42 protein-coding genes, 3 tRNA genes and 6 pseudogenes (1 of these 51 cut by a window edge) are annotated in these 57465 nt (G+C 70.5%); 21 read left to right on the top strand and 30 right to left on the bottom strand.

Going from position 1 to position 57465, the window contains the following annotated elements; genetic code table 11:
* Positions 1 to 105: 105 nt before the first annotated feature.
* Both ACZ5K7_RS08035 and ACZ5K7_RS08030 read left to right on the top strand, forming a co-directional pair.
* Positions 106 to 3090 (top strand): tetratricopeptide repeat protein, encoded by a 2985-nt coding sequence (locus tag ACZ5K7_RS08035; protein ID WP_468911732.1) that lies wholly within the window; start codon positions 106 to 108, stop codon positions 3088 to 3090.
* Between the two features lie 54 nt (positions 3091 to 3144).
* A pseudogene (locus tag ACZ5K7_RS08030) lies at positions 3145 to 3934 on the top strand (NUDIX domain-containing protein).
* Here ACZ5K7_RS08030 and ACZ5K7_RS08025 read toward each other — a convergent pair.
* The 4 genes and pseudogenes from ACZ5K7_RS08025 to ACZ5K7_RS08010 all read right to left on the bottom strand — a co-directional run.
* Positions 3918 to 4382: pseudogene (locus ACZ5K7_RS08025) on the bottom strand (XRE family transcriptional regulator); the annotation flags it as partial. The pseudogenes ACZ5K7_RS08030 and ACZ5K7_RS08025 overlap by 17 nt on opposite strands.
* Positions 4378 to 4557, bottom strand: a pseudogene (locus tag ACZ5K7_RS08020) (YdcF family protein); the annotation flags it as partial. The pseudogenes ACZ5K7_RS08020 and ACZ5K7_RS08025, both read right to left, overlap by 5 nt.
* Positions 4554 to 4851: pseudogene (locus ACZ5K7_RS08015) on the bottom strand (UTRA domain-containing protein); the annotation flags it as partial. The pseudogenes ACZ5K7_RS08020 and ACZ5K7_RS08015, both read right to left, overlap by 4 nt.
* Before the next feature lie 29 nt (positions 4852 to 4880).
* Positions 4881 to 5867 (bottom strand): TrmB family transcriptional regulator, encoded by a 987-nt coding sequence (locus ACZ5K7_RS08010; protein WP_468911730.1) that lies wholly within the window; start codon positions 5865 to 5867, stop codon positions 4881 to 4883.
* 202 nt (positions 5868 to 6069) lie between these two features.
* Between ACZ5K7_RS08010 and ACZ5K7_RS08005 the strand changes: the two genes are divergently transcribed.
* Positions 6070 to 10308: a S8 family serine peptidase gene (locus tag ACZ5K7_RS08005; protein ID WP_468911727.1), complete on the top strand. Its 4239-nt coding sequence runs from the start codon at positions 6070 to 6072 to the stop codon at positions 10306 to 10308.
* 164 nt (positions 10309 to 10472) lie between these two features.
* Here ACZ5K7_RS08005 and ACZ5K7_RS08000 read toward each other — a convergent pair whose 3' ends face one another.
* Positions 10473 to 11183, bottom strand: coding sequence for a rhomboid family intramembrane serine protease (locus ACZ5K7_RS08000; protein ID WP_351691618.1), 711 nt, complete (start codon positions 11181 to 11183; stop codon positions 10473 to 10475).
* 92 nt (positions 11184 to 11275) lie between these two features.
* Positions 11276 to 12292 (bottom strand): Lrp/AsnC family transcriptional regulator, encoded by a 1017-nt coding sequence (locus ACZ5K7_RS07995; protein ID WP_468911724.1) that lies wholly within the window; start codon positions 12290 to 12292, stop codon positions 11276 to 11278.
* Positions 12293 to 12426: 134 nt separating this feature from the next.
* Between ACZ5K7_RS07995 and ACZ5K7_RS07990 the strand changes: the two genes are divergently transcribed.
* On the top strand, positions 12427 to 13590 hold the full coding sequence (locus ACZ5K7_RS07990) for an alpha-hydroxy-acid oxidizing protein (protein WP_351691624.1): 1164 nt from the start codon (positions 12427 to 12429) through the stop codon (positions 13588 to 13590).
* 23 nt (positions 13591 to 13613) lie between these two features.
* Here ACZ5K7_RS07990 and ACZ5K7_RS07985 read toward each other — a convergent pair whose 3' ends face one another.
* Positions 13614 to 14423 (bottom strand): SDR family NAD(P)-dependent oxidoreductase, encoded by an 810-nt coding sequence (locus ACZ5K7_RS07985; RefSeq protein WP_468911720.1) that lies wholly within the window; start codon positions 14421 to 14423, stop codon positions 13614 to 13616.
* 78 nt (positions 14424 to 14501) lie between these two features.
* Between ACZ5K7_RS07985 and ACZ5K7_RS07980 the strand changes: the two genes are divergently transcribed.
* Complete coding sequence (locus ACZ5K7_RS07980) at positions 14502 to 15062, top strand: TetR/AcrR family transcriptional regulator (RefSeq protein WP_468911717.1); 561 nt, start codon at positions 14502 to 14504, stop codon at positions 15060 to 15062.
* Between the two features lie 84 nt (positions 15063 to 15146).
* Here ACZ5K7_RS07980 and ACZ5K7_RS07975 read toward each other — a convergent pair whose 3' ends face one another.
* Positions 15147 to 16115 (bottom strand): SDR family NAD(P)-dependent oxidoreductase, encoded by a 969-nt coding sequence (locus ACZ5K7_RS07975; protein WP_468911714.1) that lies wholly within the window; start codon positions 16113 to 16115, stop codon positions 15147 to 15149.
* A gap of 206 nt (positions 16116 to 16321) precedes the next feature.
* On the opposite strand from ACZ5K7_RS07975, the gene ACZ5K7_RS07970 reads away from it, so the two are divergent.
* Together ACZ5K7_RS07970 and ACZ5K7_RS07965 are read left to right on the top strand one after the other, a co-directional pair.
* On the top strand, positions 16322 to 16909 hold the full coding sequence (locus ACZ5K7_RS07970; RefSeq protein ID WP_468911711.1) for a TetR/AcrR family transcriptional regulator: 588 nt from the start codon (positions 16322 to 16324) through the stop codon (positions 16907 to 16909).
* 154 nt (positions 16910 to 17063) lie between these two features.
* Positions 17064 to 17645 (top strand): YciI family protein, encoded by a 582-nt coding sequence (locus tag ACZ5K7_RS07965; protein ID WP_468911708.1) that lies wholly within the window; start codon positions 17064 to 17066, stop codon positions 17643 to 17645.
* 16 nt (positions 17646 to 17661) lie between these two features.
* On the opposite strand, the pseudogene ACZ5K7_RS07960 reads toward ACZ5K7_RS07965, so the two are convergent.
* Positions 17662 to 18438: pseudogene (locus ACZ5K7_RS07960) on the bottom strand (aminoglycoside phosphotransferase family protein); the annotation flags it as partial.
* Positions 18439 to 18536: 98 nt separating this feature from the next.
* Between ACZ5K7_RS07960 and ACZ5K7_RS07955 the strand changes: the two are divergent.
* Positions 18537 to 19484 carry an oxidoreductase gene (locus ACZ5K7_RS07955; RefSeq protein WP_468911705.1) on the top strand — a complete coding sequence of 316 codons (948 nt, stop codon included), beginning with the start codon at positions 18537 to 18539 and terminating at the stop codon, positions 19482 to 19484.
* 22 nt (positions 19485 to 19506) lie between these two features.
* On the opposite strand, the gene ACZ5K7_RS07950 is transcribed toward ACZ5K7_RS07955, so the two are convergent.
* The 9 genes and pseudogenes from ACZ5K7_RS07950 to ACZ5K7_RS07910 all read right to left on the bottom strand — a co-directional run bounded on the left by ACZ5K7_RS07950 (position 19507) and on the right by ACZ5K7_RS07910 (position 27232).
* Positions 19507 to 20277 carry an SDR family NAD(P)-dependent oxidoreductase gene (locus tag ACZ5K7_RS07950; RefSeq protein ID WP_468911702.1) on the bottom strand — a complete coding sequence of 257 codons (771 nt, stop codon included), beginning with the start codon at positions 20275 to 20277 and terminating at the stop codon, positions 19507 to 19509.
* 79 nt (positions 20278 to 20356) lie between these two features.
* Entirely contained in the window at positions 20357 to 20941 is a 585-nt protein-coding gene (locus ACZ5K7_RS07945) for a TetR/AcrR family transcriptional regulator (protein ID WP_351691651.1), read from the bottom strand.
* A 28-nt stretch (positions 20942 to 20969) separates the two neighbouring features.
* Complete coding sequence (gene nirD, locus ACZ5K7_RS07940; RefSeq protein ID WP_351691654.1) at positions 20970 to 21344, bottom strand: nitrite reductase small subunit NirD; 375 nt, start codon at positions 21342 to 21344, stop codon at positions 20970 to 20972.
* Positions 21341 to 23950 (bottom strand): nitrite reductase large subunit NirB, encoded by a 2610-nt coding sequence (gene nirB / locus ACZ5K7_RS07935; RefSeq protein ID WP_468911698.1) that lies wholly within the window; start codon positions 23948 to 23950, stop codon positions 21341 to 21343. The genes nirD and nirB overlap by 4 nt, the downstream gene beginning before the upstream one ends.
* Positions 23950 to 24153 (bottom strand): hypothetical protein, encoded by a 204-nt coding sequence (locus ACZ5K7_RS07930; protein WP_351691660.1) that lies wholly within the window; start codon positions 24151 to 24153, stop codon positions 23950 to 23952. The genes nirB and ACZ5K7_RS07930 overlap by 1 nt, the downstream gene beginning before the upstream one ends.
* Positions 24154 to 24529: 376 nt before the next feature.
* Positions 24530 to 25153, bottom strand: coding sequence for a class F sortase (locus ACZ5K7_RS07925; RefSeq protein ID WP_468911695.1), 624 nt, complete (start codon positions 25151 to 25153; stop codon positions 24530 to 24532).
* 223 nt (positions 25154 to 25376) lie between these two features.
* Positions 25377 to 25901, bottom strand: a complete 525-nt coding sequence (locus tag ACZ5K7_RS07920; protein ID WP_351691666.1) for a hypothetical protein — start codon at positions 25899 to 25901, stop codon at positions 25377 to 25379.
* A 260-nt stretch (positions 25902 to 26161) separates the two neighbouring features.
* Positions 26162 to 26288, bottom strand: a pseudogene (locus tag ACZ5K7_RS07915) (IS701 family transposase); the annotation flags it as partial.
* Positions 26289 to 26332: 44 nt separating this feature from the next.
* A complete protein-coding gene (locus ACZ5K7_RS07910) occupies positions 26333 to 27232 on the bottom strand; it encodes an NmrA/HSCARG family protein (protein WP_468911691.1) in 900 nt (299 codons plus the stop codon).
* 103 nt (positions 27233 to 27335) lie between these two features.
* On the opposite strand from ACZ5K7_RS07910, the gene ACZ5K7_RS07905 reads away from it, so the two are divergent.
* Complete coding sequence (locus ACZ5K7_RS07905; RefSeq protein ID WP_468911688.1) at positions 27336 to 28085, top strand: TetR/AcrR family transcriptional regulator; 750 nt, start codon at positions 27336 to 27338, stop codon at positions 28083 to 28085.
* Between the two features lie 194 nt (positions 28086 to 28279).
* On the opposite strand, the gene ACZ5K7_RS07900 is transcribed toward ACZ5K7_RS07905, so the two are convergent.
* Both ACZ5K7_RS07900 and ACZ5K7_RS07895 read right to left on the bottom strand, forming a co-directional pair.
* On the bottom strand, positions 28280 to 28942 hold the full coding sequence (locus ACZ5K7_RS07900) for a YceI family protein (protein WP_468911685.1): 663 nt from the start codon (positions 28940 to 28942) through the stop codon (positions 28280 to 28282).
* Positions 28943 to 29186: 244 nt separating this feature from the next.
* A complete protein-coding gene (locus ACZ5K7_RS07895; protein ID WP_468911682.1) occupies positions 29187 to 30830 on the bottom strand; it encodes a M4 family metallopeptidase in 1644 nt (547 codons plus the stop codon).
* A 139-nt stretch (positions 30831 to 30969) separates the two neighbouring features.
* Here ACZ5K7_RS07895 and ACZ5K7_RS07890 point away from each other — a divergent pair, with 139 nt between their 5' ends.
* A complete protein-coding gene (locus tag ACZ5K7_RS07890) occupies positions 30970 to 31422 on the top strand; it encodes a gamma-glutamylcyclotransferase family protein (protein WP_351691684.1) in 453 nt (150 codons plus the stop codon).
* 250 nt (positions 31423 to 31672) lie between these two features.
* Positions 31673 to 32998, top strand: a complete 1326-nt coding sequence (locus ACZ5K7_RS07885; RefSeq protein ID WP_468911678.1) for an AMP-binding protein — start codon at positions 31673 to 31675, stop codon at positions 32996 to 32998.
* Between the two features lie 161 nt (positions 32999 to 33159).
* Here the strand turns inward: ACZ5K7_RS07885 and ACZ5K7_RS07880 are convergent, their stop codons facing one another.
* Complete coding sequence (locus tag ACZ5K7_RS07880) at positions 33160 to 33867, bottom strand: SanA/YdcF family protein (protein WP_468911675.1); 708 nt, start codon at positions 33865 to 33867, stop codon at positions 33160 to 33162.
* Between the two features lie 184 nt (positions 33868 to 34051).
* On the opposite strand from ACZ5K7_RS07880, the gene ACZ5K7_RS07875 reads away from it, so the two are divergent.
* The 6 genes from ACZ5K7_RS07875 (at position 34052) to ACZ5K7_RS07850 (ending at position 42141) form a co-directional block, all read left to right on the top strand.
* Positions 34052 to 34786: a sirohydrochlorin chelatase gene (locus ACZ5K7_RS07875; protein ID WP_468911672.1), complete on the top strand. Its 735-nt coding sequence runs from the start codon at positions 34052 to 34054 to the stop codon at positions 34784 to 34786.
* Positions 34787 to 34983: 197 nt separating this feature from the next.
* Positions 34984 to 36264: a deoxyguanosinetriphosphate triphosphohydrolase gene (locus tag ACZ5K7_RS07870; protein WP_351691696.1), complete on the top strand. Its 1281-nt coding sequence runs from the start codon at positions 34984 to 34986 to the stop codon at positions 36262 to 36264.
* 158 nt (positions 36265 to 36422) lie between these two features.
* Positions 36423 to 37685, top strand: coding sequence for an NAD(P)/FAD-dependent oxidoreductase (locus ACZ5K7_RS07865; RefSeq protein ID WP_468911667.1), 1263 nt, complete (start codon positions 36423 to 36425; stop codon positions 37683 to 37685).
* A gap of 124 nt (positions 37686 to 37809) precedes the next feature.
* Positions 37810 to 39717: a DNA primase gene (gene dnaG / locus ACZ5K7_RS07860; RefSeq protein ID WP_468911664.1), complete on the top strand. Its 1908-nt coding sequence runs from the start codon at positions 37810 to 37812 to the stop codon at positions 39715 to 39717.
* A gap of 104 nt (positions 39718 to 39821) precedes the next feature.
* On the top strand, positions 39822 to 41138 hold the full coding sequence (locus tag ACZ5K7_RS07855) for an RNA polymerase sigma factor (RefSeq protein WP_468911660.1): 1317 nt from the start codon (positions 39822 to 39824) through the stop codon (positions 41136 to 41138).
* Between the two features lie 352 nt (positions 41139 to 41490).
* The gene (locus ACZ5K7_RS07850) at positions 41491 to 42141 is read left to right on the top strand and encodes a Crp/Fnr family transcriptional regulator (protein WP_351691707.1); all 651 of its coding nucleotides are present in this window, start codon (positions 41491 to 41493) and stop codon (positions 42139 to 42141) included.
* Here ACZ5K7_RS07850 and ACZ5K7_RS07845 read toward each other — a convergent pair.
* The 9 genes from ACZ5K7_RS07845 to ACZ5K7_RS07805 all read right to left on the bottom strand — a co-directional run bounded on the left by ACZ5K7_RS07845 (position 42074) and on the right by ACZ5K7_RS07805 (position 55688).
* Entirely contained in the window at positions 42074 to 42568 is a 495-nt protein-coding gene (locus ACZ5K7_RS07845; protein WP_351691710.1) for a Pycsar system effector family protein, read from the bottom strand. The genes ACZ5K7_RS07850 and ACZ5K7_RS07845 overlap by 68 nt on opposite strands.
* 3 nt (positions 42569 to 42571) lie before the next feature.
* Entirely contained in the window at positions 42572 to 43768 is a 1197-nt protein-coding gene (locus tag ACZ5K7_RS07840) for a hypothetical protein (RefSeq protein ID WP_468911655.1), read from the bottom strand.
* Positions 43768 to 45720 carry a dynamin family protein gene (locus ACZ5K7_RS07835; RefSeq protein WP_351691715.1) on the bottom strand — a complete coding sequence of 651 codons (1953 nt, stop codon included), beginning with the start codon at positions 45718 to 45720 and terminating at the stop codon, positions 43768 to 43770. Before ACZ5K7_RS07835 ends, ACZ5K7_RS07840 begins: the two co-directional genes overlap by 1 nt.
* 107 nt (positions 45721 to 45827) lie before the next feature.
* Positions 45828 to 47834: a dynamin family protein gene (locus tag ACZ5K7_RS07830; RefSeq protein ID WP_468911652.1), complete on the bottom strand. Its 2007-nt coding sequence runs from the start codon at positions 47832 to 47834 to the stop codon at positions 45828 to 45830.
* A gap of 3 nt (positions 47835 to 47837) precedes the next feature.
* Positions 47838 to 49787 (bottom strand): dynamin family protein, encoded by a 1950-nt coding sequence (locus tag ACZ5K7_RS07825; RefSeq protein WP_468911649.1) that lies wholly within the window; start codon positions 49785 to 49787, stop codon positions 47838 to 47840.
* Positions 49788 to 49942: 155 nt separating this feature from the next.
* Positions 49943 to 51871 (bottom strand): ABC transporter ATP-binding protein, encoded by a 1929-nt coding sequence (locus ACZ5K7_RS07820; RefSeq protein WP_351691724.1) that lies wholly within the window; start codon positions 51869 to 51871, stop codon positions 49943 to 49945.
* On the bottom strand, positions 51871 to 53604 hold the full coding sequence (locus tag ACZ5K7_RS07815) for an ABC transporter ATP-binding protein (RefSeq protein WP_351691727.1): 1734 nt from the start codon (positions 53602 to 53604) through the stop codon (positions 51871 to 51873). The genes ACZ5K7_RS07820 and ACZ5K7_RS07815 overlap by 1 nt, the downstream gene beginning before the upstream one ends.
* 152 nt (positions 53605 to 53756) lie before the next feature.
* Positions 53757 to 55211: a xylulokinase gene (locus tag ACZ5K7_RS07810; protein ID WP_351691730.1), complete on the bottom strand. Its 1455-nt coding sequence runs from the start codon at positions 55209 to 55211 to the stop codon at positions 53757 to 53759.
* 171 nt (positions 55212 to 55382) lie between these two features.
* The gene (locus tag ACZ5K7_RS07805; RefSeq protein ID WP_351691733.1) at positions 55383 to 55688 is read right to left on the bottom strand and encodes a YtxH domain-containing protein; all 306 of its coding nucleotides are present in this window, start codon (positions 55686 to 55688) and stop codon (positions 55383 to 55385) included.
* A 143-nt stretch (positions 55689 to 55831) separates the two neighbouring features.
* Between ACZ5K7_RS07805 and ACZ5K7_RS07800 the strand changes: the two genes are divergently transcribed.
* From ACZ5K7_RS07800 to ACZ5K7_RS07785, 4 genes are all read left to right on the top strand, one after another.
* A tRNA-Asn gene (locus ACZ5K7_RS07800) sits at positions 55832 to 55904 on the top strand.
* A 5-nt stretch (positions 55905 to 55909) separates the two neighbouring features.
* Positions 55910 to 55982, top strand: a tRNA-Asn gene (locus ACZ5K7_RS07795).
* Positions 55983 to 56171: 189 nt separating this feature from the next.
* Positions 56172 to 56245 (top strand) — tRNA-Ile (locus ACZ5K7_RS07790).
* A 783-nt stretch (positions 56246 to 57028) separates the two neighbouring features.
* Positions 57029 to 57465, top strand: partial view of a phospholipase D family protein gene (locus tag ACZ5K7_RS07785; protein WP_468911642.1) — the 5' end (the start) only. It continues 1159 nt past the right edge of the window; the window shows 437 of its 1596 coding nt (coding positions 1-437); its start codon is at positions 57029 to 57031; the stop codon falls past the right edge of the window.

Raw genomic sequence — 57465 nt, 5'->3', positions numbered from 1 at the left:
GGCAACGAAGCGCTCCCGGGGGGGACCTTGAGTCGCGCACTGAATCCAGTCGATCAGCACAGCCCTGAGGCGGTACGGAATCTGGCAGAGCGCCTCAGGGAGATCATGAGTGCGGCGGGCTACCGGACAGCGGCCCATCTGGCGCAAGACTCTGGGCTCAACGCCAGCACGCTGTCTGAGGCTCTAAGTGGCAGTAGGGCCCCTAGCGAGCAGACCCTGAAGAGGGTCCTCGAATGCTGTGGGCTCTCCTACAGCAGCGAATGGGCAGCTCGGCAAGAGAGGGCTAAGGCAGCAGAATACGCCGCAAAACGAGAGAGCCGTCGAAGCGCAGGAGGACAGAGCACCTCAGGTACGCACGAGCAACGTTCCCATTCCGCTCACTCATCCGAAACACCTCAAGTAAACTCTGCGCCTACCGCTCAGATGCTTTCCCTTGAGCCACCCTTGGGGAATCTACCTCCGCATGTCAGGGGAAGGTCCGATGTACAGGCGCGCCTGCACGGCCACTTGAAAAGCCGACCGGACAAATTCATAGTTCTCCATGGTTTGGGCGGATGCGGAAAAACCACGCTAGCGCTGAGTATGGCTAGAGAGGCTCGAAGTCAAAATTTCGACGTGTTCTGGATAAAAGCCAGCAAGGAACACCTGCAAAACTCGATGCGCCAAGTCGCCAGAAGGCTGGGCGCAACCCGAGAGGAAACCGAGGAAGCCTGGGAAAGAGTAGGTGACGCACCAGACTTCCTTTGGCGACTGCTGGATTCGTCGCGTAGACCCTGGCTTCTAGTTCTCGACGAGGTCGACGAGCCGGAATTGGCCGGAAGTTCGCACAGTCACCCAGGGGACGCTACAGGATGGCTTCGCGCCAGCCGAAACGGGCTCACTATCGTAACCACGCGCCTGGGGGATCCAGAAATTTGGGGTAACTCAGCAGAGCTCCACTCGATTGATCCTCTCACGCCCAGCGAAGGCGCTGAAGTTCTTCTAGATCTGGCCAATCAAGCAGGCTCCAGGCAGGAAGCCCAAGATCTTTCGGCGAGACTGGGGGGACTGCCATTGGCTCTGCGCCTGGCAGGATCGCAGTTGAGTCGTGCCACGCGAGGGGCAGGCCTACTGCGCAGAGGAAGAGACCAAGCGCGGGTGCGCGATTTCTCTTCATACCTCACAGCACTAGACGAGGCCGGGGTCAACTACCTGGACCGCCTAGCTACAGGTTCTCTGAATCCAAATGGCGCCGAGCAGCTACACAGACGACTAATCAGTCAAACTTGGGAAATCAGTCTCGACCTCTTGGAATCTCAAGGATTTCCCGAAGCGAGAACGTTTATGCGTCTACTTTCACGGTTCGGTCCGCACCCGATTCCGGTAGACGTCCTAGACCACGAGACGTTGAAGCGTCACCAGTCTTTTCCAGTAGATTTCAGTATTGACCGACTGGAGCTCGTTATTGAGGCACTCCAGACGCTTAGCCTTCTGGATATTACTGAAGTCCAATCCGAGCGTCACGAAACGCAGCCAGCCATCACTGTTCACAGTCTGGTTCTAGAGGTCAATCGAGGACACCTAGCCTCAGCGAATGTCGAGACACAGGCAAATCTCACAAGAACAGCTGTGGAGCTTCTCGAATTTGCGACGCGGCGAGCACCAGAAGATAGGGATAATCATTTCTGGTGGGGCCTTCTGCACCCACACATCATGACGCTTACTCGCTTCACCGAGGCGCCCGATGAGAATATTTCCCGAACTCTCGTCGAGGTTGGTCTACGCAACTTCTCATACATGCACCTAGCCATGCGGGATTCCTTGGGGGAGGCAGCAAGTGCACTCCGTTCTCTTGCTTCTCGCTTCCAATCCTCCGATCCTCTTCACCTGGCAGCGCAGCACAGGTACATCTTCGCTACCTTTGGCGAGAAAGCCAAACCTTTAGCGTTCCGCGACCTTTACAAGAAATGCAAAGAAGCCCTTGGTGCCGATCATCCAGAGACGCTTATGAGCTATCACAACTGGGCTCAGTCGCTCGCATCTACAGGTAATTACAAGCAAGCGGAAATAGAGCTCAGGAGAGTTTTGAAGGCTAGGCAAGAGACGCTTGGGAAGGATAATCCGTACACCCTGGGAACCCACTTCACTATGATTCAAATTATAGAAGAACAAAAAAACGGGAAAAGTCGATCCGACGTAGAGTGGGAGCGCCTCTATGAAACGGTGAGTGCGTCAGAAAACCCAGGTATGGTGGATTTGCAAACACTCCACCTGCTGGGTCACTGGCTGGATAAAAAGGAGCGTTACCCCGAGGCGGAGAACTACTACCGCGCCATTATCGAAACGCTGGACGAAATTCCAACAGAGGGGCGAGTCTTCTGCGATTCAATGAGGAGCTGTCTGGCGCAGAATCTGGCAAAACAGGGCAGGTTGGATGATTCGGCCAGGACGTTCCAAGAGCGAATGCGACAACTGGAACTTACGCATTCAGCAACCGATGAAGAGGTAATATGTGTCCGTCATGACTATGCGGATTTGCTCGTCACCATGGACCGTGTAATTGAAGCGGAACGCCTTATGCGTGATGTCCTCGATATTCGATTCTCTAGAAATGAAAGAATTTGGGATGTGCGGCTACCTGTAGAGCTGCACTGCCTTGTCCATGCGGTAGAAAAATCGGGAACCCCCGAAGAAATCGTATCTACAGCGCAGCTTCTGACCCAATTCACAGACGAGGAGGTAGCGGTCTGGGCAAAATCAAGCCAGCTACGGGATGACATGGTTTGCATCTGTAAGAGTCTGAGTAGCGCAGGAGATCATAATACTGCGATTCGCGGACTTGCGAAGATTATCAATGGAATGCCACCAGAGAGTAAGGAGGCTTATTCCTATCAGAGGACACTTGCATTCTTCCGCTACACTTCAGGCGAGATGAAAAAATCCATATACGAAGATACGCTGCGCGGCCTTGCCAAAGCTGTGCATGAAAAGTTCGGAGACGAAGAGGAGGTGGAGCGAATCCAAGATGTCCTTATGGGGCTACGAGGCGGTCCCCGAAAATCAAGTGCATCTGATCAAGTGTCGAATGGTAAAGACATACGACCACTTTGAGCCTGACGCCCCTATACTGGTACGCACCACTTGAGATTGGAGAGTGCTCCGCGGATGGGCCCAAAGACAACCAAGGTCTACGAGACGCTACGAGAAACGGCTTGCCTCAGGCCAGTACGGCGCCGGCGACAAGTTCCCGTCCGAGCGCAGCCTGACGGAGGAACTTGGCATCGGCCGGACGGCGCTTCGGCAGGTGCTTGCCCGTCTCGTCTCCGAGGGGTCCCTAGAGGTTCGCGGCCGCAGTTCGTACCGGGTACCAGGTGGGGTGACCGTACAGACACCCGAGGGGCTAGAGCCGTGGCGCATCCATGGCGAACGCGACCTCTACGACAACCAGTGGGTCAAGCTCCAGTTGTGGGATGTCGAGCCGCCCGGCGTTGAGCGCTTCGAGCACCACGTAGTGAAGCTCCAACACGTGGCGATTACTGCTGTGGTCGACGATCAAGACCGTGTCCTGATGATGTGGCGATACCGGTTTGTTCCTCAGCGATTCGGTTGGGAACTACCGGGCGGCATTGTGGACGCGGGGGAAGAGCCGGCGGATACCGCACTGCGGGAAGTCGTAGAGGAAACGGGCTGGCGACCGAATTCGGTAGAGCACGTCGTCACCTATCAGCCCATGGTCGGCATGGTGGATTCACCACACGAAATCTTCGTCGCTTACGGTGCCGAAAAGGTGGGCTCGCCGACAGACCTCGAAGAATCAGGACACATCGAATGGGTGCCGTTGGCGGATATTCCTGCGCTCATGGCACGCGGTGATCTCATGGGTTCCGGCACCCTTGTTGCTCTGCTACACATCCTTGCCACCCGGAGCAAGCAGCGGGCTACAGCCGCTCACTGAGCAGGTCGACGCGACGGCGCTGCCGCACGGACCCCGTGCGGCTCGCCAGTAGCCGCGCCTGCCTGATGTGGGTCTGAGCGTCGTCGTACTCGGCTCGCGCCAAATGCGCCTGTGCCAAATCCGCATGCGTTCCGGCCCTTGCTCGTACAAAGGTGGGGTCCATCACCTTCAAGGCGTCATAGAGGCTGGTCACAGCGCCAGAGTCGCCGAGTAGGGCAAGAACATTCCCCTGCCACCGCGCGAGATGTGAGCCATTGAGAAAGATGCTCAGCATGTCGGGGTCTCGGTCTTCACTTCCTTCAGGGATGCACTTCGCAGCCTTTTCCAACGCACGATGACAGTCGTCGACCATTTCGGCGTGCGCACACAATTCCGCCTCGGTTGCATGGAGCCACGCCCGGAGCCGGGGTGAGCCGTCCCCGCCAAGGGTGCGCTGCGCGTCGCGCACCCGTGAAGACGATCAGCGGCATCATCCCGCGCTGGTACAGGTCGACGGTTGTGTCAGCCACTCCCAGATCGTGACTACCTAGACCGATGCCGACCGAGCATGGGCGCGGTTCGTGGTGCATCTGCTGGTAGTCCCACAGAAGCTGAGTGTCCTCCCAGTCCTGTACGGAGATCACGGCGAGCCTTCCTTCTCCTGGTCGCGGGCTGAGTCAGGAACCTTGAATTCGTCCGACTGCGAACTCAACCACCGTGCCATCAGCGTGTAGGTGGTTCGATGAAGCTCCACCACGGGTGCACCTGCTGGAAGCTGTAGGAGCTTCACCTCTTCAGCCGTGGGGGCGCGGGCGAACAACCCCTCTTTTCATGTGGTCAATCTCGTACCCGGCGTCATACAGGACCCTGTATCCGCCGCCACGGCCGGCCGGCCCCGGGGTGGGGTCGACGATTCGTGTCCCCTCGACGTGTGCGGGCGCGGGGGTCGGGCCTGCTGGTGTTCGTTTCACAGCCAGCCGCGTCGGGCGGCGGTGAGGCCCGCCTGGAAGCGGGTGGACGCGCCGAGTTGGCACATGAGTTGGTGGACGCGACGCTGGGTGGTCCGCTCGCTCCAGCCTTGGGCGCGCGCGATGGCCGTGTCGCTGAGGCCGGAGGCGAGCAGGGCGAGCAGGGACCGAGTCTTCTCATCAGGTTCCGCGTCCTCGGATTCGGCCGCGGTGGTGGCGTCGCCGGGTGGCAGCGGGGCGTCCGACAGCGGCACCGCGCGCTCCCACTGTGCCTCGAAGAGCGCTTCCAGGGCTACGAGCACGGGGGAGCGGTGGACCAGGTAGGCGACTGACTGGTCACCAGGTCCGAGGCTGAAGGGGAGGATGGCCGCCCGGTCGTCGCTGATGACGAGCTTGAGGGGCAACTCAGGGTGTACCCGTGCCTGCTCGCCCGCCTTCATGCTGGGCACGATGTCGTTGTTCAGCCTGCCGGGCCAGGCCACCGCCTCGCGGTCGTAGATCACCCGGTAGATCACGCCGCGCCGCTGCTGCTGAAGCTGGCTGTCGAGACTGCTGCCGGGGCCGTCGAAATAGGGCGGCCGGTCGCACACACGCACCTCGCGGCGGGCGTCGACAGTCAGCCGGAGTACGGTGGCGTTGATGTGCTCACGGCTGGTGAGCAGTTCGACGGCCATGTCGCGTTGGCTGATCCGGGCCGCCTCCCGGTGGGTCTCGGTCAACCGCTGTACCAGGGCTCGTGCTTCCTTGAGCCTGTGCTCGCGCTGGTCTATCAGCGCGGTGACGGCGACATCCGGGGGAGCCGCGGTGAAGCGTGACGGGCGTCCGGTGTCCTGCACGGCGAGCCCGACCTTGACCAGTTTGGACAGCAGTCTTCCCACGGTGGTCGCGGGCATGCCGCAGACATCGGCCAACTCCGAAGAGGTGCAGCGAGGCTGCCGGACCAGTGCCACGTAGACGTGTTCTGTTTCCTCCGCAAGCCCGAGCACGTCAAATTCCATACCGTCCGCCCATTTTCGTGGCGGCTTCCGCCACCTGGCAGGGATCCGCCGGCCTCTCAACCTTGTGTTTCGTCGGTCGCGGTTGACATCTTTCACGCTGAAGTCGGCGCTGTCCTGTGCACGTTCGAGCGGGCAGAGCCTTCCGGTGTGGATCCGTGCTCGCGGATCCGCTCCCTGAGAAAGGTGTCCCATGACGTATGCCCACACGCGTGGCAGACGGCTTGGTGCCGTCGGTGTCGCGCTCGTGGCCATCACCGCGGCCGTAACGATACCCGCGGCCGCGCTTCCCTCCAGCTCCTCCGGGTCCGGTTCCGCGGCCACTGATCCCGGCCGGTCGCCGGCCGTCAGGACCCAGCTCGGCAGCAGCTCATCAGCGGCACAGCCCGGTACGGGGGCCGCGCTGCCCTCCATACCCGGTTCCTCGGCGCTCGGTCCGTGGCGCTCGTTCCTGAAGCCCACGCCCGCGCAGTCGGCGAAGAACAGCCCCCACCAGGTCCTCGTGGTACTCGGCTCGGCCACCCAGGTGACGGGCACGTCGCTGGGCAAGCAGCGCAGTCTGCGGGCCCGTACCCCGTTGACCTCGGACACCGCGGTCAACACCGCGCTCCGGCGGGCCCACGCGGTCTCCATGCGGCCCCTGGTTCCGCAACTGTCGGCCGCCCAGGCGAAGCAGTTGCGCTCAGCCGCGCAGGCGAAGCTGGGCGCCGGGGCGATCGACCTGTCCAAGGTCCAGGTCGTGCAGCTCGCCGGCGGCGACGCCACGGCGGCCGCCCGGGCGCTGGCCGCCACACCCGGTGTCGTCTACGCGGAGCCCGACCAGACCGTCTCCCCCATGAACACCGGCTCCGTGCCGCTGCCGTCCTCGGCGAGCGCCGCGGCGGGGAAGGCCGGCTCGTCGGAGAAGGGGCAGGGCGGCGGTGCGACCGGCACCGACGGTGTGCCCGGCAACGCGGCTCTCGGCACATCGGCGCAGAGCTTCCTCAACGCCGGCGGCGTCAACGCGACGGGCGCCTTCAGTGTGTTGAAGCAGAAGTTCGGCCAGCTGCCGGGCACCGGTGAGACCATCACCAACGTCTCGGTCGGCGACCTCACCGACGCGCAGACGCCCGACCTCGCCCCGAGCGGGCCGACGACCGTCGTCCAGAACGGCCAGCGGTACCTGGACATCCCCACGATGCCCCTGATCCCCACCTACACCGCGGACGCGACCGGCGCACTCGACCCGACCGGATCGACCCAGGGGCAGGACTCTGCGCTGGGCGAGGTGCTGCTGGACTTCTCCGTGATGGCGCCGCTTCCGCACGAACTGCAGCGTCCGGGCATGCAGGGCAGCGGGTCCTCCGACCTGCTGGGCATCGCCCCGGGTGCCGACTACCGGCTCGTCGTTCCGCAGCAGCCGACGTTCAGCCAGATCGCGGTGGCGCTGCTGGCCGCGGCCCGGCAGCAGCCGCGACCCGACGTGATCACCGCCAGCCTCGGCTACGGCACCGACGCTGCGGGTCTCCCCGGCCGCTACCTGGAGGACGACCCGGTCCAGCAGGCCGTGATCGCGTCGATCGTGCAGCAGTACGGCATCACCGTGGTGGTCTCGTCGAACGACGGGACCCGGCTGTTCACCAACGCGGCCGTCGGGCCCGACGGCGGCAGCACCGCGACCGACGTCACGCGCAAGGCCGCCGACACCACCCGGATCGACGACGACCAGCTGTCGTCCACGCCGAGCAAGGTGCTGGACTCCGGAGCGATCGCCGCGGGCGGCACCACGACCGACGACACGCTGTCCGTTCCCCCGCAGAACGGCGGCGCCGCGTCGGCCAACGGCACCTGGGCGACCACCAGGCTCAACGGTTCCGAGGTCTTCTCCTCGGGATTCGGCACCCGCGTGAACGTCTCGGCGCCCAGCGACGGCATCCCCGCATTCGAACACCAGGGCCAGACCGCGCAGTCGGTGACGGAGGTCCTCAACGGCGGCACTTCGGCGTCCGCGCCCGAGATCGCGGCCGCCGCCGCGGTCGTCCTGCAGGCCTCCCGGCTGACCGGACAGCACCCGTCGCCCGACGACGTCCGTTCGCTGCTGGAGCGCACCGGCCGGGCCGTGCCCACGCCGCCGCAGATCGACCAGCCGCTGCACGTGGGCCCGCAACTCGACGTCACCGCCGCGCTGCAGGCGGTCCTGGCCAAGGCGCACGGCAGCCATGCCCACACCGGCACGCCCCGCATCGTCCGGCTCTCCGTGGCGCATCGCCAGACCACGGGCGGTCTCGGCGGCGCGTACACCGAAGGCACCGACCCGGGCTACATCGACCTGGCCGGACCGGGCACGGGCGCCGGCGCCACCGGGGAGGGCCTGGTGGGACCGGTGACCATCGGCGCCGACGTGACCGGCCTGTCCGACCGGCAAGGCGTCAGCTACGCGCTGCGCATCGGGAAGCACGAGTTCACCTCCGATGTGCCGGCGATCCGGCTGACCCCCGCGCAGATGCTGACCGCGGCCGGACTGCCGGTCGTCTCCACGACGGACCGTCAGGTCTCGCTCACCTTCGAGGCGCGCCACGGCCACCAGGTGCTGGCTTCGGCCACCCACGAGCTGACCTTCGGCCCCACCGACGGCGGGTACGCCGAGGCACTCGCCCCGGTGGTCCGGCCCGTGGTGAAGGCGGGACACTCCGTGCAGGTGAGCTACGACCTCACCGGAGTGCGGAACGTCAGCTCGCCGAAGTTGGTCGTGTCGGGAGTCGGCCACTGGAACCCCGCGGCGGCGCCCATCTTCTCCGCCTCCTACACCGCCCCGCTGACGGAACTTCGCGGCACGGTCACCGTCCCGGCCGGAGCCTTCTCCGCCGGTGGCGGCATCTACGGGATCGGCATCCTCCAGAACCCCACAGCCGGCTCCAGGGGCGGCCCGGCGTACGGCGAGTTCGCCTCGATCCGGGTCGACGGCGGTGACCCCTCGCAACGCCCGGCGGCGCCGACCCTGGCCGCGAAGGCATCCGGAGACTTCGGTCACCTGCTGGAGATCAACCGGGCCGCACCGCAGTTCTCCGTGCACTACGACGTATCGCAGGTCAAGGGCGCCACCGGCACGCTGCTGGAGTTCTCCGCGCCCGGGCCGAACATGTACGGCTCGTACAACCTGGTCAGCAACCAGAACGGCACCACCCGCGACCACGACGGGGTGGACAGCCCGGCCACGCTCGACCGCTCGCTGACGGGCACCCGAGGCACGGTGGCACTCGACGCCCTCGCGCTCAAGCTGCCCTCGTCGATCGCCTACGACCTGCGCGTGTTCGCCGTCGACCGGCACGGCCGGATCGTCGGGCAGGCCTCGCCGACGTCACTGCTGGCATACGACGACGGACCGACACCCGAGGGCACCAACCTGACCGACTTCGCGATCGTCCCCGGCGGCACGTCCGTCGCGGCGGTCGAAAGCCCCACCGGCGAAGGCTCGGTGTACGACTACGACGCCGCCACCGGAACCTATGGGCGCAAGTTGACGAGCGACCCCGCGTACGGCTCCATCTACGAGGTGTTCGGCGTCGACTCCGCCCACCACACGCTGGTCCTGCACAAGCAGACCACAACCGGCGAGCAGTGGCTGGAGACCTACGACACGAGCACCGGCGACGCGGTCGGCAGCCCCGTCCGCATCGACGACCAGTACGTCGTGACGGGTGGGCGGGTGGACGCCAAGCGCCACCGTGCGGCGGTGCTCGCCTACCGTTCGAGCGACCGTGCGGGCTTCGTCCTGCCCGTGGACACGGCGACCGGCACTCAGGGGACGCCGCTCCAGCTGGAGCCCGCCTCGGAGGGGAGAACCTCGTACGGCCTGCTGGACGTGGACGAGTCGACCGGCGTCTTCTCCGCGCAGAAGTCCGGGTCCGCCATCAACTGCCTGGCCTCGGTCGGGGCCGGCACCGTGGCCTCGATCGACCTGGACAGCGCGACGGTCACCCGCAGCCAGGGGGGATCCCCTTGTGCCACCGACCTCGCCTCCGACCAGAAGGGCCACCTCTACGAAACCTGGTACCACTCCTTCAGCGTCAACTTCGCCGGTACCGGGTACTTCGCGCAGCTGCCCGCAGGGGACCAGGTGAGTCTCGGCATGGCGCAGGCGCCCCTCGCGCTCGCCGTCGACGGCGTGCACCACCTGGCACTGTTCGCCTTCCGGGTCCCGGACCTGAAGCCGACGGGCGGCTTCCAGCAGTACGGCTTCGGCGACAACAACGCCACCGGCCGCATCGCCGTCGTCGACCTCAAGACGGGCCGGACGGTGCGCACCGTGACCGGCGTCGAGTACCCGCTGTTCGGGTCCTACAACGGCCGGCTCGAAACCCATCGCGAGCGCGTCATGCAGCTCGACCCGGCGACCCGGACCGGCTGGACGTACGCGGGCGACGGCAGCCAGATCCAGCAGTTCTCTTACTGACCCGGCCCGCTGCTCGACCACCCGGGTCCGCGGACGCCACGGCGCCCGCGGACCCGCGGTGTTTTCGGAGGACCGGCGGCGCCCGCTCCGGCCCACTCGGTCCGGGCCGGCCCTGGTCGACATCGACTGCTGACAGCACAGGCGCCGTACGGGACGACGTGCCGTCAGAGCAGCCCCAGGTCGCCGAGTTCCTTGTACAGGTCGGAGCGTGGCTGCGCGGCGTCGCCGGTCACCGCTCGCGGGGTTCCCTCGCCGGTGCCGGCCCGTGGACGCCGGTCCCGGAAGAGCCAGGCGCCCAGCAGGCCCCCGAGCAGCCCGCCGAGGTGTCCGAGCCAGCTCACCCCCGGTGTGCCGGGCACGGCCACGGTGAGGAGGTAGGCGAAGGAGGCGCCCATGACGATCCCGATCAGCGTGTCGATCAGGTGCCGGTCGAAGAGTCCGCGTACGACGACGTAACCGAAGTACCCGAAGATCAGGCCGCTGGCGCCGACCGTCGCCACGTCGCCCTTCTCGAAGAACCAGACCACGGCACCGCTGCTCAGCGCGATCAGCAGGGTCAGCCCCAGGAACCGCAGCACCCCGCGGTAGGCGGCGAGGAAACCGAAGACGAACAGGGGACCGGAGTTGCTCTCGATGTGCGCCCAGCTCCAGTGCAGCAGGGGTGCCACCAGGATGTCGGGCAGCGTGCCCACGTCGCCGGAGACCACGGCGTAGTCCCGGGAGAGGGCGTAGTGGTCTGCGTAGTTGGCGAGTTGCACCAGCCAGACGACGGCGAGCAGCGCGAACATCACGAAGAACGCCTTCCGCGCCTCCGCGATCATCTCCTCGGGACTGCCCGGCACCCCGCCGCCCCGCGCTTTCTTCGGTACATCCACGGCAGGCTCCCCCTCGAACGGCTTCCGCGTCCCCACCACGCCGCACTGTACGACAGCCCACCGACAGCAGCCCCGGACCCTGCGTCCCGCCGTCAGAGCGCCGGCTCCGCCCACAGATCCGCCGGTACGACGCCGGTGGAGCGGCCGTGGGGGTCAAGGAGGCGGCCGAGGAGTTTGTCCTGGCGGAGGGTGACGACCCGGTCGGCGATGTCCAGGGCCGGGTGGGCGGTGGCCAGTTGGGCCTCCAGACGGGGGATGTCGGCGAGGGAGTGGAGGGTGGCCTGGAGGATGAGGTTCTGGGGGCCGCTGATCGCCGCGCAGTTGCGGGTCTCGGGGAGGCGGATGAGGGACTGGCCGATGTGCGGGAGGTCGGCGGGCGGCACCTTCGCCCAGAAGGTCACGGTGACCGGCCAGCCGCCGAGGGGGCGGGCGAAGTCGCAGCGGAAGCGGAGCAGGCCGCGGCGGGTGAGGTCTTCGACGCGCCGTTTGGCGGTGGAGAGGCTGACGCCGAGGTGTCGCGCCAGGGTCTGGTAGGAGACGCGGCCGTCGTGGGCGAGGTGGGTGACCAGGGCGCGGTCGATGGGATGGGCCTCGGCGGCGGGGCCGGCGGTGGTGCCGGGCGGTGGCGGGAGTGCCAGCCGGGCGCGTTGCGCGGGGGCCAGGGCCGCGATGCGCCAGTGGCCGCCCTCGGTGAACATGTGGGTGACGATCCGGGACCGTACGGCGGTGATGCCGGGCAGGTGGGGGAGCCGGTCGAGGGTGTAGCGGGACAGGGCCGGCAGGTCGCGGGTGGCGACCGTGGTGAGGAGGTCGTGGCCGGTGGCCGTGCGTTCGATGGTGACCATGTGGGGGTGGGCGCCGAGGGCCTCGGCGACCTGGGCCGTGGTTCCCGGGGCGCAGTCGATCACGACGTAGGCCACACAGATCTGTTCGAGGAGGCGTGGGCCGGGGGAGAAGCCGACCCAGGCGGCGCCCTGCTCGGAGAGGCGCTGGAAACGCCGGGCCACGGTGACCGGGTCGACGTCCAGGGCCCGCCCGAGCTCGGTCCAGGAGGCGCGCGGACGCAGTTGCAGGGCGTTGATCAGCGCCAGCTCGTCCTCGCTCAGCAAGGAGGGGACAGCATCCTGCGTCAGTGCGCCCGGAGTGCGAGAATCCTGCGTTTCGGGGCTGTGCCGCGTCACTCTCTCATTGTGGACCCGAGGGCCCGTATCCGGCGGGCGGGGGCGTGAAGGAGGTCTGGATCATGGCTTTCGCCGACTACCAGAACGAGATCTACCTCGATGGGCTGCGCGGGGTGACGCCCCGGTTCCCGATGACGTACGACGAGCTGGAGCCGTTGGCCCAGGCCGCGATGGCTCCCTCGGTGCGGTCGTATGTCGCGGGCGGCGCGGGCGACGAGCGGACCCAGCGGGCCAACGTCAGCGCGTTCGAGGGCTGGGGGCTGGTGCCGCGCATGCTGGTGGGGGCGAGCGAGCGGGACCTGTCCGTCGACCTGTTCGGGATGCGGCTGCCCGCGCCGCTGTTCATGGCGCCGGTCGGGGTGATCGGGCTGTGCGCGCAGGACGGCCACGGTGATCTCGCCGTCGCCCGCGCCGCCGCCCGGACCGGCGTACCGATGGTCGCCTCCACGCTGACCGTCGACCCGCTGGAGCAGGTCGCCGCCGAGTTCGGCGACACCCCGGGCTTCTTCCAGCTCTACACCCCCACCGACCGGGGGCTGGCCGAGAGCCTGGTGCACCGGGCCGAGCAGGCCGGGTTCAAGGGGATCGTGGTCACCCTGGACACCTGGATCACCGGCTGGCGGCCGCGGGACCTGAGCACCAGCAACTTCCCGCAGCTGCGCGGGAACTGCCTGGCCAACTACACCAGCGACCCCGTCTTCCGCGCCCTGCTCGGCGGCCGGAGTCCGGAGGAGGACCCGCAGGGTACGGTCGCCCTGTGGGCGGGCATCTTCGGCAACCCGCTCACCTGGGACGACCTGCCCTGGCTGCGGTCGATCACCGATCTGCCGCTGATCCTCAAGGGCATCTGCCACCCCGAGGACGTCCGCCGGGCCAAGGACGCCGGCGTGGACGGCGTCTATTGCTCCAACCACGGCGGCCGCCAGGCCAACGGCGGCCTGCCCGCCCTCGACGCGCTGCCCGGCGTGGTCGAGGCCGCCGACGGCCTGCCCGTCCTGTTCGACTCCGGGGTGCGGACGGGAGCCGACATCGTCAAGGCCGTGGCCCTGGGCGCGACCGCCGTGGGTGTCGGCCGGCCCTGTGCGTACGGTCTCGCGTACGGCGGTGAAGCCGGCCTCGTCCATGTGCTGCGGGCCCTGCTGGCCGAGGCCGACCTGATCATGGCCGTCGACGGGTATCCGACGCTCGCCGATCTCACACCGGAGGCGCTGCGGCGCGTCGCCTGACCCGCCGGCCGCGGGAGCGGTCGTCAGCCGGTGGTGGCGGTGACCGACTCCCAACGGGCGTACTCCTCCAGGAGTTCGGCGAAGTGGCCGCGCACCATCTCCAGGCCGGCGGTGGCCACCGCCAGGTGCACCGGGGGCTCGTCGGCGCCGGTGATGTCGGCCACGGCCGCCATGGAGCTGGTGAGGTCGCCCCGTACCGCGTGCTTGGCGAACTCGGCCATGGTGGCGTAGGCGTCCGCGTAGTCCGGGACGGACCTGGCCGGGAGCTTGGAGCTGGTCCCGAAGTTGGTGTCGAAGCCGGCCGGCTCGACCAGGGTGACGCGGATGCCCAGCGGGCCGAGCTCCTTGGCCAGTCCCTCGGTCAGGTTCTGCACGGCGCTCTTGGAGGCGCAGTACACGGCCATGGTGGGCAGGCTGACGTGGCCGCCCATGGAGCCGATGTTGAGGATGTGGCCGGATCCGCGCTCCCGCATGTGCGGGAGGACGGCCTGGACCACCTGGACGATGCCGACCACGTTGGTCTCGAACTGGTCCCGCACCTGGGCGGGGCTGACCTCCTCGACGGCGCCGACCTGTCCGTAGCCGGCCGCGTTGACGACCGCGTCGACGGCGGCGAACCGGTCGACGCTCTCCCGCACGGCCTGCTCGATGCTCGCGGCGTCGGTGACGTCGAGGCGCGTGACCAGGACGTTGTCGAGGCCGGCGAAGGCCTGGTTGGCCCTGGCGGGGTCACGCATGGTGGCGGCGACGTTCCAGCCGCGCGCCGCGTACTCGAAGGTGAGGGCCTCGCCCATGCCGGTCGAGGCGCCGGTGATCAGAACGGTCTTGCTCATGATGTGCTCTCTCGCTCTCACTCCACTAAACAGAATCTACAAAACATGTATAGCACGCCCAGTCGGTATGGTGTGCCTATGACCGCGACCCGAGGGGACATCCAGCGCCGCGAGCAGGTGCTCGCGGCGGCGCTGAGCGTTTTCGCCACGTTCGGCTACCGCAAGACGTCGATGGACGCGGTGGCCCGGGCCGCGGACATCTCCCGCCCCGGCCTGTACTTCCTCTTCTCCGGCAAGGAGGAGCTGTTCCGCGAGACCATGCGGCAGGAGCTGGACCGGGCTCTCGACGACGTCCGTACGGCGCTGGCCGCGCCCGGCGCGGATCTCGACGCGCGTCTGGTGGCCGCGCTCGACGCGAACCTGGGCCGGTACGTCGGCACACACCTCAACGAGGGCGTCGACGACCTGCTGGAGCACAGCACCGCCCAGCTGCACGGCATGTACGACGACCACCGCGACGCCTTCCTGGACACCCTCGCCACGGCGATCGCCGACTCCGGCCGGGAGACGGGCAACGTCACACCCCGTCAGATCGCGGAGGTCCTCCAGGCGGCCGGCGAGGGGTGGAAGCACCGGGTCGCGGACCGGGGGGAGTTCGTGGAGAAACTCCGGGTGGCGGTGGCGGTGGTGTTTTCGTAGCAGCCGTGATGACCGTGGCGGCTGGGGGTCGAGGCGGGGCTGTGCGGGTGTCGGGGTGTGGCTGTCGTGGGACTGTCGCCCTGGTCAGAGCAGGGTTCGGACTGTTGGCGTGGTGGTGACCAGGTCGGTGGAGAGCTGCCAGAGGCGGGTCGCGTGCTCGGGGTTCAGGGCGTGGGCGGCGACGCCGCGGCGGATGCCGGGCTGGTGCGGGCCGGCCTCGTTGACGTCCTCGAAGTAGCGTCCGGTCACGCCCTCGACCAGCGGGGAGGCGGCGAGCAGGACCGAGGTCGCGGCGCCTTGCTCGATGTTCTTCCAGGACACGTCGGTGCTGGTGGGGTCGAAGGTGGACGGGCTGTTGGAGATGTCGCCGATGTGGCGGCCTAGCCGGGTGCTGGTGATACGGCCGGGGTTGAGGGCGTTGACGGCTATCAGGTCGGCGGCCCAGCGGCGGGCGGCCTCGAGGGCGAACAGGACGTTGGCGGTCTTGGACTGGCTGTAGGCCGCCCACGGGTCGTAGGGGTGCCGCTCGAAGTTGGGGTCGTCGAAGAGGACGTCCCCGTTGACGTGTCCGACCGAGCTGACCGCGACCACGCGTGCGCCCCCGGCCGCCGTCAGGGCGCCGTGCAGGCCGGTCGCGAGGGCGAAGTGGCCGAGGTGGTTGGTGGCGAACTGCATCTCCCAGCCCTCCTTCGTCCGCTGGAGCGGGGTGGCCATGACGCCGGCGTTGAGGACGAGGATGTGCAGGGGGCCGTGCCAGGCGTTCGCGAAGGCGCGTACGGAGGACTGGTCGGCGAGGTCGAGCAGGGCTGCGCGGACCGTGCCGGGGCCGTCGGCCGGGGTGATCTCCTCGGCGGCCTGTGCGCCTGCCGCCAGGTCGCGGACGCCGATGACGACCTCGGCGCCGGCGGCGGCGAGGGCGCGCGCGGTCTCCCGCCCGATACCGGAGGCTCCGCCGGTGACGATGGCACGCTTGCCGCCGAGGTCGAGACCGAGGAGCACCTCGGCGGCGGTGGTCTGTGCTCCGAAGGGGGTGGTGACGAGGCTGTGGGACATGGCGCTCTCCAGGGGGTGAGGGTGGAATCGGCTGGACTGGTACGGGGAAGCCCGATGGCGCGGCACGGCATCACCGGCCATGGCGTGGCATGGCGTGGCGGCAGGGGGCGTCGTACGCTCTTATCCGGAACTGGTTCCGCTTCGCCTTCCGAAGGTAAGCGGAACTGGTTCCGCTTGCAAGTCGTGCGGGTGAAGGGGAGCCGAGGGTGACCGGAATCGACGGAGGCGGGGCGCCGTCCCGCAAGCCGTTGCGTGCGGATGCGCAGCGCAATGAGGACCGGCTGCTGGAGGCGGCGGCCGAGGCGTTCGCCCGTGAGGGGTCGGGTGCCTCGGTGAAGGACATCGCCCGGCAGGCGGGCGTCGGTGTCGGCACGCTCTATCGCCGGTTCCCCTCCAAGGAGCTGCTGATCGAGGCGGTGTACCGGCACGAGGTGCAGCGTCTGTGCGAGGCGGCGGAGGAGCTGGCGGCGACACTGCCGGCGGTGGAGGCGCTGCGGACGTGGATGGAGCGGTTCATCGACTTCATGGCGGCGAAGCAGGGGATGGCCGACGCGCTGCGCGTGATCCTGACGGACGACAGCGAGAAGCTGCACACCCGGACACTGCTGGTCGACGCCATCGCCTGGCTGCTCGACGCCGGGGAGGGGGCGTCGCCGGTGGCGCGGCCGGGGGTCGATGCGCGTGATGTGCTGATGGCGCTCGGGGGGATCAGTCTGATGGCGGCGAGCGAGGAACAGCGCGAACTGGCGAGCCGGCTCATCGACCTGCTGCTGTGCGGGGTGGTGGGGGGGTGACGGTGCCGGGCATCCCTGCGGGGGCCTGCTGCGGACGGCGTCCGGACCGGCGACCTCACCGCCCGCGGTCTGTGGGCCGTCCGCACCCTTCGCGTGCCGACACTCGACGGAATCCTGTTGAGACACCGCTTGCGGTGCGGAAGGGTCCTCGGCCATGGAGTTCTTCTGCTACCACCGTGACCGGGCCGATTCCCTGCCGTTGCGCCGGGAGCTGGTGGAGGCGCACTGGTCCTACATGGACCGGTACGAGGCGGAGCTGATCGCCCGCGGGCCGGCCTTCGGCGACGGCGGCGAGACACTCACCGGGAGTGTGCACATCGTCGATCTGCCGGATCCCGTCGCTGCCCGCGCGTTCGCCTTCGACGAGCCCAACTACCAGGCCGGCGTCTACCGGGACGTGCTGCTGCGCCGGTGGCGCAACCTGCTGGGCCGCACCATGTGGGAGTTCCCCGGCGGCCGGGCCGGCGGCAACCGGTACCTGGTGCTCGGCCTGGGACCGCAGCGCGCCGACGCCGACGCCGACGCCGACGCCGACGCCGTCCCCGGCCTGCCGCCTGGCGTCGACCGCGACGATCTGATCGCCTTCGGCCCGTTGCTGTCCGACGACGCGGCCACCTGGCTGGGTACGGCGGCCCTGGTCCGGGCGCCGGACTCGGAGCGGGCGCGGGCCGTCCTGGCTCCGCACCGGTACGCGGAGACAGAGGTGCACGAGTGGGAGTTCGGCGGACGACGGTGACGAGCCGGGGTGCCCCCTAGGCGGCCAGCAACTCCGCCAGGCCGTCGGCGAACTGTGTGATGCGGTCCAGCTGGGGGCCGCCGCGTGCGATACGGAAGCCGTGCCGGCGGCCCCCAAACGCCGCCTGCACGGCGTGCAACTGCGCCCAGCGGCCCACGCGTTCACGGTCGAGTTCCGCCGCCTCCGCGAAGGCGTCGAGGAGGCGGTGGACCGTCTTCGGCAGATCGTCGGCCCGCATGAGGGACAACGCACGGGACTTGAGCAGCGTGCCGCCGTCGTACGCCGGGTCTCCCGCGTAACCCTTCGGGTCGACCGCCAGCCACGGTTCCCGGTCCGCCCGCAGGATGTTTCGCGCGTGCAGGTCGCCGTGGACCAGGGTGTCCGGCTGGTCGGGGCCCAGTTCGCGGGCGGTGGCGACGGCCGCGTCCACCACGCGGGGCGGCAGCGCGTGCGTCAGTTCCGCCGCGTCCCTGCGTAGCTCCGTCTCCCAGGCGCCGGCGCGGTCCCTCAGCCGGGGCAGCCCGGCCGGCGCCGGGACGGCCAGACGGCGGTTCAGGCGGCCCGCGACGGTCACCACCGTCTCGTCCTCGGACCGCAGCGCCGCCAGCGTCTACATGCGGGCCCGTTCCAGCAGGAGGGCGAAACGCGCGTCGTCCCGCCGGTGCAGCAGGACCGCTCCCCGGCCCTCCCACGCCTCGAACGCGTCCGGCTCGTGGACGTTGCCCGGATGCGGGAAGGACACCTTCAGGACTAGGGCCTGTCTGACAATTCCCGTCTGCCTCACGACGCCGTGCACGCGGCATCCGGCGTACGGCCGCGTCCGGTGTCCTGTCGTGCCTCGTCCTCGTAGGCTGGCCGCGACACAGATCCCCACCTGTGGAGGGCGCCCTCATGCGCGGCAGCGGCTGGAGAAGCGGCGACATCCCGGATCTCACCGGCCGGGTCGCCGTCGTCACCGGGGCCAACAGCGGACTCGGGTACGTCACCGCGCGGGAGCTGGCCCGCAAGGGGGCCCGGGTGGTGCTCGCCTGCCGGAGCGAGGCGCGGGGACACGAGGCCGGGGACCGGATGGCCGCCGAAGTGCCCGACGCGCACATCGAGTTCGGGCGGCTCGACCTCGGGGACCTGGCCTCGGTACGGGACTTCGCCGGTTCGTTCCCGTACGGGCGCCTCGATCTCCTCGTCAACAACGCCGGGGTGATGGCGCCGCCGTACGGGACGACCGCGGACGGCTTCGAGACGCAGTTCGGGGTCAACCACCTCGGGCACTTCGCCCTCACCGGGCTGCTCATGCCCGTCCTGCTGGGCACCCCCGCCGCCCGCGTCGTCACCGTCTCCAGCATGATGCACGTCCTCGCCAACGTCGACCTCGACGACCTCAACAGCGCCCGAGGCTACCGGCGTTGGGTCGCCTACGGCCGGTCCAAGACCGCCAACCTGCTCTTCGTCCACGAGCTGGCCCGGCGCGTCGACGCGCACGGCGGCGACCTCGTCGCGGCCGCCGCCCATCCCGGGTACGCGTCCACCAACCTGCAGACCGCCGGTCCCCGTGCCGAAGGACGGCGCGGGGCCGAGCGGGTGATGACCGCCGCGAACGCCGTCTTCGCGCAGTCCGCCGAGGCCGGGGCGCTGCCCACGCTGTACGCGGCCACCGCCCCAGGCGTGCGGCCCGACTCCTTCACCGGGCCCTCGATCGCGATGTGGCGCGGTACCCCGGCCCCCTCCCGGCGTGCGCCCTGGACCCGCGACGACACCATGGCGCAACGCCTCTGGGACGCGTCGGAGCGACTCACCGGGGTCTCCTGCGCCGCCGTCCTGAAGGAGATCAAGGAGCTCTAGGGAGCCGGCGAGCGCCTGCGGGCTACAGCGAGCCGCCGCTGTCCACCACCAGGTCGGTGCCCACCACCGACGCCGCGTCGTCCGAGGCCAGATACAGCACGGCCGCCGCGATCTCCTGCGTCGAGGAGATGCGGGCCAGGGGGAGCGTGGCCCTCGCCCGTTCCGCACGGTCCTGCTCCGTCTCGCCCGCGCGCAGCGACATCGGCGTGGCCGTCGCCCCCGGGCTCACGACGTTGATCCGGACGCCGTCCCGGATGTGGTCCAGCGCCGCACCCCGGCTCAGCGCCGTCACCGCGGCCTTTGTCGCCGAGTACGCGGCGGCCCCTGCGGTGGTGACGTGGACACCGAAGTTGGAGGAGACGTTCACGATCGCGCCGCCGGCCGGCTGGGTGCGCATCCGGCGGATCTCCGCCTGCAGTGCCAGGTGCACGCCGGTGACGTTGACCGACAGCTGCTCGTGCCAGTCGGCCTCCGCAAGGTCGGCCAGTGGTGCCCCGCCCCGGAAGATCCCCGCGTTGTTCACCGCCACGTCCAGTGAGCCGAAGTGCTCGACGGCAGCCGCCACCAGCGCCTCCGCGCCCCCGGCTCGGGAGACGTCGGCCGTGACCGCGAGCGCCTCGCAGTCCCGCTCCTCGATCAGCGCGACCGTCTCCTTGAGGGGCTGCGCACGGCGGCCCGCCACGACGACGCGCGCGCCCTCGGCGGCGAACGCCAGGGCGACGGCCCGGCCGATGCCACTGCCGCCGCCGGTGACCAGAGCCGTACGACCCGCGAAACGCTTCCCGGTGGTCATGAGTGATCTCCCCTTTTTTGGAACGTACGGTTCAGAATAAGGTCAGAAAGAAACACCCCTCGGTGCGGAGGGGTGTCCGTCAGTCCAGCAGCCGCAGCACCTGCTCCGCCGCGTCCCGGACCCGGCCCGGGTCCGTCGACGCCTTGCCCACCACCCGCAGGCCCTGGAGCAGCACCAGCAGGGTGCGGGCGAGGGCCAGCGGATCGCGGTCGGCGGGCAGTTCGCCCTGGGCCTGGGCCCGGGCCAGGGTCATGTGCAGGCCGGTCTCGACCCGGTCCCAGTCGTGCTCGACGCTGCGCGCGGCGGCGGGGTCGTGCGCGGCGAGTTCGGCCGCCGTGTTGGTGACCAGGCAGCCGCGCAGGCGCAGGTCGTCGGCGGCGGACTCGGCGGCGTACTGCCGTATCAGCGCGCGTACGGCCGGCAGGGCCGGGCCCGGCCGGGACAGGTCCCGCAGCAGGGGCGGGAGACGGTCCTGCTGGTAGCGCTCCAGCGCTTTCAGGTAGAGGTCGCGCTTGCTGCCGAAGGTCGCGTAGAGGCTGGCCCGCCCGATGCCCAGGTGCGCGACCAGGTCGGCCATGGACGTGGCCTCGTAGCCGCGCCGCCAGAACAGCTCCAGGGCGGACCGCAGCGCGGCGTCCGGGTCGAACTCCTTGGTCCTGGCCATGCCCGGAGCCTAGGTTTATCCGGAACGATCAGTCAAGTATCGGCGGTTCCGGTACGACGGCCCGTACCGCGTAGGCGGCCACCCGCACCCCCTCGTCGTCCAGGCACTGGCCCGTCACCAGGTCGAAGCGCTGCTTCAGCAGGGGCGAGGTGACGAACGGGCGGCCCCGGTGGGTGCCGGTCAGGCCGCGGGAGAGGACCGCCGCGCCGCCGAAGGGGTCGCGGTTGTCGATCGCGTACAGACGGTCCGCGCGGTCCCGGAAGACGGCGACCTGACGGCCGTCCGGCAGCAGCGCGGCCACCCCCCGTCCCGGGGTCAGCCGGCTCAGGTCGCAGACCGTGAACCAGCCGTCGTCCAGGTGGAGTTGGACCGTCAGATCGGTGGTCTCGGGTGCCAGGGTCATCGCTGGGCGCTTCCTTCCAGAACGTCTTCGGCCGGGCGCAGGCCGATCGACAGCAGGGGCAGGTCGGGCTTCGTCTGGTCCCGCTCGGGCACGAAGCCGACGACCGGGTCGGGGGTGTCGGGGGCGTTGACGAAGGACACGAACCGGGCGAGCTTGTCGGGGTCGGCGACGGTCGACGCCCACTCGTCGGCGTAGTGGGCGACGTGCGCCGCCATCAGGGACTCCAGCTCCTCGCAGATGCCGAGGGAGTCCTCGACCACCACGTCACGGACATGGTCCAGGCCGCCCGGGATCCGCTCCAGCCAGGTCGACGTGCGCTCCAGGCGGTCCGCCGTACGGATGTAGAACATCAGGAAGCGGTCGATCAGGCGGACCAGTTCGGCGTCGGTGAGGTCCTGGGCGAGCAGGTCCGCGTGGCGCGGGGTGGCGCCGCCGTTGCCGCCGACGTAGAGGTTCCAGCCGTTGGCGGTGGCGATGACGCCGAAGTCCTTCGACTGGGCCTCCGCGCACTCGCGGGCGCAGCCGGAGACCGCCGACTTGAGCTTGTGCGGCGACCGCAGGCCCCGGTAACGCAGTTCCAGGTCGATCGCCATCCGCACCGAGTCCTGGACGCCGTAACGGCACCAGGTCTGTCCGACGCACGACTTCACCGTGCGCAGCGCCTTGCCGTACGCGTGGCCGGACTCGAAACCGGCGTCCACCAACCGCGTCCAGATCAGCGGGAGTTGCTCCACCCGCGCGCCGAACATGTCGATCCGCTGACCGCCGGTGATCTTCGTGTAGAGGCCGAAGTCCCGGGCGATCTCGCCGATCACGATCAGGCCCTCGGGGGTGATCTCGCCGCCGGGGATGCGCGGGACGACCGAATACGAGCCGTTCTTCTGGAGGTTGGCGAGGAAGTGGTCGTTGCTGTCCTGGAGCGCCGCCTGTTCGCCGTCCAGGACATAGCCGCTCGCGCCGATCACCGGAGCGAGAGAGGCGATGACCGACGCCACCGCCGGCTTGCAGACCTCGCAGCCGTCGCCGCCCCGGGCACCCTCCCGGCCGTAACGGTCGAGCAGCTCCCGGTAGGTGTTGACGCGCAGCGCGAGGACGATCTCGTACAGCTCCTCGCGGGTCTGCGCGAAGCAGCCGCACAGCCCCTTGTCGACCTCGACGCCGGACGCCTCCAGCTCGGCCGTGACCAGCTGGCCGAGGACCTTGACGCAACTGCCGCAGCCCGTACCGGCCTTGGTGCACTTCTTGACCTCCGGCACGGTGGTGCAGGAGTGCTCGGTCACCGCGCCGCGGATCGCGCCCTTGCTGACGTTGTGGCAGGAGCAGACGACCGCTTCGTCGGGGAGAGCGGACGGCCCGAGCTGGGCGCCGCCGCTCGCACCGGCCGGCAGCACCAGGGACTCCGGGGAAAGGGGCGGTACCGACCCGGTGAGGGCGCGCAGGGTGCCGTACGCGTCCGCGTCGCCGACCAGGATGCCGCCGAGCAGCGTGCCGTCCCGGCCGATGACCAGCTTCTTGTACAGGCCCGAGCGGGCGTCGGAGTAGACGACGTCCAGGCAGCCCTCGGTCGTGCCGTGCGCGTCGCCGAAGGAGGCCACGTCCACGCCGAGCAGCTTGAGCTTGGTGGACAGGTCGGCGCCGGTGAAGGCGGACTCGTCCCGCGCGATGGTGGCCGCGGCCGTCGCCGCCTGCTCGTACCCGGGCGCCACCAGGCCGTACACCCGGCCGTCGGCCGCCAGCGCGCACTCGCCGATCGCGAACACCCGGGGGTCGTCCACCGTACGGCACTGCTCGTCGACGGCGACGCCACCGCGCTCGCCGACCGACAGACCGCAGTCCCGGGCGAGTTGGTCCCTCGGCCGCACTCCGGCGCTGAACACCACCATGTCGGTGGCGAGTTCGGAGCCGTCGGACAGCTTCATGCCGACGACGGCGCCCGCGTCGTCCGTCACGATCTCCTGGGTGCCCACGCCCGTGTGCACGCTCAGGCCTGTCTCCTCGATGGTGCGCAGCAGGGCCGCGCCACCGCCCGCGTCCACCTGCACCGGCATCAGCCTCGGCGCGAACTCCACGATGTGCGCGGCGAGTCCGAGCCCCTTCAGCGCGCCGGCCGCCTCGAGTCCGAGCAGACCGCCGCCGACCACGGCACCCACGGTCGCCCTCGACTTCGCGTACGCCTCGATCGCGAGGAGGTCCTCGATCGTGCGGTAGACGAAACAGCCCTCGGCGTCCTTGTTGGGGACGGGCGGCACGAACGGGTACGAGCCGGTGGCCAGCACGAGCGTGTCGTAGCCGAAGACCCGGCCGGACCTGGCCGTCACCGTCCGCGCCGCGCGGTCGACCGACTCCGCCGGGTCGCCGAGGTACAGCTCGATGCCGTGGGTGTCGATGAACTCCATGTCGGTCATGGACAGTTCGTCGGCGGAGGTGCCCGTGAAGTACGAGGTGAGGGCGACCCGGTCGTACGCGGGACGCGGCTCCTCGCACAGCACGACCACGCGGTGCGTGGCGGTCAGACCGCGCTCGGCCAGCGCTTCGAGGAAACGCTGCCCGACCATCCCGTGGCCGACGAGCACGATCGTGGGGGTGGCCCCCGGGGTGGCGGTCATCAGGAGCCTCCATCGTGGGTGAACGCGCCCGGAGCGGCGACGGCGAGCGGTACGCCGATGTCGCCGGGGCGTGCCTCGGCCTCGCCGGGCGCGTGGCCGTGGTGCGGGCCGGAGGAGCGCGGTGCGCACATCTCCCGCCCCCGGCCCTCGGGGCGCGTCCCGAGGCCGGCGCCGATCACCGCCACACGCGTATACGAGGTCATGCCCAGGAGCGTGCGCGGCGGACGTTACCCGGCCGCATCCCCCCTGTTTCCCGCACGGAACGCTGCCCTCTTCGGGGGTGGGAGTGGGGTGTGAGGGGTCTGGGGCCGCGTCGACGGGCGCTGTGAGGTGGGGAAACGCGGGGGAGCGGGTGGCGCGCCCCAGCGGCCGGCGGGGCGCGTGCAGGCGGGGTGCGTGCAGGCGGGGCGCGCCGACGGGGCGCGTGCAGGCGGGGTGCTCCGGTGGCGGACGGCCGGGGGCGCGGACGGGGTGTACGGCCTTGGATGGCAGGCCGGGTGTACGGCCGGGTGTACGGCCTGGGGTGGGGTGGCCGGTCGGGGGTGGCCGGTCGGGGGCACGGCCTTGGGCGGTCGTTCCTCAGCGGCTTCCCGTCAGGTGGGCGAAGACGACGACGTTTCCCTGGTAGCCGGTGGCCCGGGAGTAGCCGCCGCCGCAGGTGATCACTCTGAGCTCGGGGCGTCGCGCGGCTCCGTAGACCTTCTCGTCGGGGAAGTCCCGGGCCTTGTACACCTCCACCGCGTCGACCGTGAAGACGGCGACGGCTTTGTCCTGCCGGTCCACCTCGATGGTCGCGCCGCGCTTGAGGGCGCCGAGGTCGTAGAAGACGGCGGGGCCCTCGGTGTTGTCCACGTGGCCGGCGATGATCGCGGTCCCGGTCTCGCCGGGTGCGGTGCCCGACTCGTACCAGCCGGCGAGGTTCTTGTTGCCGGCGGGCGGGACGTCGAGGCTGCCGGCGGAGGTGAGGGCGAGGCCCATCAGAGGGGCGTTCACACGGATCGCGGGGATGCGGATACGGGTGGGCGGCGACGGGGGCAGCGCCGGGGCTTCGAGGCGTTCCTCGCCGGGGTCGGGGCGGCCCTCGGCGGCGGACGGCTGGGGCGGCGCGGTGTACGGGCCGGAGCCGGGGCCGAGCAGCCAGACGCCTGAGCCGAGCGCTATGACGGTTACGGCGGCTATCGCGGTGTCCCCGATCTTGCGCATGCGAACCCCTGTTTCGGAGGTTAGAGCTTCTAACGCGGGGGTGAGGGGCTAGCGGGAGCGACCCGGTGCAGCAGGGGCGCCACCTCTAACAAAAGTGAGAGGTCTCGCGAAAGTGACAGCCTCTAACAAACCTGACCCCCTACCCCCTCCGGGCCGCGAGGGGCGTCGGACCCGGAGGGGGTGGGATGTGCGGTACCGGCGGACGGACAGCGGAGGGTGTCCGTCAGATCCCGTCGCCTCTCGCCCGGCGATGCAGGAGCCAGGTACCGCCCGCGGCGGCGACGGCCAGAGCCGTCACACCTGCCGCGGTCTGTACGGGGTCGGTGCCCAGAGCACCACCGACCCCCGTCTTCACACTGCCGTGGGGCTGCACCTGCCCGCCGGCGGCAGGCATGAGTGCCACCACCAGGTCGCCGGTCACCTGCCGGTTCCCGTCGGCGCACTTCGCGACGATCTCGTACGTCCCCGGCTGCGCGCTGGGCGGCACCTGGAACTGGCCGATCGCCTCGCCCTCATGGGTGCTGGGCGCGAGCGTGAACGTTCCGGCGCCGACCGAACTGGCGTCGCCGACGGCTGACGACTTCTCCCCGCAGGCGGCCGTGTTCACCGAGACCTGGGCGCCCGCCGTCGCGGTCGACGGGTAGACGTCCAGGCCGCCGGTACTGCCGCCGTACGCCGGCGCGGCGCCGAGACCGGCCGCGGCCACGGCGAGCGCGGCCCCGGCCAGCGGACGGACAGTGCGTCGCATGGTGCTCCCTCGTCGAGCTCGTCCCACTCCCTTGCTCTTCCGAGGTAAAAGCCAACGGGCCGGGCCCGCTTCCTGAGATTCCGTCAGGTGTGGGATGAACGGGTGTCACGGAGGGGGGCCGAGGCAGCGGTTGCGGGGGAGTTCGGGCAGGTCAGGGGACCTACGAAGGGGCCAGTATGAAAAACACACGAACGGCGGGCCCTGTGGGGAGTGAACGGGTGACCGTCCAAGGTCGTCGTCGGCGCGTACCGGAACTCGGCCTCCTGGCGGCCGGCGGTGCCGGGGTGTCGCGCTGGACACCGAGGTGTGGGAGCCCTTCTTCATGTCGCCGGTCTCGTCGTCGACCAGCGCCGCGGCCTCGTCGTGGAGGTGCTCGACGACGTGCTCGCGCCCGGCACCCACCAGCAAGAACAGGACCGACAGCCGGGGTACTAGGCGGTTTCGAGGAGTCGTTTCCGCAGCAGGGCGGCGCCGGATTCGTCGAGCCAGTCGGCGAGCGTACGCAGGCCGGGGTGGATGATGCGCAGCGCCTCGATGTCGGCGTGCCAGCGCGATCCGGCCGCCCAGCGCTCCCGGGCCTGGGCGATCTCGGGGTGGAGTGCGGCGGCTTCGGCGTGGGTGATCTGCTCGTAGCGCACCGTGGCACCAGTGGCCTCGCTGATCGCGGCGACCGCCTCGGCCGGGGTGGGGGCGTCCCCGGCCAGCTCCAGAGTGCGCCCCGCGAACCGGTCGGGCTGGTCGAAGGCCAGCGCGGCGAATTCGGCGATGTCCTCCACCGCGACGATCTGGACTGGTTCGTCCGGCGGGAAGATGTGCCGGTGCACGCCGCGGACGATGCCGTCGAGACCGATGGGCGTCGACCCGAGATAGTTCGACATGAAGCGCACCGGACGCAGCACGGTCACCGACCGGATCCGCTCACGCAGGTGGTCCTCGATGCGTTTCTTCCCCTCGGAGCCACCCGGGCGCCCCGGCGTGGACGCGACGCCCGTGAACACGACGTGCTCGATCCCCACAGCGGCCGCGGCATCGATCAGTGCCCGGCCCCGGGCGAACTCCCGTTCCACGTCGGAGCCATCCGGTCCGAATGCCACGGGCGGCACGGCGAACAGTGCCGCTGCTCCCTCCAGCGCCGCAGGCAGACTCGACGGGTCGTCGAAGTCGCCGCGCACGAGCTCGGCCCCGGCGGTTTCGAGTGCCTTGGCGGCGGCAGCGGCCGTGTCCCGCACGAGCGCGCGCACCGGCTTGCCGGCCGCCAGGAGCCTGCGTGCGGTGGCGCCGCCCTGTCGACCGGTCGCACCGGTCACGACGACCAAGCGGTCAGTGGTCATGTCGTCCTCCGCCCCGGGCTTGTCGGTGGGCACGGTGGGCTGGACCCGGGTCGATGTGGAATGCTGCACCCGGTTGAGTCCGGCGGACAAGGGATTACGTGACATGACCGCAGCTCCCGAGGACGTCGGCCGGGCCGATGCCCGCCGCAACCGCACGAAGGTCCTCGACGCCGCTTCGCGGGCGTTCGACGAGCACGGTCTCGACGTCTCGCTCGGCGCGATCGCACGGCAGGCGGGGGTCGGCGCCGGCACCGTGTACCGGCACTTCCCCAGCAAGGAGATCCTGCTGGAGGCCGTACTCGTCCAGCAGATCGACAACCAAGTGGACGCTGCTCGACGGTGGGCGGCCCGCACCGACCCGGTCGCGGCGTTCTTCGGCTTCCTTCTGGAGGTCGTCGACACGTCCCACGGGCGCAGGCACGCGTGCGACGCCCTGACCACGGAAACGAGCTGGCCGCGCCCCGCCCTGGCCGCGTCGGCGCGACGGTTCCGCCAGGCACTCGACGAACTGCTCCGCGCGGCCCAGCGGGCCGGCGGGGTCCGCACCGACGTCAGCGCGGACGACGTCGCCGCGCTCACCGTCGGCTGCGCGACGACCTGGGCTGCCCACCGCGACAGCAAGGGCGGCAACCGCATGGTGCGGCTGACGCTGGAGAGCCTGCGGAGTCCCGTATCCGTCACGGAAGGGCCGGTGTTTCGTGACACCCCTGGCACGCTTCACGCGGCGCCACGGTGCGAGGAGTGCGGGGCCCGGCTCGAGGCCCGGTCCACCGGCCGCCCGGCCCGCTACTGCGGAGCGGCCTGCCGACAGCGAGCACATCGCCGACGCCTCGGACCGGCAACGCCTTCCTAGCGGATGACGAGTCCCCGGAGTCGGAGGGCGCCCGTGGTCGGCCGCGGCCCCGGTCACCGGCGGGGGCCGGCCTTCATGTGCGTCTGCAGGGCCTGTTCCGGCGGATCACCGCGCCGGACTCGTCGACCTTGACCGGGAGTTCCGCCCAGGAGAGTCCGCCCCCGCCGCACGGCCCGCGTAGCAGGAGTCCGACGTCAGCCCCCTTCCGGCGTCATCCGGATCGCCGCGATGTCGAACTGCAAGCGCACCGTCTCGCTGACCATCGCGCCGCCCTCCGCCAGGCGGGAGTTGTAGGACAGGCCCCAGTCCATGCGGTTGATGGTGGTCGTGCCGTCGAAGCCGACGCGCTGGTAGCCGAAGGGGTCCGTGACGTTGCCTATGTAGGTCAGCTCCAGGTCCACCGGGCGGCTCGTGTTCTTGATGGTGAGGTCGCCGGTCATGACGTAGACGTCGGGGGCTTTGAGGCGGACCGCCGTGCTGGCGAAGCGCATGCGCGGGTAGGTCGCCGCGTCCAGGAAGTCGCGGCCGATGAGATGGGCGTCGCGTTGTTCCACGCCCGTGTCGACGCTCGGCGTGGAGATGATCAGCTCCGCCTCGGAGCGGGACGGGTCGCGGCCGTCGAAGTAGAGGCGGCTCTTGTACTCGGCGAAGGCCCCGCGGACCGTCGTCACCATCGCGTGCCGGACCGAGAAACCGATTCTGCTGTGGGCCGGGTCGACGATCCATTCGCCGGTGAGGGCGGCGAGGGCGGGGTCCAGGAGGACGGGGGCCGAGGTGGGGGAGGTCGGCGCGGCCGCCGGGCGTGGGGGGACCGTGGGGGTGCGGCGGGACGTGTGGGGGCGGCTGAACAAGTTCATGATTTATCTAGTTAGTCCACTCGGTGAATTGCCGCAAGTGGTCCTTGGGGCAAAGGGGTTCGGGAATTCCGCGGACGGTCACCGAAACTGCACATCATCGCCATGGAATCCACTCAGGAAGTGCTCGGTATTCCCGGATCGCGCGTTTCCTTGAATTGCCGTATTCCCCTTGGTGTGGGATGTATGCGACGGCCGCCCCGGTTCGGTCACCGGGGCGGCCGCCGTCATCCGCCCGCGCGGCGGGTCAGTTCACGTTCACCGCGCTCCAGGCCGCGGCCACCGCGTTGTACTCGGTGCTCCCCGTCCCGTACAGGTCCTTCGCCGCGTTCAGGGTCGCCGTCCGGGCGCCCGCGTAGTTCGTCGAGGACGTCATGTAGACCGTGAGGGCGCGGTACCAGATGGCTCCCAGCTTGTCCCGCCCGATCCCCGTCACCGTCGAGCCGTTGTACGTCGGCGAGTTGTAGCTGACGCCGTTGATGGTCTTCGCGCCGCTGCCTTCCGCCAGCAAATAAGCGAAGTGGTTGGCGACGCCGGAGGAGTAGTGGACGTCGAGATTGCCGACCGACGAGCTCCAGTAGTCGGCCGAGTTCCCGTCCTTCGACGGCTGGTCCATGAACCGCAGCGCCGCCTTGCCGAAGCCGGAGCGGACGATCTCCTCGCCGATCAGGTAGTCGCCCGGGTCGGCGGAGTTGTTCGCGTACCACTCCACCAGCGTGCCGAGGATGTCGGAGGTCGCCTCGTTCAGGCCGCCGGACTCGCCCGAGTAGGTCAGTGCCGCGGTCTTGGAGGTGACACCGTGGGTCATCTCGTGGCCCGCCACGTCCAGCGCCACCAGCGGGCCGAAGGTGGTCCCGTCACCGTCGCCGTACGTCATGCAGAAGCAACTGTCGTCCCAGAAGGCGTTGTTGTAGCTGTTGCCGTAGTGGACGCGGTTGTACGAGCCCTTGCCGTCGCCGGCGATGCCGGTGCGGCCGTGGACGTTCTTGTAGTAGTCCCAGGTCTCGTTGGTGCCGTACTGGGCGTCGACCGCCGCCGAGGAGCGGTCCGAGGTCGCCCCGGTGCCCCAGTGGTTGTCGGTGTCGGTGAACACCGTCGACGGCGCCCGGACGATGCAGATGCCGAAGATGCACAGGTCCGTCTTGTTGGCCGCGTCGCCCGTGTACGTGTTGCCGCGCGTCGGGTCCGTGAGGTTGTACGTCGATCCCGAGAGCGTCGTCTCCAGCGGAACCGTGCCGCTGTACAGCGACTTGCCGTCGCCCGTAGCCGTCTCGATGCTGTCCCAGGCGTCGATCTGGGCGCCGGTACGGGCATTGGTCAGCACCGTGCGGGCGACCGGGTTGCCGAGCGAGTCCTTGCCGACCGCGTTGGTGCGCCAGGCCAGCTTCGGGGTGCCGTGCAGGGCGTCGACGACCAGCTCCGGCCGGGCCTTCACCTGCTTCAGCGCGTCGCCGAGGTTCGCCGCCCGGAGCGCGTTCACCGCGAGGTCGGCGGCCTTCGGGGCGGATATGTCCGGGACGATCGAGGCGAGGGATATCTTGCTCCGGGTCGCCCGGTCGGCGCTGCGGTAGGCGCCGTCCGGCTTCAGGTGGACGACGAAGTCGCCGCCCAGGACCGGGAGCTGACGGTAGGTGCGGTCGTAACGGACATGCTGGGTGCCGTTCTTGTCGACGACCACGTCGCGGACCTTGGTGCCCTCGGTGGAGGTGAGTCCGAGGGTGCCGGCGTACTGGACGAGCGCCTGTGCCGCGTTCTCGATCGCGGTGGCCCGGGTCGGTCTCGCGTCGGCGTGGGCGGCGGGGGAGAGCGCGGCGGCCAGCAGGGTCGCGGTGGTGGCGGCGACGCCGGCCGTGGCGAGACGGGAAACTCGGGTGTTCCGTGTCCGGCTCATCGATCTCCTTGGAGATGCGCCTCAGAGGCGTGGGGGGTGGCGCTGATGACGACAGCGATTTAAGAGGCCATGACAATCCATGTCCATAGCGCCTCCATGGAGATGTGTGTGGAGGTGGAGGGGGTGGAGAATCCTTTCTGTGACCGCCCGGAACCCCCGCCACCTCCCCTTCTTCGTCTACGGCACGCTCCGCCCCGGCGAAATCAACCACGACCTGTTCCTGCGGGGGCGGACCGTGTCCGAGGAACCCGGTCGGCTCCCGGACGCGGTGCTGTACGACGGGCCCGGCTACCCCTACGCCGTCGAGGAACCCGGCGGGGACGTGCTCGGCGAACTGGTCACCGCCCGCCCGGAGTCGTACGACCGACTCCTCCTGGAACTCGACGAGTTGGAGGAGTGCGTGCCGGGGGACCCGCGCGGTCTGTACGTGCGCGTGGAGCGGGACGTCGTGCGACGGCGGGACGGGGCCGCCGTCCGGGCCTGGGTGTACCTCGCGGGGGCCGCCGTGGCCGCCCGGCTGCGTGCGGACGGCCGTCGTATCGAGGGCGGTGAATGGCCGGCCCGCGGGCTGCCCGGCCCCGCCGCGCCGTAGCCGGGGCCGCGGCGACCCCGTACGGCCCATGTGGCTTGTTCCGTGCCGGGGTTGGCCGGTCGGTCACCGTTGAGACTTCAAGGGGCCGGACTACAGTCGTGCACCTGTTCGTGAAGCTCCGCGCACCACGCACCACGCACCACCCGTACGACGTTCGGCGTCTCGCTCCACGGCCCGGTCCGGGCCCCCGCCGCACCCGGACCCGGCCTCCCCCCCACGTACACGCATGCAGCCAGGAGGTCTCCGAGCCATGCCTCTGCGTCACCTCACCCCCCGCGACCAGCACCTCTTCTGGCAGTACGGCCGCGGCCCCAGCGCACCCGTCCACGAACCGCTCGTCCACCGCGCGATCGAACGGCACGCGATCGCCCACCCCCACGCCGTCGCCGCCGAACACCACGGCGCGACCCTCACCTACGGCGAACTCGACCGCTACGCCGGTGCCCTCGCCGCCCACCTGGTCCGCGAGGGCGTCCGCCCCGGCGACCATGTCGGCCTCTTCGCCCGCCGCTCCATCCCGATGCTGGTCGGCCTGCTCGCCGTCCTCAAGGCGGGCGCCGCCTACGTCCCCCAGGACATCGGCCGCACGCCCCCGGAGCGGCTCGGCCACGTCGTCCGCACCGCCCGCACCCGGGTGATCCTCACCCAGAAGGAACACGCCCCGCGCATCCCGCTCCCCGACGGCCACCGGCTCATCGCCCTCGACGACCCCGTGCCGTACCAGCGGGCCACCGTGATCCTGCCCCCGCACCCCGACGACGGCTGCCACGTCCTCTTCGCCGCCGGCCGCCCCGAAGGCGTGAAGGTCACCCACCGCAACCTCACCAACCTGCTGCTCACCGAACCCGGCGGCCTCGGCATCCGCCCCGGCGACCGGGTGGCCCAACTCCTCGCCATCGCCTCCGGCCCGGCCGCCTGGGAGATCCTCGGCTGCCTCACCCGTGGCGCCACCCTGGTCATCCGTGGCGCGGACCCCGCCGCCGCGGCCGGCACCGCGACCGTCCTGATCGCCACCCCGGCCGTGCTGTCCGGCATCGACCCCGCCGCCTGCCCGCGGCTGCGCACGGTCGCCGTCGCCGGGGAGTCCGGCCCGCCGCGTCCGCTCGCCGACCGCTGGTCGCGCCGGGCCGCCCTCTTCGACTGCCGCGGTCCGGCCGAGGCGACCGTCGTCAGCACCATGGGCCGCCACGACCCGGCCGCCGGGCGACCGGCCGTCGGCCGCCCCGTCGCCAACACCACGGTGTACGTCCTCGACGCCGACCGCCGGCCGCTGCCCGTCGGCGAGACCGGCGAGGTGTGGGCGGGCGGCGACTGCGTCCCGGCGGGTCACCTCGGCGGCGGACGGAACGCCGGGTGGTACGCACCCGATCCGTTCCTCGGCGGGGGCCGCGCCATGGTCCGCACCGGCGCGCTCGGCCGCTGGACCCCCGACGGCGGCCTCGAACACCTCGGCCGCACCGCCGAAGACCGGGCCGAGACACCCACGCTCCGCCCACACCCCACCGGCGGCAGTCCATACCAACCGGCCACGACCTCGGCTGCGGCCGCGTACGCCGAGGCTGCCCAGCGCTCCTGACCAGCCAGCGCTCCTGACCAGCCAGCGCTCCCCTGACCGGCCGGCGCTCCCGACCGGCCGGCGCTCCTGACCGGCCGGCGCTCCTGACCGGCCGGCGCTCCTGACCGGCCGACGGGTCTGAGAAGCCGACCGGCCTCGTCGATCTGACCGACCTGGCCCTTCTAACCAGGCCGGCTGGTCTGGCTGGTCCGGCCGGCCGCCGCGGCCAAGGCCTTGGCGACCCCCGGTTCCTTCCTTCCGAGGAACTGGGGGTTCGGCTCGAAGAGCACGTCCAGGGCCGCCTTGCCCGCCGCCAGGACCTCCCGCGTGCCGCCGTAGTACCAGGTCGCGTCGTGCTTGTCGTCGACCCCGACGCCGTACGACTCGACCCCCGCCGCCTCGCACAGCGCCACCGCGCGCCGGATGTGGAAGCCCTGGCTGATCAGTACCGCCCGGTCCACACCGAAGATCTTCTTAGCGCGGACGCAGGAGTCCCAGGTGTCGAAGCCGGCGTAGTCGCTGACGATGCGCTGCTCCGGTACCCCGTGCCCGGCGAGGTACGTGCGCATGGCGTCCGGCTCGTCGTAGTCCTTGCGGCTGTTGTCGCCGGTGACGAGGACGACCTTGATACGGCCCTCCCGGTACAGCTTCGCCGCCGCGTCCAGCCGGTGGGCGAGGTACGGCGACGGCTCGCCGTCCCACAGGCCCGCGCCGAAGACGACCGCGACGTCGGTGCGCGGTACGTCCGCCACCGTGTGCAGCCGGTCGGCCGTCGACACGTACAGCCAGGTGGCCGGCAGCAGCGCCAGCACGCAGCCGGCCATCACGCCCTGCACCAGGCGCCGTCTGCCGGTACGGGTGCGCGGCAGCCGCGGTCGGCGGATCTTCATACGGTTGTTCCCCCTCGACTTCGCCTCGGCTTCCCCGTGGCCCCCCGGCGGCTCCGACCTTGGAGGACGCAGGCCGAGGCGTTCCGGTTCGCTCACAGCGGCCGGATTCGTGCCGTGAAGCGTACGAAAACTCCCGTGACCGTCAGGCAACGGGGGTGCAATCCCGCCCGGCGAGGATTCCGTCATGACCGTGTCCGTCCTTCCTCCGCGCCCCGGCCCGCCCGCCCTGGTCCTGGTGGCCCACGGCAGCCGTGACCCGCGTGCGCTCAGCACCGTGCGGGCCCTGATGGACCGGGTGCGCGCGCTGCGCCCCGAACTGTCCGTGCACCTCGGGCACATCGAGCTGAACGAGCCGCTGCTCCCGGACACCCTCGCGGCCCTCGGTGACACCCCGGCCGTCCTGGTCCCGCTCCTCCTCAGCCGCGGCCACCACGTCAAGCGGGACATCCCGGAGACGGCGGCGGCAGCGCAGGCGCCGACGCGCATCGCCGGCCCCCTCGGCCCGCACCCCCTGCTCGTCGACACCCTGCACGCCCGCCTGCTGGAGGCCGGCTGGCACCACCGCCCCGCGAGCGCCGTCGTCCTGGCGGCGGCCGGCTCCCGTGACCCGGAGTCCCGGCTCGACACGCGGCGGACGGCCCGCCTCCTGTCGGCCCGCCTGCGCGTCCCGGTCCTCCCCGGCTACGCGTCCGCGGCCACCCCGACGGTCACGGACGCGGTCAACGCCCTGCGTGCGCGGGGCCGCCGCCACATCGCCGTGGCCTCCTGTTTCACGGCCCCCGGCCGCTTCGCCACAGAGTGCGCGGGCCGCGCCCCGTGGCTGGCGTCGGCCCCACTGGGAGCCCACGTCTCGATGGCCGAGCTGGTTCTCCACCGTTACCAGCGTGCGCTGGGGACGCAGGTCGCCGCGGCCGCCTGAAAGGGGGCTCGTGAGGAAGGTGCGGCCCTGCAACGCGCCCCTCCAGAGGCGCTGGGGGTCCCCCTCCCCGGCCGGAGACCGGGGGAGGAACTGCGCGACCAGCCCCCACCCGCCCGGACCCGCCCGACAACACGACTTGGCAGAGCAGCAGGCGCACCAAACATCCGTTTGTCACTATCGCCCCGTACTGTCGAACCATGGCAGCCCCCGCACCCGCACCCACCTCGGCCTACGACCCGGCGTCAGCCGACCGCTGGGCCCCCGAACCCGACAAGCGTCCCGGCCGTACCGCCTTCCAGCGGGACCGCGCCCGCGTCCTGCACAGCGGGGCGCTGCGCAGACTCGCCGGCAAGACCCAGGTCGTCACCCCCGGCAACACCAGCCAGATGTGGGACGCCAGCCCCCGCACCCGCCTCACCCACTCCCTCGAATGCGCCCAGGTCGGCCGGGAGCTGGGCGCCGCCCTCGGCTGCGACCCCGACCTCGTCGAGGCCGCCTGTCTCTCCCACGACCTCGGCCACCCGCCCTTCGGCCACAACGGCGAACAGGCGTTGAACGAGTTCGCGGACGACTGCGGCGGTTTCGAGGGCAACGCCCAGTCGCTGCGCCTCCTCACCCGCATCGAACCCAAACGGTTCACTCCCGAGGGCTCCGTCGGCCTCAACCTCACCCGCGCCGCCCTGGACGCGGCCACCAAGTACCCGTGGCCGCGCGGCGCGCACCCCACCGATCCGGCGTCGCCGAAGTTCGGTGTGTACGAGGACGACCGCCCGGTCTTCGACTGGGTCCGCAAGGAGGCCCCGGGCACCCGCACCTGCTTCGAGGCGCAGGTCATGGACTGGTCCGACGACGTCGCCTACTCCGTGCACGACGTCGAGGACGGCCTGCACGCGGGCCACATCGACCCCAACTGCCTGCACGCCGAACCGGAACGGCAGGAGATCTACGCGGTCGCCGTCGGCAGATACGTGCCGGCCGGCACCGACCGCGCCGAACTCGCCGCCGCCCTCGACCGGCTCCAGGACGAGGAGTGGTGGCCGCACGGCTACGACGGGACCGCGGTCGCCCAGGCCCGCCTCAAGGACACCACCAGCCAGCTCATCGGCCGCTTCTGCCTGGCCGCGGAGGCCGCCACCCGCGAGAGGTACGGCAGCGGCCGGCTCACCCGCTACGGCGCCGAACTCGTCGTACCGCGCGAGGCCCGGATGGAGTGTGCGGTGCTGAAGGCGATCGCGCACCGTTACGTCATGCAGCGTGCCGAACAGGAGCTGATCCGCGCCGAGCAGCGGGTCGTCGTCGCCGAACTCGCCGAGGCGCTGACCCGCCGCGCCCCCGACGGCCTCGACCCGCAGTTCCGGGCGCTGTTCGGCGCGGCGGCCGACGACCACTCCCGCAAACGCGTGATCGTCGATCAGATCGCGTCGCTCACCGACGCCTCCGCGCGGTCGTCCCATGCGAGGCTGACGGGGCGCAAGTGAACATTTTGTGACCCTCCGTGACCTCCCGTGGCCTGATCGGGTCATGATCGCGTCAGTGGAGGTCACTCCCTCTTCCCGCATCACGCTGCGTGCGGGAGGCTCACAGTGCGGCGCATGTGGGTGGCATATGTGGCGGCACCCTTACGAGGAGGCATCAAGTGGTCGACGCGGACCAGACATTCGTCATCGTCGGTGGCGGACTCGCCGGCGCGAAGGCGGCCGAGACGCTCCGAGCCGAGGGCTTCAGCGGCCGGGTGATACTGATCTGCGACGAACGCGACCACCCGTACGAGCGGCCGCCGCTCTCCAAGGGCTACCTGCTCGGCAAGGAGGAGCGCGACAGCGTCTTCGTGCACGAGCCCGCCTGGTACGCGCAGAACGACATCGAGCTGCACCTCGGCCAGACCGTGGACCGGATCGACCGCGCCGCCCGGACCGTCCGGTTCGGCGACGACGGCACGATCGTCCGCTACGACAAGCTGCTGCTCGTCACCGGCGCCGAGCCCCGCCGCCTCGACATTCCCGGCACCGACCTGGCCGGCGTCCACCACCTGCGCCGCCTCGCGCACGCGGAGCGCCTCAAGGGCGTCCTCGCCGCCCTCGGCCGGGACAACGGACACCTCGTCATCGCGGGCGCCGGCTGGATCGGCCTGGAGATCGCGGCGGCGGCCCGGACGTACGGCGCCGAGGTCACCGTCATCGAGCACGGCCCGACCCCGCTGCACGGCGTGCTCGGGCCCGAGCTGGGCAACGTCTTCGCCCAGCTGCACCAGGAGCACGGGGTCCGGTTCCGCTTCGGTGTGCGGCTCACCGAGATCGTCGGGCAGGACGGCATGGTGCTCGCCGCCCGCACCGACGACGGCGAGGAGCACCCGGCGCACGACGTCCTCGCGGCGATCGGCGCGGCGCCGCGGACCGGGCTCGCCGAGGCGGCGGGGCTGGAGATCGCCGACCGGGCGCACGGCGGCGGCATCGTCGTCGACGAACGGCTGCGGACGTCCGACCCCGACATCTACGCGGCCGGCGACGTGGCCTCCTTCCCGCACACCCTGTTCGGCACCCGGCTGCGGGTGGAGCACTGGGCCAACGCGCTGAACGGCGGTCCGGCGGCGGCGCGCTCGATGCTGGGCCGGGAGGTGACCTACGACCGGGTGCCCTACTTCTTCTCCGACCAGTACGACCTCGGGATGGAGTACAGCGGGTGGGCGCCGGCCGGATCGTACGACGAGGTCGTCATCCGGGGGGACGCGGGGAAGCGGGAGTTCATCGCGTTCTGGCTGAAGGAGGGGCGGGTGCTGGCCGGGATGAACGTGAACGTGTGGGATGTCACAGAGCCGATCCAGAAGCTGGTCGTTTCGGGGGCCGTGGTGGACACGGATGCGCTGGCGGATCCGCATGTGCCGTTGGAATCGCTCGCCTAGGGGGCTGCCGGGATCTGTCGTCTCGCGGGTGCGGGCCGTGGCTGGCTGGTCGCGTAGTTCCTCCCCCAGCGGGGCGCGTCGCACGTGCCTCGGGACTGTCCGTCCGCCCCCGTAGAATTCATCCGTGGCAGGACGGATCAATGACGAGGACGTGAAGGCGGTACGGGACGCGGTCCCGATCGACGCCGTCGTGTCCGAGTACCTCCAGCTGCGCAACGCGGGCGGCGGGAACCTCAAGGGACTCTGCCCGTTCCACGACGAGAAGTCGCCGTCCTTCCAGGTCAGCCCGAGCAAGGGACTCTTCCACTGCTTCGGCTGCCAGGAGGGCGGTGACACCCTCACCTTCGTGATGAAGGTCGACCACCTCTCCTTCTCGGAGGCGGTCGAGCGGCTGGCCGGGCTGGCCGGCATCACCCTGCGGTACGAGGAGGGCGGGTACAACCCCTCCCACCAGCGCGGTGAGCGGATCCGGCTGGTCGAGGCGCACAAGATCGCCGCCGTCTGGTACGCGGAGCAGCTCGCCACCAGCCCCGAGGCCGAGACCGGCCGGCTCTTCCTCGCCGAGCGCGGCTTCGACCAGGCCGCCGCCGTGCACTTCGGCGTCGGCTACAGCCCCCAGGGCTGGGACCACCTCACCCGCTATCTGCGCGGCAAGGGCTTCACCGACAAGGAGCTGCTGCTGTCGGGGCTGTCGCAGGAGGGGCGGCGCGGGCCCATCGACCGGTTCCGGGGGCGGCTGATGTGGCCGATCCGGGACATCGGCGGCGAGGTCGTCGGCTTCGGCGCCCGCAAGCTCTACGAGGCGGACAACGGGCCCAAGTACCTCAACACGCCCGACACCGCGATCTACAAGAAGTCCCAGGTCCTGTACGGCATCGACCTCGCCAAGCAGAGCATCGCCAAGTCCAGCCGCGCGGTCGTGGTCGAGGGTTACACGGACGTCATGGCCTGCCACCTGGCCGGGGTGACGACCGCGATCGCGACCTGCGGTACGGCCTTCGGCGGCGACCACATCAAGATCCTCCGCCGGCTGCTGATGGACAACGGCAGCGCCCGGGTGATCTTCACCTTCGACGGTGACGCGGCCGGTCAGAAGGCCGCCCTGCGCGCCTTCGAGGACGACCAGAAGTTCGCCGCCGAGACGTACATCGCCATCGCGCCGGACGGCATGGACCCCTGCGAGCTGCGGCTCGCCAAGGGCGACGAGGCGGTCGCCGACCTGGCCGAACCCCGCACCCCGCTCTTCGAGTTCGCGCTCCGCCAGATCGTGGCCCGCTACGACCTGGACACCCCGGCGGGCCGCGCGGCCGCCCTGGACGAGGCCGCGCCGATCGTCGCCCGGATCAAGAACAGCGGCGCCCAGCACGAGGTCGCCGTCGAACTGGCCGGCATGCTCGGCATCCTCGACACCCAGTTCGTGGTCAAGCGGGTGGCCCAGCTGGCCCGTTGGGCACGGGACAAGGGCGGCAGGGGGTCCACCCCGGCGCGCGGCCCGCAGCAGCCGTCGTACGACACCGGCGGCTCGCGTCCGGCCGTCTCGGGACCCGCCCTCAATCTGCGCAACGCCGTCTACGCCACCGAGCGCGAGCTGCTGAAACTCGCCCTCCAGCGGCCCGATTTGGTCTCCCCGGCGTTCGACGCGTACGGCATCGACGAGTTCACCGCCGCGCCCTACGCGGCCGTACGCCAGACCATCATGGAGGCGGGCGGCTCCGAGTGGGGCGTGCAGGATCCGCAGGAGTACCTGGTCCGGGTGCGTGAGTCGGCTCCCGACGACGCGGTGCGCGCGATGGTCACCGAGCTCGCCGTCGAGGCGATCATGCGCCGCACGGTCGACGAGAACTACGCGGGCGAGCAGCTCGTGACCGTCCGCCGCCGGGCCGTGGACCGTCGTATCCACGAGATCCAGATCACCCTCACCCGCCTCGGCAGCGGTGGCGACCCGGCCCAACTCGCGGCCGTGCAGAACGAGTTGTGGGTGCTCCAGCAGTACGGGCAGGCGCTGCGGGAGCGCGGCGTCGCCGCTCTGTGAGCTTCGAGCGGCCGACAGGATAACCACGCGGTCACGGACCGGACGCAAAAAGTCACCGCACGCCCCTCGTGGCGGCGATGTGTCTTACCCCACACTGGGGGGCGGTGCCTGAGTCCTCGGAGCGCGGCCGGCCTGTCCCGGACGGGTCCCACACCCCCGCCGTTCCACTCATCGCGTACGGGGCGGACAGCGGCGAGGCCGTCGTCTCCGTCCCCGAAGTACCGCTGCCGTACCCCCTGGCAGCGATCATCCTGGAGGTCGCCCCCGTGCAGACCCAGACCCTGACCCAGACCGACAGCACGCTCACGGACGAGCCGGAGGCCGATGCCGACGTCTATGCCGGCGTGCCACCGCAGAGCCGGGTCGCTGTCCACCCCGAGACGGAGACGGAGCAGCCGGCGGAGGCCGAGGGCCCGGCCGTGGAGGAACTCGTGGCCGACCCCCCGGAGTCCGAGCCCGAGACCGAGCCCTTGCCCGAGCCGGCCGCCGTCGCCCGCGCCGACAACGGCAGCCCCTCCTCCGACCTGTTCCGGCAGTACCTGCGCGAGATCGGCCGTATCCCGCTGCTCACCGCCGCCGAGGAGGTCGAACTCGCCCGCCGTGTCGAGGCCGGTCTGTTCGCCGAGGAGAAGCTGGGCAGCGCCCCGGACCTCGACAGCGAGCTGGCCCTCGACCTCGACCGGCTGGTCGTCATGGGCCGGATGGCCAAGCGCCGCCTCATCGAGGCCAACCTGCGGCTCGTCGTGTCGGTGGCCAAGCGGTACGTCGGCCGCGGCCTGACCATGCTGGACCTGGTCCAGGAGGGAAACCTGGGCCTGATCCGCGCCGTCGAGAAGTTCGATTACGCCCGCGGCTACAAGTTCTCGACGTACGCGACCTGGTGGATCCGTCAGGCCATGTCCCGCGCCCTGGCCGACCAGGCCCGCACCATCCGCGTCCCGGTGCATGTCGTGGAACTCATCAACCGGGTCGTGCGCGTCCAGCGCCGGATGCTCCAGGAACGGGGCTACGAGCCGACGCCCGAGGAGGTCGCCGCCCACCTCGACCTCGCGCCGGAGCGGGTCGGCGAGGTGCTCCGCCTCGCCCAGGAACCGGTCTCCCTGCACGCCCCCGTCGGCGAGGAGGACGACGTGGCCCTCGGCGACCTCATCGAGGACGGCGACGCCGCGAGCCCCGTGGAGTCGGCCGCGTTCCTGCTGCTGCGCGAGCACCTGGAGGCGGTGCTGTCGACGCTGGGGGAGCGGGAGCGGAAGGTCGTGCAACTGCGGTACGGGCTGGCCGACGGCCGCCCGCGCACGCTGGAGGAGATAGGGCGCATCTTCGGCGTGACACGGGAACGGATCCGCCAGATCGAGTCGAAGACGCTCAACAAGCTCCGGGACCATGCCTTCGCGGACCAGCTGAGGGGCTACCTGGACTGAGAACCGCCACCCCGCCGCCGCCCCCCCGGCAGCCGGCCCCGACCCCACCCGTCCGGGTGGGGTCTTCCCGTCCGGTGGCGTCACACGACATCACACTTGCGCAAAAAAGCAAATTCCTGAACAGGGCGGTTATAAGCGTCACATAATGAAATCCGGCGCTGTGTCCGAAAACGAACGGCAATTCGAGGGGGGCTCGTTTATGGCGTCTGGCGCTGCGCGCAGTGCATCCGCCCTGAGAGCGGAGAGGAATCCCTGGCCGGCCAGCAGCCTGCTGGGCGAACTCTCGGCACCGACGCGCGACCATCTGATCTCCTTAGGACGACCGACGCGCTTCACCGGCGGCGAACGGCTGATGCGAGAGGGGGAATCGGGCTCGCATGTGTTCCTGCTGCTCAGCGGCTGGTTCAAGGTGCTGGCCATGACGGAGGACAACCGGGAGGCGCTGCTGGCGGTCCGGGCCGGCGGCGACATCGTGGGCGAACTCGCCTGCTTCGACGACCAGCCCAGGGTCGCCACCGTCGTGGCGTCCGGCACGGGCGTCGCCAACCGGATCAGCAGCCAGGAATTCCTCGCGTTCCTGGCGCTCTACGACGACGCCGCCCAGGCCGTGATGCGGGCCGTGGCGGGAAAGCTCCGCTGGGCGACCCGACGCCGCCAGGAGTTCGGCAGCTGTGCGGTCGCGACGCGGGTGGCCCGGGTACTGGGGGAGCTCGCCCGGATCTACGGCCGGGCCGGGGACACCGGCATCTCGATAGGGGTGGCGCTGACCCAGCCCGAACTGGCGGAGCTGGTCGGCGCCTCCGAGCCGAGCGTGCACCGGGTCCTACGGTCCCTGCGCCAGCAGTCGGTCATCGAGACGGGATACCGGCGGATCCTGGTACGGGACGTGTCCGAGCTCAGCCGGATCGCCGGCACGGTCTGGGGCACCTCGCCGCTCACCGTGCCGCCCCTGCCAGGACCAGCCATGAAGCCGCCGCCAGCACCATCGCGGACACCCAGATGACGGCGCGGGCCGCATAACGGTTCTTCAGCTCGGCGATCCGGGCGATGGCGTTGGCCGTCGCCCACAGCTCGGTCACCGGCTGCCGGTCCGGGTCGGCCCCGCCGCCCTCGGCCGCGTCCAGCGAGAACCGGTTGGACGCGGCCAGCCCGGCCTTGCGCGGCCGGATCACCTGCACCAGCAGATAGCCGGACATGATGAAGGCGAGCCCGTAGCCGAGGGTGGCCAGCCAGAAGAACACGGCCAGCGGTGTGGTCGGGGCCGGGGCGCCGAGGTCCCCGACCCGGGTGGCGATGACGGCGGCGAGCCCGACATGCACCGTGACCATCGTGCCCGCCTTCGCGTCCGCCTGCTGCGTGACCAGCTGGAAGGAGGTGAGCGCGGCGACCGCCGCGGTCAGGTCCTGCGCCGTTCGCTCGTGTTCGGTCATCGCTCAGTGCCCACCGTGAGGAAAGTCGGGCAGCTGGAAGTGGTGATGGCCCCCCGTGGCGTCCGTGGCGCCCGTGGCATGGGGGTGGAACGGATCACCCGGAGGATGTCCGGGGTCGGAGCGGCCCGGGTCGTGGTGGTAGGGGTCCGGGTGGTGCGGATCGGGATGCCGGGGATCCGGGTGGTACGGATCCGGGTGGTGCCCGTCGTGCGGATCGTAGGGGTCGGAGTGGTGCCCGTCGTGCGGGTCGTAGGGGTCGGAGTGGTGCCCGTCGTGCGGGTCTGTGTGGTGCGGGTCCGCGTGCTGCCCGGCATGTCCGTCCCCGTGGTCCCGCTGGTCGCCGTGGTGTCCTTGGTCCGCATGGTGTCCGGCCCCCTGATACGGCTCCCCCTGCCGTTCCTCGTCCGGGCCGTCGAAGTCGGGGTCGGTGGCCGCCGACATGGTCGCCGGGGCTGCGGTGCGGTCGCCCGGCAGCACCCACTCGCGCAGCGTCCTGCTCTGCGAGACCACCGTCGCCGCGAGATGTGCCGCGCCCAGCGCCGGGACCACGAACTCCCGCAGGGCGGTACGGCCCGGCGAGTGACCCCAGATCACCTGCTCCGCCCCCAGGTCCCGGGCCGGAGCCGACCTCGGCACGTGCAGCCAGGCACTCGACGCGAAGTCCTTGTCCTGGAGGACCACGTCGACACGGCGGAACTCGTCCGCCGACAGCCCGTGGGCCTGGGGCAGGATCACGTCCCGGTAGATGCCGTCCGAGACGGCGAGCGCCAGGTCGCTGGCGGGGTCCGCTTCCAGCGCGTGCCGCACCGGACCGGAGTCGACCAGCCGGTTCACCAGCACCACGCAGTCACCCAGGTAACCCCGGTCGGCCCGGGATATCGCCCCCTGGCCGATACTGGCCCGCATCCGCAGCCGGCCGAACAGCCCGGGCGCCCGGTTCGCCTGGAAGAGGCCGTCGCGTAGCCCGAGGACCAGCGCCGGGACCGCGCGTACGACGTCGACCCCCGCCGGGAAGACGACCAGCTGGCCGTCGCCCTGGAGCTGCTGCTGCGCCCGCACCCGCAGGACCCGGGCCCGGCGCAGCGCGTGCTCGACCACGAGCCGGAGCCGGTACTGGGCGTCCTGCTGCTCGGGGTAGGTGTGGCGGCTGTAGTGGCGCAGGTCCACCGCCAGGCACAGCCGCCTGCGGTAACGGGCCATCACATCCTCACCAGGTCGTCCACCACGTCGTCGAGGTCCACGCCGGTGCGGCGCAGCTGCTCCTCCAGCTGCCTGAGTTCGGTGCGGCGCTGTTCGACCGCCTCCGCGCCCTGTTCCCGGGTCTCCTGGGCCGTCGCCACACTGCGGGTCAGTTCCTCGATCCGGGAGGACAGCCCGCTGTTGACGGCCTCCGTGATGGGCCGCATGGTCGTGTCCACGAAGGACTTGGCGGCGATGCGGGCCTGCTTGGGCGCCTCCAGCCGGATCTGGGTGGCCATCTCCCGGCCCACGGCCTCCCGCATCTTGGTCTCCAGCCGGCCGCCCGCCATGTTGCTCTGCACGATGCCCTGGATGACCAGCCCGGCGATCAGCGTGGGGAGCCCGAACGGGGTGAACAGCCACACCATGGCGATGGCCATGGTCGGCAGCAGCGCGCGCAGCGCCTCCTTGACGCCGAACTGCGCGCCCATCATGCCGCCGGCCACCCCGCCCAGGACGAAGCCGCCCACCCCGGCCAGGAACCGGGTCAGCGGCGGCTCCTGCTGACGCTCACCGGCCGCGGCGGCACCGGTCACCCCGGTGAGGTCGACCCGCAGCCGGTCCAGACGCGCCTCGAAGGAACCCAGTTCGGTGTTCATCCGCTCGGCGAGCTTCTCCAGGTCCTGGGCGATCACCGGTTCCAGGGAGCCCGCCACCCACTGGGCCACCTTCTCCTCGATCCGCTTGGCGGTGCCGGCGGCGATCTCCCCGGCGATCTGCTCGACACGCTCCTTGAGCTTGAGCGGGTTCATCCCGAGCTTGGTGGTGAGGGGGACGTCCGCCGCGACGACCGGGGCCTCGTCCGCGACCGCCGCCAGGAAGCCGCCGAGCAGGTTCTCCACCCGTTCCTGGAGCTGCCGGGTCTGGTTCTCGGTCTCCATGGTGATCTGCCGGGCCTGGGCCTGGAGTTCGCGCAGCGGCTGCTGGGCGCCCTCCCAGCGGCGCTCCAGCTCCCCGCTCCGCGAGTCCAGCATCGCCAGCTCGTGCGGGATGTTGCGGTCCAGTTCACGGGCGAGGCCGCTCAGCGCACGGGCCGGGGCGAGGATCTTGACCTTGTGCCGTTCGGTGGCCAGATAGTGTTCGAGCGCCGTCTCCAGCGCGGCCACCCCGGAGGACCGGAAGGCGGCCGGGTCCTCGGCGATCCTGGCCCGCAGCGCCGTCTTGCCGTCCACGAAGAAGAACCGGCCCTGGTCCCGCTCGTCGCCGCGCAGGGCGGTGATGCGGTGGCGGGCCGCCGCCATGACGTCCTCCCGCTCGTGGTCGTCGATGGCGTCGAAGTAGGTGAAGACGAAGAACGGGTCGTGGGCGTCCAGATACGTCGTCAGGAACTGGGACTCGTCCATGCTCATCGGGGCGATGGCATGCTGGAGGAAGATCACCGCGTCGGCCTTGCGGAGGTAGCCGAGGGTGATCTCGTCACGGCTCTCGTGGTCGTTGAGGCCGGGTGAGTCGACCAGCACCACGTTGTTGCGGCACAGCTCCAGCGGCCAGATGACCTCGGCCTTCACATAGGGGTTGCGCTGGTCGTGCGCCTTGTTGTTGACGGTGATGAGGTCGACGAGCCGCTCGGGGGCGACGGACTCCGGGGAGACGGAGTCCTCCTTCCACAGCTGGGCGGCCGGGGCCTCGCCGAACCTGACCTCGGTGATGACCGCGGTGGCGGGCACCGCCTTGACCGGCAGCACCTGGGCGCCCAGCAGGGCGTTGACGAAGGTGGACTTGCCGCGCTTGAAGTCGCCGACGACCATCACGTAGAAGGCGTCGGTGTCCATCCGCTCCAGGATGGCGGACACCATGCTCTCCGCCCCGCTGTCACCTATCTGTTCGGCGATCTTGCCGAGTTGGCGGCAGATGCCGGTCAGCCGCAGCCGCTGCGCCGCCGCGACGGCGTATCCGCCTTCTTCCGTGCTCATGGTCCGTTCGTCCTCTCTGTTCTGATCTGTTCTGACCCGTACCGATTCACTCTGATCAGCTCTGGTTCATTCGGATCCGCAGCTGGTGAGGGGTCCCGGCCCGCGGGTCAGGCCCGGAGTCCGGCACGGATGCGGGCGCCCAGGGCGGCGGCGGACCGGGCCAGGGACTCCCAGTCCTGGTCGCCTCCGGTCCGGGAGTCGGCCACCGTCCGCCAGGCGTCGTGCCAGGCGAGATGCGACTGCTGGAGCTGTTCGAACACGTCCCCGTAGACCTCGGAGAGCATCTCGACCGCCTGCCGCTGGAAGGCCGTCGTGGCCTCGTCGACGACCCGGACGAGCAGCGCGTCCACCTCACTGCGCTGGGCCTCGGTGGCGGCCCGGATGGACGCCTCGGCGAGCAGCCCGCCGAGCAGGCTGAAACCGGCGCCGTAGATCATCGGCAGCGGCGCCGAGCGGGCGGCGGCGATCAGATAGCCGACGATGGCCCCGCCCTGGGCACCGAGGCGGGTGGCCAGCCGGACCCCGGACAGGTTGGAGACGTCGCCGGAGATCTCCGGCTCGACGGACAGCTTCAGCCCGCCCGCAGCCGGGATCCAGCTGGGCCGGGCGCCGGGCAGCCGGGCGGCCACCTCCTCGTCCAGCCAGCCGCTGTCGGCGGTGAGGGCCGGCAGCAGCACGGTCCGCTCGGACTCCTTGGCCAGCACGGACAGTTCGTGGCGCAGCCGGAACGGCAGATCCCGCTCCCACCAGCCGCGCGGGTCGCCGGTCCGGTCCAGCTCCCAGCGCAGCCGTTCGATCATTCCGTCGCGCTTGCTCTGCACGTACTCCCGCAGCCGGGTGGTGAGGGTGAGCCGGCGCGCGGTCAGATCGATACGCAGCTGCTCCCACTGGCGCTCCTCGTTCTCGCGCGCCGCCTGCGCCTTCTTCGCCGCTTCCGCGGCCTCGTCCGTGGTGAGCCGGTCCAGCGCCATCGTCCGGCTCGCGATCGCGGTCATCGCGTCGCAGTGGTCGGCGATCTGGGCGGCGATCCGCCGGTCGCGCCACACGGCACGGCCGTCCCGCCGGGCGAACCCCTCGGTGAGCGCGTGCAGCGCGGCCACCTCGGCCTCGCCGGCGCCGGGCCGGGGGGCGGCCAGCACGCCCAGGTTCGACAGGCCGGCCAGTCGGCGCCCGAGGTCCTCCAGGGCCTCCGCCCGGTCCTCGGGATCGAGCAGGTCGAGCATCGTGACGACGACGGCGACGAAGGGGATGTGCCGGCGCAGCACCTCCTCCTCCAGCAGGCTGCGTTCCGTGATGCCCAGCGGGGACAGCGCGGAGACGACGAACAGCACGGCGTCGCAGCCGGCGGCGACCTCGCGCACCTGGTCCAGCTGCTCGTCGTTGCCGAAGTTGACCCCGGGGGTGTCCACCAGTTCGGCGTCCAGGCCGTCCAGCCAGCCGTCGGCCACGGTGAGTGTCACGGAGGGCTCCGGGGCTCCGCCCGCGGTCCCGGAACCCTCCTCGGGTACGACCCCGGTCAGGCCGTCCCACGCGCCGTCACCGTCGAGACGGCGCAGCTCGCGGCGGCCGTCCGGCCAGCGGACCGTCAGCGTCTCGTCCTGGGCGGCACGCACCACCACCGGAACCCGGGTCACCGGCAGCGAGCCGGTCGGCAGCAGGTCCCGGCCCAGCAGCCGGTTGACCAGGGTGGACTTGCCGCGGTTGAACTCGCCGACCACGGCGACCCGGAACAGCCGCCGGCCCCGCCCGTCGGCCAGCGCCGCCAGGTCCGTCGCGATCCGGTCCAGCTGGTACCGCTCCGCCAGCCCCTGCGCCTCCCGCAGCCAACCGGGCGCGTCCCCACCGACATCGGCGACATGCGAGGGAACAGGCAGAACACCACCGGCGGACCCGGAAGCCGAAGAAACGGCACTGCCGGCGGAGTCGGAGAGGGCCGATGGTTCGGCGACCGAGACGGCCGGCTGTCCGGCGGTGGGTGCGGTTGGCTTGGCGGTGGTGGGGGTGGGGTCGGAAGCCGCCTGTTGGATGCCGGGCGGAGCGGCGGCGGTGGTGTCGGCGGTGGCCGGTGGTGGGGTGAGGGCGGTGGGTTGTTGGGGATCGGCCTGTATGTCCATGGCTTACGACTCCTTTGGTGCGTGCGCGGTGCCTGTGGTGCGCCGGCGCAGGACGGCGACCCGTTCACGCCGCTTCCGGGCGCTGGCCGCGGTGCCTTCGGCGGCCGCGACGGCGGCGTCCAACGCGACCCGCTGGCGTTGGTTGGCCAGGGTGAGCCGGGCGATCTCGTCGCTGAACTCGGCCTCGTACTTCTGCCGGAGCGCCGCGACACTGTCGTCCACCGCCTCGGCGATGCGCTGGAGCGAGACCGTGCGCAGAGCGTCGACCTCGGTGTACGCGGTGGCGATGATCGGGCGCGCCTTCTGCAGGAACTGGGTCCGTGCGGTGTCCCGGCCGCGGGTGCCCATCATGGCTCCGAGCGCGCCGCCGATGACGGTGCCGATCCCGGGGGCGATGAAGCTGCCGATGACCGCGCCGGCCGCCGCGCCGCCCCCGGTGCGCCAGTTGCCGACGCTGACCAGTTCGGCGCCCATCGCGGTCAGTGCCGCGTCCACGTCGGACAGATCCGGTTCGGGCAGGTCCAGGTCCGTCACGGGGACCACCGGCGCGGTGGGTGTCTCGCCGGCCAGACCGGCGAGCGCGCCGTACTGCGCCGCGAAGTCCCGGGCGAGTTCGCCGGCTTCGGCGGCCAGCAGCTCACCGGCCCGCCGGGCCGCGGCCAGGGCCGTCTTCCTGGCCTCCTTCTTGAGGTGGCGACCGACGATCCCGGAGACCTCGGAGGCCGCCTCCCGAATGTTGTCGATCTTCTCGTCGGCGACCGCGGCGACCACCTTCGCGTCCAGCCCGGAGCGTCCCGAACCGACCGCGGCGTTCGTCGCGGCGTACTGCGTGCCGGTGTTCACCCGGTCGACGACGCGCCGGGTCCAGGCGTCCAGGAAGCCCGGGAAGTCCGGCAGCGACAGGGCGGCCAGTCCGCGCTGCGCGCGGCGGTTCTCGGCGCGCTGGGCGTCGGCGGTCTCCTCCACGGCCGCGAGCAGCTGGGAGAGCAGGGTCAGTACGGTGGCCGCGATGGCGGACTCCCGCCGCTCCGCGGCGAGCCGCACCAGCCGCTGCTCCACGGCACGGAAACGGGCCAGGTGACCGGGGTGGTCCACGACCGGCCGCGGACCGCCGTCCGCCGCGTCGGTCTCCAGCAGGGCCTTGCCCGGCGCGCAGGGCAGCAGCAGCGGCTCGGTGATGCCCATCGACCTGAGCCGGTCCGCGACGAACTCGACGGTGTCGTCCCGTTCGCCCTCGTCAACGAGATCGATCTTGGTGACCATGAAGACGCACCGGTCGTGGTGGTTGAGCAGCGGTCCGGTCAGGAAGTCCGCCAGGGTCATCGACATGGCCGCGACGGCCGGCACGACCACCACCGCCAGATCCGCCTGGCGCACGGCGGCCTCGGCCATCTCCCGGTGTCCCGGGTCGGTCACGCTGAACCCCGGGGTGTCCAGGACCGCCACGCCGTCACCCAGCGGCCGGACCGGCGACCGTACCTCCAGGTCCCGTACGCGCAGCGCCAGGTCGGTGGTGAGCACCCGGTCCAGCGCGGCTTCCAGACCGTCCGCGGCCGGCGTGCCCGGCCCGCCGGCCCAGGTGTCGAAGGCCGCCGACGGCCAGTCCAGTTCGGTTCCGTCGGCCGTTCTCAGCCGCAGGCCCTCGGTGCCGTCGTGATGCCGCAGCACCGTGGTGACGGTGGTGGTCACCCGCGCCGACGACGGCAGCAGCCGGCGTCGCAGAAAGGCGTTGAGCAGGGTGCTCTTGCCGCTCGACGCCTCGCCGAAGACGGCGATGCGCAGTTCGGGGTCGTCGGCACGGGTCTGTACGGTCCGCAGTGCCGACCACAGCTTGTCGCGACGCGCCGCCGGGAGGTCGAGCTCTCCCAGGACCTCGCGGATCCATGTCAGGTGTTCGCCGACGGCGGGTGCCCAGGTTCCGGCCGCCCCGTCGACTACGGTTTTCCTCCCCACGCCGGCAGCGTAGGGAGACCGGGGGTGGCCGGTTCCCGTCAGGCGATGGGATCGCGGCAAGTAGGTATTCGGCCACTTGAGCGAGGGGCCGAAGGCAGCGGCCCCGCCCTCGGGGAGGGCGGGGCCGCCGTGCCGTCCGCTCGGGCCGCGACCGGTCAGTCCACCTCGGCCACCGCCTGCGCGAACTGCGCCTTGTACAGCCGCGCGTACGCCCCGTCGGCCGCCAGCAGTTCGGTGTGCGCGCCCTGTTCGACGATCGAGCCGTTCTCCATCACCAGGATGGTGTCGGCGTCGCGGATCGTCGACAGCCGGTGGGCGATGACGAACGACGTGCGCCCGTGGGCCAGCTTGGCCATCGCCTTCTGGATCAGCACCTCGGTGCGGGTGTCGACCGAGGACGTCGCCTCGTCCAGCACCAGGATCGTCGGGTCGGACAGGAACGCCCGCGCGATGGTGATGAGCTGCTTCTCACCGGCGCTGACGCCCGTGCCCTCGTCGTCGATGACCGTGTCGTAGCCCTCGGGCAGGGTACGGACGAACCGGTCGGCGTGGGCCGCCCGCGCCGCCTCCTCGATCTCGCCCCGGGTGACCTCACGCGAGGCGCCGTACGCGATGTTCTCCGCGATGGAGCCGCCGAACAGCCAGGTGTCCTGGAGCACCATGCCGATCCCGGCCCGGAGTTCGTCCCGGGACATCCGCGTGATGTCGACGCCGTCGAGGGTGATCCGGCCGCCGGAGACTTCGTAGAACCGCATCAGCAGGTTCACCAGGGTGGTCTTGCCGGCGCCGGTCGGGCCGACGATCGCCACCGTGTGGCCCGGTTCCACCTTCAGCGAGAGGTCCTCGATGAGCGGCTTCTCCGGGTCGTACCGGAACGACACGTGCTCCAGCGCCACCCGCCCGCGCAGCTCCGCCGGACGCTCGCCCGGCACCGGGTCGGCCTCCTGCTCCTCCGCGTCGAGGAGTTCGAAGATCCGCTCCGCCGACGCGACACCCGACTGGACCAGGTTGGCCATGGAGGCGACCTGGGTCAGCGGCATCGAGAACTGCCGGGAGTACTGGATGAACGCCTGGACGTCACCGATGGACAGGGCGCCCGAGGCCACCCGCAGCCCGCCGACGACCGCCACCAGCACGTAGTTCAGGTTCGACACGAACATCATCAGCGGCTGCATCACACCGCTGTTGAACTGCGCCCGGAACCCGGCCTCGTACAGCGCCTCGTTCTGCTCGGCGAACTGCTGCGCCGACTCCTGCTGCCGGCCGAAGACCTTCACCAGGGTGTGCCCGGTGTACATCTCCTCCACATGGGCGTTGAGCTTGCCGGTGGTGCGCCACTGCTGCACGAAGTGGGGCTGCGAACGCTTGCCGACCCGGGTCGCGATCAGGAACGACAGCGGCACGGTGGCCAGGGCGACCAGGGCGAGGATCCAGGACACCCAGAACATCACCGCGAGCACACCGATGATGGTGAGCAGCGAGTTGATGAGCTGGCCCATCGACTGCTGGAGCGTCTGGCCGATGTTGTCGATGTCGTTGGTCGCCCGGGAGAGCACCTCGCCGCGCTGCCGCTTGTCGAAGTACGACAGCGGGAGCCGGGACAGCTTCCCCTGGACGTCCTCCCGCATCCGGTACATCGTGCGGTTGACGGCCCGGTTGACCATCCGGGTCGCCACCGCCATCAGCAGGCCGGCGACGACGTACGTGCAGAGCGCGAACAGCAGGACGTGGCCGACCTGGTCGAAGTCGATGCCCTTGCCCGGGGTGAAGTCGGTGCTCTTGAGCATGTCCGCGACGGTGCCCTGACCGCGCTCGCGCATGCCCTGGAGCACCTGGTCCTTGGTGGTCCCGGCGTGCATCTGCTTGCCGATGACACCGGCGAAGACCAGGTCGGTGGCGCGGCCGAGGATCTTGGGGCCGATCACGTTGAGGGCGACGCTCGCGACCACGCAGAACAGCAGCACGTAGATGGTGAACTGTTCGGGTTTGAACCGGGCGAGAAGCCGTTTGCCCGAGTTCTTGAAGTCCATCGAGCGCTGGTCGGGGCCGCCCCCGGCCATCATGCGTCCCATGGGCCCGGCCATCAGGCGGCCTCCGCTTCCGTCAGCTGGGAGAGCACGATCTCCCGGTAGGTCTCGTTGCCGGCCATGAGTTCGTGGTGCCGGCCGGTGCCGACGACACGGCCCTCGTCGAGTACGACGATCCGGTCGGCGTCTCTGATGGTCGCCACCCGCTGGGCGACGATGACGACGGTCGCCTCGGCCGTCTCCTGGGCGAGCGCGGCGCGCAGGGCGGCGTCGGTCGCGTAGTCGAGGGCGGAGAAGGAGTCGTCGAAGAGGTAGATCTCCGGGCGCTGCACGAGCGTCCGGGCGATGGCGAGACGCTGGCGCTGGCCGCCCGAGACGTTCGTACCGCCCTGGGCGATGGGCGCGTTCAGGCCGCCCTCCAGCTTCGCCACGAAGCCCTTGGCCTGCGCCACCTCCAGCGCGTGCCACAGCTCCTCGTCGGTGGCGTCCGGGTTGCCGTACCGCAGGTTGGTCGCGACCGTCCCGGCGAACAGGTACGGCTTCTGCGGCACCAGACCCACCGTCTTGGCGAGCAGCTCCGGGTCGAGCCCGGAGACCTCCTCGCCGTCCACGAGGACAGAGCCGTCCGTGGCGTCGAAGAGGCGCGGCACCAGGCCGAGCAGGGTGGACTTGCCGCTGCCGGTGGAGCCGATCACGGCGGTCACCTCGCCGGGCCTGGCCACCAGGTCGACGGCCTTGAGCACCGGCTCCTCGGCACCCGGATAGCGGAAGCCCGCGCCCCGGATCTCCAGATGGCCGTGCCGGCGCAGCTCGATGACCGGCGCGCTCGGCGGCACGACGCTGGACTCGGTGTCGAGGACCTCCTCGATGCGCTCGGCGCAGACCTCGGCACGCGGCACCATCATGAACATGAAGGTGGCCATCATCACGGACATCACGATCTGCATCAGGTAGGCGAGGAACGCCGTCAGGTCGCCGATCGCCATGTCACCGCTGTCGATGCGGTGGGCGCCGAACCACACCACCGCGATCGACGAGACGTTCACCGTCGTCATGACGATGGGGAACATCAGCGCCAGCATGTTGCCGGTGGCCAGCTGCATGTCGGTCAGGTCCTTGTTGGCCTTCCCGAACCGGCCCTGCTCGTACTCGTCGCGGACGAACGCGCGGATCACCCGGTTGCCGGTGATCTGCTCGCGCAGCACCCGGTTCACCGTGTCGAGGCGCACCTGCATGGCCCGGAACAGCGGACGCAGCCGGCGCACGATCAGGGCCACGGAGACGGCCAGCACCGGGACGACGGCGACCAGTACCCCGGACAGCGGTACGTCCAGGCCGAGGGCGAGCACGATGCCGCCGACACACATGATGGGCGCCGACACCATCAGCGTGAACGTCATCAGGACCAGCATCTGGACCTGCTGTACGTCGTTGGTCGTACGGGTGATGAGGGAAGGCGCTCCGAAGTGACCCACCTCACGCGAGGAGAAGGACTGCACTCGGTCGAAGACGGCGGCCCGTACATCCCGGCCGAGCGCCGACGCGGTCCTGGCGCCGTAGTAGACGGCACCGATGTTGCACACCACCTGGGCCAGGGAGATGCCGATCATCAGGGCACCGAAGGACAGGATGTAGTCCGTGTCGCCCTTCACGACTCCGTTGTCGATGATGTGCGCGTTGAGCGTGGGCAGGTAGAGGGTGGCGCAGGTCTGCAGGAGCTGCAGCAGCACCAGGATGGAGATGGGTTTCCTGTAGGGCCTGAGATAGGTCCGCAGAAGTCGTATGAGCACGCTACGTCTCTCGGAGTCGGCGGTGGGGGCGGGGTCGCTTGCCCGAAGGGCGGTGTCGCTTGCCCTAGGCCCCTATCGTCCGACACTCCACCCGCGTTACCTCAACCGATTAACCCGACAGCGGATGTCTTACGGCACCGGGGGGCGCGCGATTACGCCCGAAACGCCCCCGGATGGGTCTGTTCGCGCACCGACACGAACTGCTGCCGCACCGCCTGCCCGACGGCCATCTCGTCCCCGGGGTCCAGCACCTGCGCCGCCGCACCCTGCCAGACGGGTGGAGTGCGCGGGTCCAGGGCCCCCTGCGAGACCCCGAGCGCCCAGGCCGCCTGCCGGGCCGCCCCGATCGCCGCGTAGTCCGCCGGCTGCGGTACGACGACCTGCGCGCCGAACAGCATCGGCGCCGCCGCCTGTACGGCCGGCAGCTCGGCGGCCTTCCCCAGCAGGAAGATCCGCCGCACCTCCACACCCCGGCCGCGCAGCACGTCCAGCGCGTCGGCGAGCCCGCACAGCATGCCCTCGAACGAGGCCCGCGCGAGATGCTCGGCCCTCATGGACTCCCGGCGCAGCCCGGCCAGCGTCCCGGCGGTGTGCGGCAGGTTCGGCGTCCGCTCACCCTCCAGGTACGGCAGCATGACCAGCCCGTGCGAGCCGGGCGTCGACTTCATCGCCAGGTCGGAGAGGCTCTCCAGGTCGGAGAGACCGAGCAGCTCGGCGGTCCCGCGCAGGGTCCGTACGGCGTTCAGGGTGGTCACGACCGGCAGGTGCATCCCGGTGGCGTCGGCGAGCGAGGTGATCATCCCGGAGGTGTCGGCGAGCGCCTCCGGGTGCACGGCCATCACGGACCCGGACGCGCCCAGGGACACCACGGCGTCCCCGAAGCCCAGCCCCAGCCCGAAGGCGGCGGCCATGGTCTCGCCGGTCCCGGCGGAGATCAGCAGCCCCTCCGGGGTCGTACCGGCCGCGTCCGAGGGCCCGATCACCTCGGGCAGCATGGCCTGATGGCCCAGGGCGAGTTCGACGAGGTCGGACCGGTAGCCGCCGGTGGCGGCCGACCAGTACCCCGTCCCGGAGGCACCCCCGCGATCGGTGGTCCTGCGGACCGGCCGCCCGAGCAACTGCCACACCAGCCAGTCGTGGGCCTGCAGCAGCGCGGCGGTCCGCCGGGCGTTCTCCGGCTCGGCCTTCGCCAGCCAGCGCAGCTTGGTCACCGGCTGCGCGGCCTGCGGCACGCACCCCACCGCCTGCGCCCAGGCCTCCCGGCCGCCGAGCGCGTCGATGAGATCGGCCGCCGCGACCTGGGCACGCCGGTCGCCGCCGACGATCGCCGGGCGCACGGTGTTGCCCTGGGCGTCCAGCGGAATCAGCGCGTTCTGCTGCGCGGAGACGCCGATGGCCTGCACGCCCTCCAGGAGACCGCCGCCGGCGGCCTCACCGAGGGAGAGCAGCCAGGCCTGCGGGTCGACGTCGCTGGGGCGCGCCGCGCCGTCCGGCGTGTCGACCGGGTGCGGTGCGTATCCCTGGCGGAGCACCGCACCCGTGTCCGTGTCGCAGACCACGATGCGAGTGAAATCCGGTGAGCTGTCCAACCCGGCGACTATCCCCATACCCGAAATTCTGCCGCACGCGCCGCTGTGGTTTGGCCGAGGGCGCCGCAGCGGTCCGCGCGGTCCTGCCGGTGCGGGCGCGTCGGTGCTGGTCGCGCCCGCGCGGCGGAGCCGCATATGTCACAGTCCCGCGCCCCTGGAGGGTGCCGGCCGCCGCGCCGAAAAGGACCGCTACGTGTCGCTGCTGCCCCAGTCGTCCGCGGCTGCTCCGTCGGTGTTGCGCTCGCGCAGGGAGCGGACCCGGGCGGCCACCGAGTCGGGCATCCGGTCGCCCACCTTCTCGCTGACCGTGTGGAAGGCCTTGCCGGCGTAGACACGGCCCTGCTGGGCCGCGGTCTCGGCGGTGTTGCGGACCGCCGGGTTCTGGGCGACCTGGCGGGCGGACTTCTTCAGCTGCTCGTAGCGCTCGCGTCCGGCCCTGGTACCCAGCACGTAACCAAGAGCGAGCCCGGCGACGAACGTGAGCTTGTAGCGCATGGCGGCCACCTTCCCTCGGGGGGAGTCTCGTCGGGGAGTACCGATTGGCGGAGCACCCCCCTGCTTGCGCTAATGTATGTGTCGCAGCGAGCGGGCGCCCCCTGGCGAATACCCAGGTAGGTACGTTCGATGCAACGAGGCATTCCTCCGTAGCTCAATTGGCAGAGCAGCCGGCTGTTAACCGGCAGGTTACTGGTTCGAGTCCAGTCGGGGGAGCTCGGTCCTCCGTAGCTCAATTGGCAGAGCAGCCGGCTGTTAACCGGCAGGTTACTGGTTCGAGTCCAGTCGGGGGAGCATGCTGAACGAGGACCCCTGAGGGGGTCCTTTTTCATGTCCGTTCCGTGCCCGCGGGAACCGCTGGGCCTGCGCTGATGTCCTCAAGGTCGTGAACGTCCGCAGAAGCCGACCATCCGAAGCAGGAGATCGTATGAGCGGCTATGCTGCGGCAGACGGCGCGCACACTTGTACGCGACACGCCGCTATGGGGCGGTAGCTCAGCCGGTTAGAGCAGCGGACTCATAATCCGTCGGCCGTGGGTTCGAGTCCCACCCGCCCCACCTGTGCAGGCCCCTGACCTGCGGAAACGTTCATTTTTGGGTGTTGGATCGTCAACTTTGCCCGAACGGACTGAATCCGCTGCTCGTGGGTTTGGAGTCCGGCGGTGGTCGGGGGAGCTGTACCCCATCTGACCTGCGGCGGAATCGGTGATCGAGGTTGTCGCTCGGCGTCCGGGCGACTGTTCTGAGGGTCGATGCCAAGGCCCAGGGGCCGTACTGGGGCCGGGACGGCGCGGCCGTGTCCAGGTGACGGCGTCTCAGGGCCGACAGTGCACCTGGTGTTCAGTGGCAGCAGGTGGCTGCTGAGGTGTCTCAGGTGCTGGTGCTGATGGTGCAGTAGCCGGAGATGCCGAGGCGGGTGAGGGCCGACGCGCGCCGGTTGCTGTGGAGCCGGCCCGGGACCTGGGCTCCGGTCCCCCCGCGAGGAAGGGGGCGTGGACGCGACGCTCCGCAGCCTCGCACAGACACCGATGGGGCCGCGGCTCCTGATCGGCGTCGAGATCGGGCTCGTTCTCTTCGTGCCTACGCCCCGGCCCGTCGGCGCCGCCTGCGAAACGGTGACCCAGGCCGGGACGGCGAGGTTTCAGCACTTCTTTGCGGGCTACTCGTCGGACGTGTCCAGACGCTACGGCGGCAACCCCGCGGGGACGGCATCCTCCGCATCGCGGACCTCACGGAACCATGCTGCCGAGATACCCGCCCCGGAGCATCTGACAGCGTCCTGGGCACACAGATGACTGATGGACATGCCTGCTTTGCCGGGCGCTGCCCGTGGGAGGGGCCATGAAGCTGGCCGACTGGCTGCTGGCGCCCGGCGAGCGAGGTAACCCCGCGACCCGTCTGGAGAGCCGCCGGCCCGGAGGAACGGCGTGGTCGACGGGTAACCAGGTACGTCCCCTCGTCCACGGCGCGGTGTACTTCGGTGAACTGCTCAAGGCCGTCCGCGCCCAACAGCCGGGCGACCTGCTGCTGTTCACCGACTGGCGCGGCGACCCCGACGAACGGCTCGACGGCCCCGGCAGCGAGATCGGACAGGTGCTGTGTGCGGCAGCCGAGCGCGGTGTCATCGTCAAGGGGCTGATCTGGCGTTCTCATCTGGACCGCTTCCAGTTCAGCGAACGCGAGAACCGTCACCTCGGTGAGGAGATCAGAGCGGCAGGCGGAGAGTGCCTGCTCGACATGCGGGTGCGCCCCGGCGGCTCGCACCACCAGAAGTTCGT

It is taken from the genome of Streptomyces sp. NPDC031497 (genome assembly GCF_055580905.1).
The sequence above is the reverse complement of the archived record's forward strand: the minus strand, read 5'-3'. Positions and strand labels throughout refer to the sequence as shown.

Excerpts from the sequence above, each read along its gene's own strand:
- ACZ5K7_RS07925 (WP_468911695.1), bottom strand. The coding sequence starts at position 25,153 with ATGCGCAAGATCGGGGACACCGCGATAGCCGCCGTAACCGTCATAGCG.
- ACZ5K7_RS07990 (WP_351691624.1), top strand. The coding sequence starts at position 12,427 with ATGGCTTTCGCCGACTACCAGAACGAGATCTACCTCGATGGGCTGCGC.
- ACZ5K7_RS07945 (WP_351691651.1), bottom strand. The coding sequence starts at position 20,941 with ATGGCCAGGACCAAGGAGTTCGACCCGGACGCCGCGCTGCGGTCCGCC.
- ACZ5K7_RS08005 (WP_468911727.1), top strand. The coding sequence starts at position 6,070 with ATGACGTATGCCCACACGCGTGGCAGACGGCTTGGTGCCGTCGGTGTC.
- ACZ5K7_RS07820 (WP_351691724.1), bottom strand. The coding sequence starts at position 51,871 with ATGGCCGGGCCCATGGGACGCATGATGGCCGGGGGCGGCCCCGACCAG.
- ACZ5K7_RS07845 (WP_351691710.1), bottom strand. The coding sequence starts at position 42,568 with ATGACCGAACACGAGCGAACGGCGCAGGACCTGACCGCGGCGGTCGCC.
- ACZ5K7_RS07880 (WP_468911675.1), bottom strand. The coding sequence starts at position 33,867 with ATGAAGATCCGCCGACCGCGGCTGCCGCGCACCCGTACCGGCAGACGG.
- ACZ5K7_RS07920 (WP_351691666.1), bottom strand. The coding sequence starts at position 25,901 with ATGCGACGCACTGTCCGTCCGCTGGCCGGGGCCGCGCTCGCCGTGGCC.
- ACZ5K7_RS07835 (WP_351691715.1), bottom strand. The coding sequence starts at position 45,720 with ATGAGCACGGAAGAAGGCGGATACGCCGTCGCGGCGGCGCAGCGGCTG.
- ACZ5K7_RS07930 (WP_351691660.1), bottom strand. The coding sequence starts at position 24,153 with ATGACCTCGTATACGCGTGTGGCGGTGATCGGCGCCGGCCTCGGGACG.
- ACZ5K7_RS07975 (WP_468911714.1), bottom strand. The coding sequence starts at position 16,115 with ATGTCCCACAGCCTCGTCACCACCCCCTTCGGAGCACAGACCACCGCC.
- ACZ5K7_RS07805 (WP_351691733.1), bottom strand. The coding sequence starts at position 55,688 with ATGCGCTACAAGCTCACGTTCGTCGCCGGGCTCGCTCTTGGTTACGTG.
- ACZ5K7_RS08035 (WP_468911732.1), top strand. The coding sequence starts at position 106 with ATGAGTGCGGCGGGCTACCGGACAGCGGCCCATCTGGCGCAAGACTCT.
- ACZ5K7_RS07810 (WP_351691730.1), bottom strand. The coding sequence starts at position 55,211 with ATGGGGATAGTCGCCGGGTTGGACAGCTCACCGGATTTCACTCGCATC.
- ACZ5K7_RS07850 (WP_351691707.1), top strand. The coding sequence starts at position 41,491 with ATGCGAGAGGGGGAATCGGGCTCGCATGTGTTCCTGCTGCTCAGCGGC.
- ACZ5K7_RS07875 (WP_468911672.1), top strand. The coding sequence starts at position 34,052 with ATGACCGTGTCCGTCCTTCCTCCGCGCCCCGGCCCGCCCGCCCTGGTC.
- ACZ5K7_RS07885 (WP_468911678.1), top strand. The coding sequence starts at position 31,673 with ATGCCTCTGCGTCACCTCACCCCCCGCGACCAGCACCTCTTCTGGCAG.
- ACZ5K7_RS07985 (WP_468911720.1), bottom strand. The coding sequence starts at position 14,423 with ATGAGCAAGACCGTTCTGATCACCGGCGCCTCGACCGGCATGGGCGAG.
- ACZ5K7_RS07955 (WP_468911705.1), top strand. The coding sequence starts at position 18,537 with ATGCGCGGCAGCGGCTGGAGAAGCGGCGACATCCCGGATCTCACCGGC.
- ACZ5K7_RS07905 (WP_468911688.1), top strand. The coding sequence starts at position 27,336 with ATGACCGCAGCTCCCGAGGACGTCGGCCGGGCCGATGCCCGCCGCAAC.
- ACZ5K7_RS07870 (WP_351691696.1), top strand. The coding sequence starts at position 34,984 with ATGGCAGCCCCCGCACCCGCACCCACCTCGGCCTACGACCCGGCGTCA.
- ACZ5K7_RS07980 (WP_468911717.1), top strand. The coding sequence starts at position 14,502 with ATGACCGCGACCCGAGGGGACATCCAGCGCCGCGAGCAGGTGCTCGCG.
- ACZ5K7_RS07900 (WP_468911685.1), bottom strand. The coding sequence starts at position 28,942 with ATGAACTTGTTCAGCCGCCCCCACACGTCCCGCCGCACCCCCACGGTC.
- ACZ5K7_RS07895 (WP_468911682.1), bottom strand. The coding sequence starts at position 30,830 with ATGAGCCGGACACGGAACACCCGAGTTTCCCGTCTCGCCACGGCCGGC.
- ACZ5K7_RS07830 (WP_468911652.1), bottom strand. The coding sequence starts at position 47,834 with ATGGACATACAGGCCGATCCCCAACAACCCACCGCCCTCACCCCACCA.
- ACZ5K7_RS07950 (WP_468911702.1), bottom strand. The coding sequence starts at position 20,277 with ATGACCACCGGGAAGCGTTTCGCGGGTCGTACGGCTCTGGTCACCGGC.
- ACZ5K7_RS07910 (WP_468911691.1), bottom strand. The coding sequence starts at position 27,232 with ATGACCACTGACCGCTTGGTCGTCGTGACCGGTGCGACCGGTCGACAG.
- nirD (WP_351691654.1), bottom strand. The coding sequence starts at position 21,344 with ATGACCCTGGCACCCGAGACCACCGATCTGACGGTCCAACTCCACCTG.
- ACZ5K7_RS07840 (WP_468911655.1), bottom strand. The coding sequence starts at position 43,768 with ATGGCCCGTTACCGCAGGCGGCTGTGCCTGGCGGTGGACCTGCGCCAC.
- nirB (WP_468911698.1), bottom strand. The coding sequence starts at position 23,950 with ATGACCGCCACCCCGGGGGCCACCCCCACGATCGTGCTCGTCGGCCAC.
- ACZ5K7_RS07965 (WP_468911708.1), top strand. The coding sequence starts at position 17,064 with ATGGAGTTCTTCTGCTACCACCGTGACCGGGCCGATTCCCTGCCGTTG.